This window comes from Neisseria iguanae (assembly GCF_003013245.1).
Taxonomy (GTDB): Bacteria; Pseudomonadota; Gammaproteobacteria; order Burkholderiales; family Neisseriaceae; genus Neisseria; species Neisseria iguanae.
On the sequence record NZ_PXYY01000002.1, the window covers coordinates 1 to 57,092 of the forward strand.

Consider the following 57,092-nt stretch of genomic DNA (forward strand, 5'->3'; position numbering starts at 1 on the left):
CAAGGCAGGCGGGTGGGTTTTATTGATTTTGAAGACAATCCTGCCGCTGCATTGGATATTATCCAATGCCAAAGTCGCGATTGGCTGTGTTACCTGCAATCGACGCTGCTGATATTACAGCGGCAAAACTTGCTGGCCAAAGCCCTGCCTTTGTGGCAGAAATGCTTTGCCCGCCAGCCCCAGGCAGTACAAGAAGCAGTCCAACAAGGTTTGCGTCCTATTTCATGGATGCGCAGGCTGAAGGCTTCATTTTGGGGGCGGGATACCCTGCAATTAGCGGCATTGGCACGATTTTTGACTATGGTAAACACACAGGCTGACAAACCTGCCTCTGTCCGTATGCCTGTCTGAAAGTATCAGAACAACACAGTTCGGACAGGTATAGGCTGCCGCCTTTGTCTAAACTTAAAACACAATGCCTGTCTGAACACCACACCTCTTTCAGGCAAGCATTTACAGGTTTAATTTGTTGTAAAGCAAAGCGGTGGGTTGTAATCCGTGCAGAAAAGAAAGAAGGTTTAAGCCTGCGTAGATTAGCCCTAACTTCCGCACCATTTCTGCAAAATTCCCAGCTGCTCTTGTGGTATGCCGAAGTTAAAGTGAGCCCTGTATTTTTTCAAGAACAATGGAAAAGATTTTCTATCAATCCCGCTATATTTTCGTAGGGTGTATCTATACTAAAAACGAATCAGGCCGTCTGAAAATCGTGGGAAAGTCTTGATTTTTCTCAAATGCTGCATATTTTTTATGCAAACTACTGCTAAAATTGCCCGATTAGCGTATGATTGCGGCAGAATCTTATTCGTGAGAGCTTCATTGTATGAAACCTGTTTTTTTAGATTTTGAACAACCTATTGCTGAGCTGACCAACAAAATTGACGAACTGCGCTTCGTTCAAGGTGGGTCGGCTGTCGATATTTCAGACGAAATTTCCCGCCTGCAAAAGAAAAGCAATGATTTAACCAAATCTATTTTCAATAAACTGACACCTGCCCAGATTTCCCAGGTTTCGCGTCACCCGCAGCGTCCTTATACCTTAGATTACGTCAAGGCGATTTTTACCGATTTTGAAGAATTGCATGGCGACCGTCATTTTGCCGACGATTATGCGATTGTCGGCGGTTTGGCACGTTTCAACGGTCAAAGCGTGATGGTCATTGGCCATCAAAAAGGGCGTGATACCAAAGAAAAAATCCGCCGTAATTTTGGTATGCCGCGTCCGGAAGGTTACCGCAAAGCCTTACGCTTGATGCAAACCGCCGAGAAATTCGGTTTGCCGGTGATGACTTTTGTCGATACGCCGGGGGCTTACCCGGGAATTGGTGCGGAAGAGCGCGGTCAATCAGAAGCCATCGGCCGTAATTTGTACGAATTGACCCGTTTGCGTGTGCCGGTCATCTGTACCATCATCGGTGAAGGCGGTTCGGGCGGAGCATTGGCCATTGCCGTGGGTGATTATATCAATATGCTGCAATACTCAACTTATTCGGTGATTTCACCTGAAGGCTGCGCTTCGATTTTATGGAAAACCGCCGAAAAAGCCGCTGATGCCGCTCAAGCCTTGGGTATTACTGCCAAGCGTTTGGAAGAGTTGGGTTTAATCGACCGCATTATTGATGAGCCTTTGGGCGGTGCACACCGTAATATGGGAGCGGTGATGTTGAGCGTAAAGCATGTTTTGGAAGAACAATTGCGTGATGCGCAAAGCATTCCGATGTCGGATTTGTTGTCGCGCCGTTTTGACCGCATTATGGCATACGGTAAATTTGTCGAGAAATAATTTTCCGCCACCGCGATAACTGTTCAAACAAGCAGGCCTGCGCCTGCTTGTTTTTCTATTGTAGGCCGAGACCTTTGAAAATCTCCAGATTTGAGTGCAGTTCAAAGTGGTAAAAGTGTCAATAACCCAGCCTTTTCCACCTCTCGCGCCGTCTGAAAACGAAGGACAGAAAATGGATTTATTGGCTTTTCTGGAAGCCGAATTGCCTAAGCAAACCGACGAATTGGGTATTGAAGTCGGTTTGAGCGGCGGATTGGATTCGGTCGTCTTGCTGCATTTGTTGGCATGTTTGCGCGATAGGAAAAATTTCAAACTCAACGCCGTGCATGTTCATCACGGTTTAAGCCCGTTTGCCGATGATTGGGCTGATTTTTGTCAAACACTATGTGACAGGCTGAATATCGGTTTGCGTATTGTCAAAGTAGAGATTCATACCAAAGGAAAAGGCATTGAAGCTGCGGCAAGAACTGAACGTTACCGTGTATTTTCAGACGGCCTGAACCAAATTTTGGCTTTGGCGCATCATCAAAACGACCAAATCGAAACCTTTATGCTCGGTGTTGCCCGAGGCGGCGGAGTGCGTGCATTGGCGTCGATGCCCAAATGGCGGGCTTTAACCGAAGACATCAAAATTTGGCGGCCGCTTTTAGAAATTCAGAAGGCGACGTTAGAGCAATATGCCGCCGAACACGGATTGGCTTATGTTTCAGACGAAAGTAATCAGGATACCGGCTACCTGCGCAACTGGGTTCGCCACGATGCTTTGCCGCAATGGCAGCGACAAGTCCCGAATATCAATCAACAAATTTTGGCCAATGTGCGCAGCATTCAAGATGATTTAGCTTTGTTGGAAGAAATTACGCTGGATGATTACCACCATATTCTTTCAGACGGCCTGTTTCATGTTGCAAAATGGCGTAATTTGAGTGAATTGCGCCGCCGCCGTGTGCTGCATTATTTTTTTCAGGCTAACGAAATCCGTTTGCCGTCGTACAAGACTTTATCGGATATGGCTAGAATTTTACTGGAAGCTCAGTCTGCACAATGGCAGTTTGACGGTAAAACCATCAGTTATTATCGGAGTATGTTGTATGTAGGCCGGTCGGAAACAGAGGATTATCCTTGGTTGTGCCATACGGTTATTCAAGGCCGTCTGAAAGATATTTTGTTGGCAAACGGGTTTACCTTAAAGCCACATCATTTTGGGTTGAGCGAACAGACGTTGATGAATGTGGGAATCGTTCGCAAAATGACAAATAATGATGTTATAAAGTTAGAGATTGGACACAAATCAACTAAGAAAATGTTGCAAGAATGCCATGTTTTGCCGTCTGTAAGGAAAATTTGGCCGATTATCACAAACGCCGATAACATATGTCTGGCAATTGCTAATCTCAAGATCAATCAGGATTTTCGGGCTGTTGACGGATTTTTACCTGTTTACGAGCCATTGACGGAACATATTACGGAACTAAATCCCACCAAAAATGTCATAAAATAGCACAGCACGCTTTGCTATTTTATGACTTATAATGTAGTTACATAAAAGGTTAAATAATGAATGATCGCCAGATCGATCAAATGCTGGTAGAGCGCGCGCAAAAAGGCGAACAAAAGGCGTTTGAAATGTTGATGACAAAATATCAACGCCGATTAATCAGATTGATTTCACGTTTTGTTAAAGATGAGCATGAAGTAAACGATGTTACGCAGGAGGCCATGATTCGGGCTTATCGCGCGTTACCGAATTTTCGTGGCGAAAGCGCGTTTTATACATGGTTGTACCGCATCGGTATCAACACAGCAAAGAATTTTTTAGTCACTTCAGGAAAGCGGCCGTTTATCAGTTCAGAAGCTGCGAACGAAGAAGGCGATGTTCTTGATTTGGCAGATCAGATTGCGGACTACCACACGCCGGAAGCTGAGATGATGAATCGTGAAATTTTACAGACTGTTGAGGCAGCCATTTCGAATCTGCCCGATGATTTACGGAAAGCCATTTCATTACGGGAAATGGAGGGACTGTCTTACGAGGAAATTGCTCAGATTATGAGGTGTCCGATAGGAACTGTTCGCTCGCGTATTTTCCGGGCGCGCGAAGTCATTGCAAAAGACTTAAGACCATTATTGGATACTGCCGAAAACCAAAGGTGGTAAGGAAAATGACAACAATAAACGAGAAATTCGAATATATATCCATTGTAATGGACGACGAAAATTTATCCGACGAAATTGTGGATAAATTATTAGCTGATGATGAAGCCGGCCGGAAATGGTATGAATATCATTTAATCAGCGACTGCATGAAACAGCAGGCAGTAGGACGCGATGCCGATTTCATGCAAAGCGAAATGTTTACAGCCGCCTTGGCTGAAATCAGTCGCGAACATCAGGCTGATTATGCGGCCAATATCTCAAAGACAACGATGCAGCAGTCCAAAGCAGCCAATAGTCATGCAGTCAGAGGGTTTGCTGTGGCCGCCAGTTTGGCTGCCGTAGCTGTGTCCGTGTGGCAATTCTGGCCGCAAACCGATGGTCGGCAGATGTCGCCGTCGGCCGTGGTTGAGAAAGCCCGGCTGCACCAGATTGATCAAAACATCGTTCCTGTTCGTGGAGCGGCAGAAAGCAAAGCTGCTTCGGATGTAGTGGTACCGAATGCTGCCAAGCAATTACCGGCACAACAAAGCACAGTTCATGTTGAAAGCCAAACAGGCGCGGCGAACCGACCGAAAGAAATTGTTCAATAACCCAGCAAGCCTTTACATTATGCCATTATGTAAAGGCTTTTTTATTTTCAGACGGCCCCACTTTGCCGTCTAAAAGCAGATATAATGCACAGCATGAAACTGATTACTTCTGCCCAAAACGAACAGCTCAAACATTTATCCAAGCTGCTTTCCCAATCCAAAGTGCGCCGCCAATGCCGACAAACCGTATTGGAAGGTATGCATTTGCTGCAAAGCTATCTTGAATCCGGCGGTAAACCTGTGCGGGTTTATCTGCCCGAATCCAAAGCCAATCATCACGAAATCCGCCAAATTGTCGGGCAGATTCCGGTAGGTTTGACGACTTGGGTCAGTGATGAAGCCTTATCTAAAATCACCAGCCTGACCGATTCCGATGATGTCATGACGCTGATTGACATTCCACACGAGCAAGCTTGGCCACAGCAAGGCGATTGTGTGGTGTTGCAATGCGTACAAGACCCGGGCAATGTCGGCACCATTATCCGCAGTGCAGCCGCCTGCGGTATGCCGCATCTGATACTCAGCCAAGAGAGCGCAGACGTGTGGTCACCTAAAGTGTTGCGTGCCGGAATGGGGGCGCATTTTCTGCTCAAAATTTACAGTCGTGTCCCGATGGCGCGATGGCTAGCCGGATATCAGGATACGGTTTTGGCCACTGCGTTGGGTGAACACAATAATTTTAATCTTTATGAAATAAATTTGTGTGAACCGGCTGCATGGATATTCGGCAACGAAGGCAGCGGGGTTAGCACGGAAGTATTGGAAAAAGTAAGCGCCGGCGTAAAAATTCCGATGCAGGGGCAGACTGAATCATTGAATGTCGCAATGGCGGCAACCATCTGCCTGTTTGAGCAGATGCGCCAGAGAATGAACGCTTAAACGGCCAAGGCCGTCTGAAAATATTGAAAAGGAACCATCCATGCAGGTAAGCGCTTTTGACAAAGCTTCACGCAACCGCTTGATTGAGTTACTCGATGTCAAATCACAGGAATACAACACCATGCGCTGCGACGAAGTCCAAGGTTTTATGATGGCTTTATTGAGCGGCCCTGATACGCTCAATCCAAATGACTGGCTGCCGGAAGTATTGGGTGACGAATCGTTGTTTGATGCCAAAGAGCGCACCGAAGTCGAGCGTCTGGTGTTAGCCTTAGCGATGGACATGCGCTGTCAATTGACGGATAAAAAGCTGCCGGACTTATGGCTTTATCAAGACGAAGCCGGCAATCCTGACTTCTATACATGGTGTAATGCCTATCTTTATGCTTTGGATGTGGTGCCAACCGATTGGTTTGAAGCGGTCAACCAAGAAGAATTTGAAGATTTGTTTTACCCGATTATGGCATTAGGGGGCATTTATGATGAGGAAGAAAACGGCGAAGTCATTCTGCATCTGACCGACAAAGAATTGACCGCGCTGGAATCAGACCTGCCGCATGTTTTGCTGGATATTTACAGTTATTGGCAAGCCGTCATCAACAAACCGCAAACCGTGCGCTGCGATGGCGGTAAAATCGGCCGAAACGATCCTTGTCCTTGCGACAGCGGTAAGAAATACAAAGCCTGTTGCGGTAAAAACTGATTAGTTGAGTCGTACAAGGCAGTCTGAATATTTCAGACTGCCTTTGTTTGTTTGATTAAAACAGGCTGATTATCCATACGGTGAATAAAGTTAATACAATTGTCAGCGCGCAGCCGACTTTGGCAACCGTACCGATGATGAAACCGATAAAGGTGCCGATACTCACTTTTCCTGCCTGCCACATGTCTTTGCGGGTAAGGAATTCTCCGGTACCCGCGCCCAGCAAAGGGCCCAATAATAATCCCGGCAAGCCGAAAAATGCGCCAAAGACACCGCCGAAAAATGCGCCCCAAATGGCCAGTCTGCTGGCGCCAGTGTATTTTGCACCGAGCATACCTGCCACATAGTCCATTGCCATGCCGGTAACGGCCACAATACCTAAAAACACCAGCGTGGTGGTGCCGAAAATCTGATAATCGTTGATATAAGCCAGTAGCCACGCGCCGCCGAACATCAGTCCCAAGCCTGGAATGGCGGGATAAATTGTGCCGAGTAAACCGATTAAAATCAATATTAAAGAGAGGGTAACCAATGTGGCGGTCATCAAAATTCCTTATGATATGGCGAATAATCTCTAAGCTGGGAGGGAGAAGGTCCGTAGGGAGAAGGTCCGTCTTGCAACACTGCCTGTAACGTCGGCAGCCTGCCGACTGTTCTTAAATTCGAATTTAATTTACTGTAAATGTGCGTGTCCGGACGGTCTCATGCCGGATGCTATTGTAGGGCAAACCGTTGTGCTGCGGGTTAATGCTTTGCAAAGATATCAAAATCCGGGCAAACAGCTGCCCGGATTTTGATATTCAGCCGTTTCAGACAGCATGGTCAAGCATTGCAGTTTTTCGGTTTGGTTGCAAGAATATTAATGACTTTACGGCTTGGTTTTTCCGATTCGATTTTGATTTCACTTTCATTTTCATCATTCGGACTGTCTGCAAAACGTTCGGGCACGGTTTCGCTGTCAAAAGCCAAATCACCGCCGTGTTTCAAGGTTTGGCCGCGTTCCAAACCGGTGAAGTCGAATAATTCGGAATCGGCCAAGTGTGAAGGCACCACGTTTTGCAGCGCAGAAAACATCGATTCAAGGCGGCCGGGGAAGCGTTTGTCCCAATCGCGCAGCATGTCGCCGATGACTTGGCGTTGCAGGTCCGGCTGAGAGCCGCACAAGTTGCACGGAATAATTGGAAATTGTTTTAATTCGGCATATTTAATCAGGTCTTTTTCCTTCACATACGCCAGCGGGCGAATCACGATGTGCTCGCCGTTGTCACTCACGAGTTTAGGCGGCATAGCTTTAAGTTTGCCGCCGTAAAACATGTTCAGAAACATAGTGGCCAAAATATCGTCGCGGTGGTGGCCGAGCGCGATTTTGGTGCAGCCCAATTCTTTTGCAGTACGGTAGAGAATGCCGCGGCGCAGACGGCTGCACAGCGAACAGGTGGTCTTGCCTTCTTCCAGCACGCGCTTCACGGTGGAATAAGTGTCTTCTTCGACGATTTTATAGTCGATGCCTATGCTTTGCAGGTACTCGGGCAACACATGCTCGGGAAAACCGGGTTGTTTCTGGTCAAGATTGACCGCCACCAAGTCGAATTCAACCGGTGCGCTGGTTTGAAGCTGGCGCAAAATATCCAAGAGCGAGTAGCTGTCTTTGCCTCCCGACAGACACACCATAATCTTGTCACCCGGCTCAATCATGTTGAAATCATTGATGGCCGCGCCAACGGCATGGCGCAGGCGTTTGTTGAGTTTATTGTTTTCTAATTCTTGTTTGTTTTTTTGGGACATGGTTCTATGAGGGAATAAGGGAACATTCAAGCGCATATTTTAACCTGAAACTGCTTTTTAATGTCTTAATACATGCGAATGGTTAGGCCGTCTGAAATTTCAGACGGCCTAACCATTAATCCAGTAAATACGCTACTGCCTTGGCCATTCTTTGGGGCACTTGTTCGAAATGGCCGCCCTTATTGAGCTCAAACGTGCTGCAGATGCCTTGCCGCTGCCAGTTGGACTGCGTAACGCGTGTCGCATTTTCCACAATACTTATGCGCGGATTTTTATTGTTTTTCTCTCTGTCACCAACCGAAAAATACGCTTTTTGCGGTGGTGTTTGCAGAGTCTGTTCCGCTACAAACTCCATCCAGCCATCAAACCACAGCGAACCGGAAACCGATCCAATGCGGCTGAAAGAGGTGGTGCGGTAAGCCGAATATGCCGCAAACAGGCCGCTCAAGGAATAGCCGGTTAAGGCCCTCCATTGTGGTTGTAAAGAAAAGTGTTTGCTCACTTCAGGCAAAACCGCATCGGTCAGCCAGCGTAAATACTTGTCTGCGCCACCGCTGAAGTCAGGGGTTTTTTTGAACGCAGCCGGCGCCTGCCAAGGCGTAAATGCGTATTCCCAATCTGGTTCGTCAATTGAGACCAAATTGGCCCGGCCTTCAATCAGAGCGGCCAGTCCGTCGGATTCTCCGCGGCTGAGAAAGGTTAGGAAAAGCGGCGAATCAGGTTGGCCGCCCAGATAAACCGAGACAGCTTTACCGTTGAGATTAAGAAAGTGTTTGTTCATAGGGATGGCCGTTAAAGAAAAGGCCGTCTGAATTGTTCAGACGGCAGCAAATTAGTTAATAGCGTTTTTTTTACCGAAATACACAAAACCAATCGCACCCGACACAATCATCGGCACGCTCAGCCATTGTCCCATAGATAAGCCCAAAGTCAGTAAGCCCAAGTAATCGTCAGGCTGGCGGGCGAATTCGGCGATGAAGCGGAAGAAACCGTAGCCGCCCAAGAACAGTGAAGCCACTTGTCCGGCAGGGCGCGGTTTTTTAGAAAACACCCATACCAAGATAAACAGGCAAATGCCTTCCAGCGCGAATTGGTAAAGTTGCGACGGATGGCGCGGCAGCATGCCGTATTGGCTGAACCATCCGGCCCATTGCGGATTGTGTGCCGCCGCTTCCATGTCTGCGTAGTGTGCTTGCGGAAAGCCCATTGCCCAAAAAGCGTCCGGGTCGGTCACGCGGCCCCACAGTTCGCCGTTGATGAAGTTGCCGATACGGCCTGAAGCCAAACCCGGCGGCACCAGCGGGGCAACGAAATCCATGGTTTTCAACACGCTGATGTTGTGTTTGCGGCTGAACAGCCACATTGCCGCCACCACGCCCAAAAATCCGCCGTGAAACGACATGCCGCCTTCCCACACTTTCAGCATGCTGATCGGGTCGGACAGATAGTCGAAGGGCTTGTAAAACAAAATATAGCCCAAGCGGCCGCCGAGAATCACGCCCAAAATACCCCACGTCAGAAAATCATCGAGCATTTCTTTAGTAAACAAGGTATGGCCCTGCGCAATACGGCGGCGGCCCAGCCAGATAAACAGCATGAAACCGACAATGTAGCTTAAGGCATACCAGCGGATGGACAAGGGGCCGATGCTGATGAGTACGGGGTCAAACTGGGGGTGAATAATCATAAAGAATCCTTAAATTACAGATAAAGGCCGTCTGAAAAAAGGCTTAACTTTCAGACGGCCTTTCAGACACGAAACCGTTAACATAATCAACGTAAATCGCCCGATACGTTCCAAATCGCCGACAACATCGCTTCGCCCAAACGCAGCGAACGTTGGCCGTTCCAGCCGAAGTCGTCGTCGGGCAGATTGTTGTTGTCTTTAAACGGCATTTCCAACGTGAAGGCCAAACATTTGAATTGTTCGCCCACCCATGGTGTCGCCATGCTCAGGTTGGCTTGGCCGGCTTTATCTTTCGGATAACCGATTTCATCTTGAAAGTCGGGGCTGGCAGCGAATAAAGCTCGTTTAAACTGCACTTCCAAAGCGGCAATGCGTCCGTTGTAGCCCGGAACGCCTTCGGTACCCGCCACGAATACAAACGGCAAACCTTCATCGCCATGAATGTCAAGGAACAAATCCACCCCGGTTTCGCGCATTTTTTCGCGCACGACATACACTTCGGGGCTGCGTTCCGGCGTCGGATTTTGCCATTCACGGTTCAAATTGGCACCGGCAGCATTGGTGCGCAGATTGCCCAGCACTGAGCCGTCGGGGTTCATGTTCGGGACGATGTAAAATGTCACACGGTCGAGCAGGGCACGTGCGGTCGGATCCTGCGGGTCGAGCAGGCGGCCTAAAAAGCCTTCGACAAACCATTCGGCCATGGTTTCGCCGGGGTGTTGGCGCGCAATGATCCATACTTTCAAATCGCTTTCGGCTTGGTTGCCGATGGTCAGCAGATTGACGTCTCGGCCTTGCACTGTGCAGCCCAAATCATCGATTTGGCACAAACCGCTGCCTTGCGCATCGCCCAGCAGGTTTAAATGCTGCTCGTGCGAATATGGTTCGAAATAGGCGTAATACACGCTGTTGGATAAGGGTGTGTGGTTGATGGTCAGCACGCCGTTTTCGTAACAGGTCGGCACACGGAACCAATTTTGACGGTCGTAGGAGGCGCAGGCTTGGTATTCTTTCCAGCCGTCGGGATAGGCTGCTTCTGCCGCATTATCGAAATGCATCACGCAATTTTGATACGCCGCGCCCTGCAGGCGGAAATAAAACCATTGTGCGAAATCGGCGGCATTGTCCGGACGCAGCGCCAGGCGGATATTGCCCGGCGTGCTCAAATCTTTCACAATCACGGAGCCGGCGTCAAATTGGGTGCTGATTTTCATCATGGGGGATTCCTGTGTGGAATAGAAGTTCGATAGCCCGTCATTCTAAAACATTTCAGGCAAATCATAAATCCTTTTACGTTTCAGCTTGTTTCAGACAGCCTTTGGTATTACTATTCAAAAAGTAAAATTGTTAACAATTAAAGAGTAGATTCATGACCGATGTAAAGCACATTCCGCCTGCTGATAAAGCCGCGATTTTATCCGAAGCCCTACCTTATATCCGCCGCTTTTCCGGCGCGACCATCGTAATTAAATACGGCGGCAACGCCATGACCGAACCTGCCTTGAAAGAAGGCTTTGCCCGTGACATCGTGCTGCTGAAGCTGGTGGGCATCAATCCCGTCATTGTACATGGCGGCGGCCCGCAGATTAACGGCATGCTCGAGCGCGTCGGCAAAGAAGGTACATTCATCCAAGGTATGCGTGTGACCGACAGTGAAACCATGGATATCGTGGAAATGGTGTTAGGCGGCCATGTAAATAAAGAAATCGTGTCGATGATTAATACCCACGGCGGCAAGGCGGTCGGCGTAACCGGCCGCGACGGCCACTTTATCAAAGCCAAAAAACTGCTGATTAACACGCCCGAAAATCCGGGTGTAGACATCGGCCAAGTCGGTGAAGTGGAAAGCATCGACACTACGCTGCTTCGAGGCTTAATCAACAACGGACAAATACCTGTGGTCGCCCCTATCGGTGTAGGAAAACGCGGCGAAGCGTTCAACATCAACGCCGACCTGGTGGCAGGTAAATTGGCTGAGGAACTCAACGCCGAAAAACTGCTGATGATGACCAATATCGCCGGCGTGCTCGATAAAGAAGGCAATCTCTTAACCAACCTGACGCCGAGCCGTATTGATGAATTGATTGCCGATGGTACGCTTTACGGTGGTATGCTGCCGAAAATCAGCTCGGCAGTGGAAGCCGCTGTCAACGGCGTAAAGGCGACCCACATCATCGACGGCCGCGTACCAAATGCCTTATTACTGGAAATCTTTACCGATTCCGGTATTGGTTCGATGATTTTAGGGGAAGGCAAAGCTTAAGTTAAATCAATAAGATTAAGGCCGTCTGAAAATTTCAGACGGCCTTTTGTATTTCAAACCATTGCTCGTGCAAACCACATTCTTTGCTGTCTTTGCTTTCTCATCGCCAACGCCCTGTGCGGATGTTTTCAGCTGCTTTCAATGAAGTCAGGGCGAGTGTTCCTTATTAATTATGTTATGTTTCAGACGGTTCTTGAATGGCTAAAAGGCCGTCTGAAAATTATTGTCATGTTGCTATTATCCGCCTGTCGGGTTATGAAAGGAAAAAATGCTTTTCTATTTCTTTATAACCAAAGCGGTTGCTGCTGGTTTCTCGGCAATAAGTGGCTGACCCCAATGCCGATTAAACGAAAAGTGTTTTCCGTTTGTGGCGGTACGCGTTTAACCAACGTGTGTGCGGCTTTGAGTAGGGCTTGGCTGTCGGGTAGCACCGAAGAATAAGTCAGTGAACGGGTAATAATGCGGAAATCATGGGTTTTAAGTTTAAGCGTTACGCCTTTGACATCGACATTTTTGCGCTGGATTTGCTGCCATAAATCTTCGGCCAAATGCGGTAAATGTTCTACTGTTTGCGCCAGCGACAAATCTTCCGGTAGTGTGATTTCGGTCGAAATCTGCAAACGCTCGCGGCTGGCCTTGACCGGCCGTTCATCGACACCGCGTGCCAAGTCGTAAAGGCGATAACCGTAGCGGCCGAAATGATTTAACAGCTCGCCGCGCTCGAAGCGGCGCAAGTCTCCGGCCGTCTGCATGCCCAGTCCCTGCATTTTTTTCAGTGTGACTTTGCCTACACCGGGTATTTTTCCCAGCGGCAGCGTTTCTAAAAAAGCATCGATTTTTTGCGGATGCAGCACAAATTGTCCGTTAGGCTTGCGCCAGTCGGACGCAATTTTAGCGAGAAATTTGTTGGGTGCAATGCCTGCCGAAGCGGTTAAACCCGTTTCAGTAAAAATTTCCGCGCGGATTTTTTCGGCGATTTCACTGGCGTAGCGCATATTTTTCTTGTTGACTGTTACGTCTAAATATGCTTCATCTAAAGAAAGCGGCTCAATTAAATCGGTATGCCGCCTGAAAATGGCATGAATCTGTGCCGATACTTGGCGGTATAGTTCAAAATGTGGCGGAATATAAATTGCCTGCGGACAAAGCCGTTTTGCCATCGCCACCGACATCGCTGAGTGCAAACCGAATTGCCTCGCTTCATAAGAAGCCGCACAAATCACCGAGCGCGTGCCTTCCCAAGCCACAACAATGGGTTTGCCTTTCAGGTGGGGCTGTTCGCGTAATTCTACCGAAGCGTAGAACGCGTCCATATCGATATGGATGATTTTGCGGTCGGACATAGATGAGTGAACAGATAAAAAACAGGATTTTAGCGGAAAATAGATACGAAAAGCCATCTGAACATATAAATCCATGTTCAGGCGGCTTTTCTTTCAGTTTAAATCAGCAAAGTTTATTTGTTAGGCGCCAGCTGATCCGCCAAACCGCCGTCGGCACAATATTTCTCTATGATTTCTTCCCAAGTACCGAATTTTTCATTTGGGGTGAAAGTTTCGATGGCCGGTACGTCGGCATTGCTCGGGCGCAGCTAGGCGTTTGGCGGCCAATTCTTGTGTCTGTTTGCGCCACAGGTATTTCGGATATTCTTTGGTTTAATCATATCGTTTTGGCTGACCTTCAGTGTCAAGCTTAACAAACAAGCCGTCTGAAAAATTTCAGACGGCTTGATAACTGCTACACATATTTGCGCATTAATTCACATTTGACTTTGACCCGTTCATTCAAAGGCAGCACCGCTTCGCCCAAGGATTTGTAGCCGTTTAAGCGGTAAAAAGGCACTGAATTGAGAGAGGCGTAGAGCTTTAAGAAACTCAAACCTGCGTTATGCGCCAATTCTTCGGCACGCTGTAACAATGCAGTACCTAAGCCTTGGTTGTGTACCAAGGGATGCACATACAGCGCGTCAAGCTGCGCTTCTTTAAAATCAACTTGGAAAAAGCCTTGAATCGCGTCGCGGTATTCCACTACCCACAAAGCCTTGGCTTTGTCGGCTATGGTGGCATGATAGCTTTCCATGCCGAGCAATTCTTCCCATGCCTGCAACACGCATTCATTGTAGCTTTGGATACAGGTATATTGTACGGCATGCAGATGCGCACTATGAATGAAAGGGCAGTCTTTTTCAGTAGCGGGGCGGAGTACGGTGAGAAGGTTCATGGCAGTATCCACATTAGAGCTTTGGGGCCTTCCAAGACAAAAGCCGTCTGAAAAACCAACAATCGGGTTTGTGATTATAGCAGCAATACAGCGTGTTCAGACGGGTTGTTGCCGGAAATTTCCGGCTCAATTACTCGCTTTTAAAATGCTTGCGCAATACGAAAAACATGATACCTATACAGCTGAACATCACAATCAAATCGCCGAATGCGGTGAATTCACCCCAATATTTGCCGTCTGCAAACATAAAGGCGAAAAAAGCATGCAGCGTAGCGAGCAAGAAAAACATCCCTGCCCACGCCCAATTAAGTTTTTTCCAGCCGTCAGGCGAAAGTACCAATACAGAATCAAACATTTTTTGCACGGCAGCGCGGCGGTCGCTGAAGAAAAGAGGTGAAATCAGCATGCCTGCGCCGAATGCGGCATTCAACAACACGGCTTTCAGGCGAATATAGTAGTCGTCGCTCAACGCCAGCGTCACCCCTCCGAATACCACAGTCATGGCTAAGACAAACCATTGCTGACGCGCCAAACGGAATTTCTGTTTCACCAATTGATAGCCGTACATCAGCACGGTGGCAATAATCAAACCGGCAGTAGCGGCTAAAACGTGATTGTTGCCACTGCCTGCCGCGCCGGTGAGTTGCAGCAGAGGGTGGTTGGTGTCGGTTGGTTCGACGGTTTTATAAAGGTAGAAAAAAACAATCAGGGGCAGGAAATCAAGTAAGGCTTTCATGAGCGTTCAGATTAGAGGAACGGCCTGCCTGCGGTTGTGTTGCTCAGCAGCAGGCCGGCTGAAAAATAAATAAAAATGCCGGATATGGAAATCCGACCCGATTCAAACGTTTTCGAACGGCATATTTTAGCGCAAATGCCGTCCGAAAACAGAAAACGATTGTAAAGCCATCATACGCGTTTTAAGGTGGCATGTAAGGTTTGTGCTTTTTCAAAAGCGGTAGCCGCATCCGTTGCCAATGTGGTGAAATGGCCCATTTTTCGGCCTGTGCGCGCCGCTTTTTTACCATAAAGATGCAGTAATAAAGCCGTATCGCTTTGCAACGGCAGCCAATCGGGTTCGGTGCCGTCTTCACCCCAAACATCACCTAAAATATTGGCCATACAGCAGGCAGAGAGCAGGCGGGTGCCCGCAGGCGGCAGGCGGCACATAATACGTACCTGCTGCTGGAATTGACTGGCCGCACACGCATCAATCGTGTGGTGGCCGGAATTGTGCGGACGCGGCGCAATTTCATTCACCACCAATTCATGCGTATCGCCGACGACAAACATTTCTACCGCCAGCACGCCGACATAATCCAATTCATCCGCCAACCGCTGCGCCATTTCCCGCGCCTGCTGCTGGATATCCGCGCTCAAACGGGCGGGTACGATGGAATAAGCCAGAATGCCGTTTTCGTGGATGTTTTCCGCAGGGTCGTAAGTTTGCACGTTGTGGCTGTTCAGACGGCATACCAACACCGAAATCTCACCGCGCAAATCAACCATTTTTTCCAACACGCAATCCACGCCGCCGTGTTCGGCAAACGCGGCTTTCAATTCATCCAAAGTTTTCACGCGGATTTGGCCTTTGCCGTCGTAGCCCAGCGTGGCGGTTTTCAAAAGACCCGGCAAAAATTCTGCGCTTGCTTCAGTAATGTCTTCCGCTTTACACACGGGCTGATACGGCGCAGTCTGCAAACCGGCTTTTTGAATCCAAGATTTTTCTTGAATGCGGTTTTGTGCAATCGCCACACAGTTGCCGCTCGGGGAAACATTCGTATACCTGGTTAAAAAACGCATGGTGTCAGCGCTGGCGTTTTCAAACTCGGTCGTCACCGCCGCGCATTTTGCCAATTCGTTCAAAGCTGTTTTATCGTCAAATGCCGCACACAAATGGCGGTCGGCAAATTCCGCTGCCGGTGCATCCGGGTCAGGGTCGAGTACGGTCACTTTATAACCCATGGTTTTGGCGGCGATAGCAAACATACGGCCGAGCTGGCCGCCGCCGAGAATGCCGAGCATGGCAGGGGGGAGAATGGGCGTGTTTTGCATGGTTTGATTATTTTATAGGATTAAAACGGATGTTGGAAATATAGGGCTTGTTCGCCAAGCTTAATTTGGCTTTTATGCTGTTTTCTCTTTCCTAGTCTTTGCAGAAGTAAAGTTTCTGACAGTTCATAAACTAAATTAATAAGTTATTTCTTTATATTTATATCCTTTATCCTGCTACATACATTCAGAAAATTTTCGTACCCTCTGCCTTCCTTCTGGAGCACGGTTATATTTGTTTCGAATTAATTCAAAAATATCTCCATGCTTACTAAGGAAAGCGGAATGGCGCAGCTTTGGCGCAACTGGGTGCGCAAATCTTCCAAGCGTTCGCGGGCTTGTTCGTAGCCGTTGGCGAGGGCGGTGTCGGCAGAGACAATCAGGTAGATTTTGCCGGAAAGGTTGTCGATAACGGCCAATTCTTGCGACAGCATCTTTTGGTATTCTATCAGCATCTACTCCCAAGCAAGATTTGATATCCATTATTTTTTGCTTAGGGCTGGTATTGTCTTTAGTGTAAAATTCAATATCAGGTGCATAATGTATGCAAGGCACAACCGGCATTGGGCTGAAACATCTTCCGCAAGCACTTAGATAAAACGAATATGGCAAGATAAATTGTTATATTTTTCATCATTCATCTCATTTGAAAATTGCTTGGAAGACATCGGAAGAAAGCACATCCGAAACCGCAAACGGCGCTGATACAGGAATGGCAAGTATGATAATCATTTCGGCTTGTCTGCGTAGCAGATTTTCGAGTAGAAAAGCGCGTATGCAAGGCGATACTCAAAGAGGCCGGTTTTTACACGCTGAGCCGGTAAAACCGGCCGGCGCAGCAAGGAGGGTATTTTCACGGGGAACAGCGCGCGCCATCGTAGAATGCCATTTATACCGGACCAATAAAGTAACCTTATATTTATCAGTAAATCCCTGTGCTAAGTGCTGCCTGTGCTAATAAACCTGCTACGCAAAGTTGGCAGACAGTCTCGGCACAGATGCCACCGATGTCGGCTAAGACGGCTTTAAATTCGGTGATGGTAGCAAGGTCGGCGCGTACAAGATAATTGCGCCAATTCGCCGCTGGAAAACTTGGCGCGCTGGCAGCGCGGAGTTTTTTTGTTATGTTCGGTTTTGACACTACTATTATTCGGCTTCCCTGCCTTTAAAAATCCAACAGCCGACGCTATTTTTTGATCGGCATATCCGCCTGCCGTGCCGTCCTGTAGATGTCAGTTTCTTATTTTGTGACTGTCTGAAAATTTGCTGTGTTGGTGATGTCGGCAACATACTGCTTAGCCGGGGGTATTGCCCTGCTCCGGATTATCAATCATCATCAGGTCTTTATATTTTCCAACCTTCCCATGCCGTTGTTTTACCGATAATTACATTTTATAACACCGATATAAAATGTGCCGTTGCGTTTGCTGACAAGAATACAAACGGCAGGTCGCATGCATGGTTTTCATCATTAATGACTTGTTGGATTTTAAATTTCACCATCGGCGCGCAGGCGGAATGACAAAGGCTAAGGTTTCAGACGGCTTTCCGAATGAAAACAAAAGGCCGTCTGAAACTATCTATCCAACCCTTCCTGCACCATCTGCGCCGCCCGTATCACCGCGCGCGCTTTGTTTTGAGTTTCCTGCCATTCGGATTGCGGATCTGAGTCGGCAACGATACCAGCGCCGCTTTGTACATGCAGGGTTTGGTCTTTAATCACGGCGGTGCGGATGGCGATGGCTAAGTCCATGTCGTTATTGAAACTCCATACGCCGACGGCGCCGCCGTAAATGCCGCGTTTGCTCGGTTCGACTTCTTCGATGATTTCCATGGCACGCACTTTCGGTGCGCCGGATAATGTGCCGGCGGGGAAAGTGGCGGCGAGGATGTCCATATTGCTGGTGTCGGGCTTCAGACGGCCTTCGATATTGGATACGATGTGCATCACATGCGAATACTTTTCAATCACCATTTTGTCGGTCACTTTGACCTGACCGGTTTCGCTGATACGGCCGACATCGCTGCGCCCCAAATCAATCAGCATCACATGCTCGGCGATTTCTTTGGCATCGCCCAGCAGGTCTTGTTCGTTGGCCAAATCTTCCGCGGGGGTTTTGCCGCGCAGGCGGGTACCGGCAATCGGGCGCACAATCACATTATCGTGTTCGCGGCGCACGAGGATTTCAGGCGACGAGCCGACGATATGGAAGTCGCCGAAGTCGTAGTAAAACAGATAAGGCGAGGGATTGAGCGTGCGCAGGGCGCGGTAGAGGTCAAGCGGGCTGTCAGTGTATTCCATACTCATGCGCTGGCTGGGTACGACCTGCATACAGTCGCCGGCGAAAATATAGTCTTTGATATGGCTGACGCAGGCTTTAAACGGTTCTTCACCAAATTCGCTGGTAGCGGCAGTCTGCTTGCTGCCTAAGGAAAGCGGAATGGCGCAGCTTTGGCGCAACTGGGTGCGCAAATCTTCCAAGCGTTCGCGGGCTTGTTCGTAGCCGTTGGCGAGGGCGGTGTCGGCAGAGACAATCAGGTAGATTTTGCCGGAAAGGTTGTCGATAACGGCCAATTCTTGCGACAGCATCAGTAAAATATCGGGGGTATCGAGCGGATCGGCTTTGGCGGCGTTTTTCAGGCGGTGGGCGAAGTGTTCGAAGTTGTAGATGGTTTCATAGCCGAAATAGCCGACTAAGCCGCCGGTAAAACGCGGCAGGCTGGGGATTTCGGGCGTTTGGAAACGTGCATGGAAGGTTTCGATAAAAGGCAGGGGGTTACCGTCGTATTGTTCGACGATTTCGCCGTTAAGATACACGTCCACATGTTTGCCGCGTGCTTGCAGATAGTGGTTGCAGGGCAGGCCGATAAAGGAATAGCGGCCGAAGCGTTCGCCGCCGACCACAGATTCGAGCAGGTAGGTAAAGGGCTGGTTGGCAAGCTTGAGATAGAGCGATAACGGTGTATCGAGGTCGGCCAGTAATTCCTGCACCAGCGGAATGCGGTTGTATCCTTGCGCGACTTGGGCTTGATATTCTTGTTTGCTGATCATGTTCAGACGGCTTACTTGAAAAATCCGACTTAATTGAAGCAGTCGGACTGGGGGGATTTGATAGTGTAAAGAGTATAGCAGTTTATAGGGATATTGTTAACCGATAGTGCAACAGGCGGTCTGAAAACAAATCTGCTGATTAAATGAAATCACCGTTTCTTAAGGGAAACGGTGTCGGGTATTTCAGAAGCTTGAAGCGGTATCGATTTTGGTTTGGCGCGCGCGCTTAAATTTGATGAAGTAGCCAAGAACAAGGGGAACCAGCGCTAAAATAATTTTGAATGTCCAGCCCGCATACCAAGGTTTAGCCACCACAATGGCTTGGCTTCCCACCTCGGGTACGATGAAGTCTTTAATTGCAAACCAATCGAGAAACGGCCACCAGCACGCTACCAGCAAACCTAAAAAGCAAGGCCAAATCATGTGGCTCAAATCATGCCGCCACAAGACAAAACACACCACCGCCCAAAGCAGGGTGAAGCCGGTAATCAGTAAAGAAGTGTAGGTGTCTGCACCGAGATAATTGGTGAGAAAATAGGTCAGTACGACCCATAATAATCCTAAAACGAACACGATTAATTCTTCAGGACGTTTGAACATTCGGTTTCTCCAAGATGGCGCAAATCATATAAAGATGAGAGCGGACACTATACCCGAAAAGCGGTCTTGTGAAAATGATTCTGACGTGCTTTCAGACGGCCCGATTTTCAGACGGCCTTTTGTGTGGCAGAATAGTCTGCTTTGAATCAATCAAATGGAAGCAGCCATGCGCCAAAAAATCATCATTACCGGACATTCCGGCGGCTTGGGCAAAGCTTTGTCAGTGCATTATCTGCAAACCGGCAAGGAAGTATTAGCAATAGCGAGGTGTGAATCGCCCGCGCAAAACGGTTTGCAGCAGTTTGCCATTGATTTGGCTGATACGGAAGGGTTGGCGGCATGGTTGGCGCATGGCAGAATCGAAGCCTTTATGCAGGATGCGGATGAACTGGTACTGGTTAATAATGCCGGAACAGTCATCCCCAGTGCGGTATGCGGCAAGCAGAGGCCGTCTGAAATAGCGGCGGCAGTGAATTTGAATATTACAGCCCCTTTGTTGTTGAGTAATCATGTTTTGGCCGCCAAACCTGAAAAACTGCCGGTGAAAATCGTGCATATCAGCAGTGGCACAGGACGTAATGCTTATCAGGGCTGGAGTGTTTACGGTGTGTCTAAAGCCGCACTGGATCATCATTTGCGCTGCGTAGAAGCGGAAAACCATCACCATGTGAAAGCGTGCAGCATCATTGCGCCCGGCGTAGTGGATACCGATATGCAGGCGCAAAATGGTGAAGATTTTCCGATTCTGCCGCGTTTTCAACAGTTATATGCAAATCAGAAACTCAGTTCGCCCGAATCAGTTGCAAAAATTATTGCCGAAATGATTGCTGATCCAGATTTCGGGGATGAAATTATTCAAGATGTCCGCACATGGCAATTATTGAAACAAACTTTTCAAACAGCCTTGACGCAAATATTTTAAAAGATTGAGACTTTTGCAAAAAATCCCCTATCTGCCGGCACACTTCTTCGCAATGCGCTTCCCGAACGCAGAATTCTTTAGTATGCGGCATGTCTGCGCGTTCTGTGCCAACTTCTCTTTGAACCGTACTTGACTCCGGAGTTTTGCAAAGGTTTCAGGCCGTCTGAATTTAAAATAAGGAATATCAAATGAGTATGGATTTTCAAGCGACATTAAAAATCTTGGGCAAACAAGCCAAAAAAGAAGCCGAGCAACACCGAATCGAAGCGGTGGAAGCCAAAAAGCACGAAGAAGAGCAGGTGGATTTTGCCAAGGCCGTAGGTGCGGTCAGGCCTTTGAAAAACTCGCAGCGTTACGAAACCCCGCGTCCGAAAACCAACCTCAAGCCGCGCCCGAAAACGGAAAACAGTTTGTCGGAAGAAGATTATTTCTATGTCGGTCGAGACAATTGGGACGAGCCGCCGGCCAGTTTCAGTAAAAACGGGCAAGGCAAAAACGATATCCAACGTTTGCGCAACGGTCATTATCCGGTGGTAGCCGATGTGGATTTGCACGGATACACGCAGGAAGAAGCGCAGCAGGTGTTGAATGGATTCATCGAATTTACCAAAAAGCGCGGCGTATGCGGCGAAATCGTTCACGGCAGCGGCTTGGGTTCCTCCGGCTACAAGCCGGTTTTGAAAAACATGACCCGCCGCTGGCTCATGCAACATCCGGATGTATTGGCCTATGTCGAGCCGCGCCAGGGGAATGATGGTGCAGTAAGGATTTTGTTGAAGCGTCCGCGTCGTGAAGAATAATAATATTATTTGCCGGATACGCAAAATACCCAAGCGGGCAATTATTGTTTCAAGGCTGTCCGAACCGTTAAAAGGTTTTCAGACGACCTTGATTTGTTTGGAATGAAAATGAGAACTTTGCCTATTTGAATCTTTACACTTTTTTGCTTAGAAAATGAAAGCTGGAGCGAACACACTCTTTTTCTTAAATGCTCGTTGCAGGGTTTGATACGAAAAGAAGACATTCGTTTGATTTCGATTACGAATTTTTTGGAAAATTGTACAAAAACCTTCTCTGAAAAAATTTAATTTTTATTCAATAAGTCACCAGATTGGTTTGCCAGTCAGGTTAAATACTGATACGATTTAAGTCGTCTTTTTAAGTAGGGTAATTGTGACAAATGCTGTCATCAGGCGGCATTGGTAAATTTTACCTGTAAATCAGATATTTTGGCGGTAAAGCCGCCACATGTTTCATTAAAATATTTGATTTTGAAAATAAAAGTTTCGAAATCGAAAATATATGAATCGACCCGAAACTGTTTGGTTTCGAAGTCGGTGTTTGTAACCTAATATTAAGGATACTGATATGTCCACTCAATTGCACGATGTAGATCCGATTGAAACACAGGAATGGTTGGATGCACTAAGCTCGGTTTTAGAAACTGAAGGCACCGAACGCGCCCACTTCTTGCTGGAAAATCTGGTGAAATACACCCGCCGCCGCGGTGTCCACATGCCGTTTGACGCTACCACTGCCTACTTGAACACCATTCCAGTAGGTAAAGAGCAAAAATCTCCGGGCAACCACGAATTAGAACACCGCATCCGTTCTGCCATCCGCTGGAATGCGGCAGCTATGGTGTTGCGTGCAGGTAAAAAAGACTTGGAATTGGGTGGCCATATCGCATCTTTCCAATCGGCAGCTACTTTATATGATGTGGGTTTCAACCACTTTTGGCGTGCTAAAGGCGAAGGCGAAGAAGGTGATTTGGTATTCTTTCAAGGTCATGCTGCGCCAGGTATTTATGCGCGTGCCTTCGTTGAAGGCCGTTTGAGCGGAGAACAGCTGGACAACTTCCGTCAGGAAGTTGACGGCAAAGGTATTCCTTCTTATCCGCACCCGCATTTGATGCCTGATTTCTGGCAATTTCCAACCGTATCGATGGGCTTGGGTCCGTTGATGGCGATTTACCAAGCACGTTTCTTGAAATACCTGGATTCTCGCGGCTTGAGCAAAACTAAAGGCCGTAAAGTCTGGGTATTCTGCGGTGACGGCGAAATGGACGAACCTGAATCCCAAGGCGCGATTGCATTGGCAGCCCGCGAGGGTTTGGACAATCTGATTTTCGTTATCAACTGTAACCTGCAACGCTTGGACGGCCCGGTGCGCGGTAACGGCAAAATCATCCAGGAATTGGAAGGCAATTTCCGCGGTGCCGGTTGGAATGTACTGAAAGTGATTTGGGGCAGCAAATGGGATGCCCTGTTGGCACGCGATACCAGCAATGCGTTGAAACAACGCATGGAAGAAGTATTGGACGGTGACTACCAAACTTACAAGTCTAAAGACGGCGCATATGTTCGCGAGCATTTCTTCAATACGCCCGAATTGAAAGCCTTGGTGGCCAATATGTCCGATGAAGAAGTTTGGGCGTTGAACCGCGGTGGTCATGACCCGCACAAAGTATATGCGGCTTATTATGAAGCAGTAAACAATGCTGGCGGACGTCCGACCGTAATTTTGGCGAAAACCATTAAAGGTTATGGTATGGGTGCTTCGGGCGAAGGTCAAAACGTCGCCCACCAAGCCAAAAAAATGGATGTGAAATCACTGAAGCAATTCCGTGACCGCTTCGGCATCAATGTGACTGACGAGCAAATCGACAGCGGTAACTTGCCATACTACCGCTTTGCTGAAGACAGCGAAGAAATGAAATACTTGCGCGAGCGTCGTAACGCCTTGGGTGGTTACTTGCCGCAACGCAACCCGAACAACGAAGCCTTGCCGATTCCTGAATTGAGCGCGTTTGACGGTCAATTACAATCAAGCGGTGACCGTGAATTCTCAACCACCATGGCGTTTGTCCGCATCTTGTCAACCTTGTTGAAAGACAAACAAATCGGTAAGCGTATTGTGCCGATCGTACCGGACGAAAGCCGCACCTTCGGTATGGAAGGCATGTTCCGCCAATACGGTATTTGGAACCCTAAAGGCCAACAATATACGCCTCAAGATAAAGACCAGTTGATGTTCTATAAGGAGTCAGTTGACGGTCAGATTCTGCAGGAAGGTATTAACGAGCCGGGTGCGATGGCAGACTGGATTGCTGCGGCTACATCGTACGCCAACAGCCGTTACGCCATGATTCCGTTCTATATCTACTACTCGATGTTTGGTTTCCAACGTGTCGGCGACTTGGCATGGGCAGCCGGTGACATGCATGCTCGCGGTTTCCTGTTGGGCGGTACTGCAGGCCGTACGACATTGAACGGCGAAGGTTTGCAACACGAAGACGGCCACAGCCAAATTCAAGCCGACCTGATTCCGAACTGCGTATCTTACGATCCGACTTTCCAATATGAATTGGCAGTTATTATCCATGACGCATTGCGCCGCATGTATGTAGAAAACGAAGACGTGTTCTACTACCTGACTTTGATGAACGAAAACTATACTCATCCTGCTTTGCCGCAACGTAAAGGTATCGAACAGGAAATCTTGAAAGGTATGTATCTGTTGGAAGAAGGTGGTAAATCCGACAAAAAAGTCCAACTGATGGGTTCGGGTACCATTTTGCAAGAAGTGATTGTCGGGGCGGAATTGTTGAAAGAAGATTTCGGCGTTGAAGCCAACGTATGGTCTTGCCCGTCATTCAATGAATTGCACCGTGATGCCATAGAAGTAGAACGTTTCAACCGTCTGCATCCGCTGGAAGAAGCTAAAGTGCCGTTTGTGGCGCAGCAATTGAAAAGCCATGGAGGCCCGGTTGTTGCCGCCACAGACTACATCCGCAGCTTTGCGGAACGCATCCGTGCTTATATTCCGAATGATTTCCACGTGTTGGGGACCGACGGTTTCGGCCGTTCCGACAGCCGTGCGAACCTGCGCCGCTTCTTTGAAGTCGACCGTTACAACGTAGCCGTTACCGCTTTGGCTGCCCTGGCCGACGAAGGTAAAGTCAGCAAAGAAACCGTACAAAAAGCCATTGAAAAATACGGTATCGCCACCGATACCGCACCAAGCTGGAAACGCTAAAAACGTTTCAGACGGCCTTGTTATCAAAGACCGTCTGGAAAAAGATTTTGAATGCTTATTCATTTTAAAAATCAAGCGTTAAGCATGCAAGGCTGATGTTACAGACGGTCTGAAAAAAATAGAAGGCCGTCTGAAAACAAACGTATCTGTTTTAAAAAACCTTACTGCGACGATAAGCGTTGCAGCACAACTAAGGAATAAAACGATGAGTCAAATCGTAGAAATTAAAGTACCCGATATCGGTGGTCACGAAAACGTAGACATTATTGCCGTAGAAGTTAAAGCCGGCGACACCATTGCGGTTGACGATACCCTGATTACTTTGGAAACCGACAAAGCCACCATGGACGTACCTGCTGATGCTGCAGGCGTGGTGAAAGAAGTAAAAGTCAGCGTTGGCGATAAAATTTCCGAAGGCGGCGTGATTTTACTGGTGGAAACCAGTGCTGAAGCTGCTGAAGAAAAACCGGCTGCTGGCGAAGCGCCTAAAGCTGAAGAAGCCAAAGCAGAAGCTCCGGCTCAAGCTGCTGATGCGCCTGCGGCAGGCAGCACAGTGACCGTGGCTGTGCCAGATATCGGCGGCCATGAAAATGTTGGTGTGATTGCCGTAGAAATCAAAGTCGGCGATACAGTTGCCGAAGATGACACGCTGATTACCTTGGAAACCGACAAAGCCACTATGGACGTACCGTCTACTGCTGCCGGTGTGGTGAAATCCGTGTTGATTAAAGTCGGCGACAAGGTATCCGAAGGTTCAGCAATTATCGAAGTTGAAGTTGCCGGTGGCGCTGCTGTCGCCCCTGCACCTGCTGCCGAAGAGCCTAAAGCTACTGCACCTGCTGCCGCATTCGGCAGCACACCGGTTGATGAAGCCGTATTTTCCAAAGCACACGCAGGCCCTTCGGCGCGCAAACTGGCACGTGAATTGGGCGTGGATTTAGGTCAAGTCAACGGTACAGGCTTGAAAGGCCGTATCGTCGGCGACGACATCAAGGCATTCGTCAAAGCAGTTATGCAAGGAGGTGCAGGCAAAGCATCTCCCGCTGCGGCCGGCGTTTCTTTGGGCGGCGGTTTGGATTTACTGCCATGGCCGAAAGTTGACTTCAGCAAATTCGGTTCTGTTGAAGTAAAAGAATTATCGCGCATTAAGAAAATTTCCGGTCAAAACCTGTCTCGCAACTGGGTAGTGATTCCGCACGTCACTGTCAACGAAGATGCAGACATGACCGAATTGGAAGAATTCCGCAAGCAACTGAACAAGGAATGGGAACGCGAAGGCGTGAAATTGTCGCCTTTAGCTTTCATTATCAAAGCATCCGTTGCGGCCTTGAAACAATTCCCTGAATTCAATTCATCTTTAGACGGCGATAATTTGGTACTGAAAAACTATTTCAACATCGGCTTTGCCGCCGACACGCCAAACGGTTTGGTTGTGCCTGTGATTAAAGATGTCGATCAAAAAGGTCTGAAACAGATCAGCCAAGAATTGGGTGAGTTGTCGAAAAAAGCCCGCGAAGGCAAGCTGAAACCGCAAGAAATGCAAGGTGCATGCTTTACCATTTCCAGCTTGGGTGGTATCGGCGGCACCGGCTTCACACCGATTGTGAATGCGCCCGAAGTAGCCATTTTGGGCGTGTGCAAATCACAAATAAAACCAGTTTGGAACGGTAAAGAATTTGAACCCCGCTTGATGTGCCCATTGAGCCTGTCTTTCGACCACCGTGTTATCGACGGTGCCGCCGGTATGCGTTTCACCGTATTCCTGGCCAACCTGTTGAAAGACTTCCGCCGCATTACTCTGTAATCGGCAGCTTTCAGACGGCCGGAGTGAAATATCCGTAGAATCGGATATTTATTTCCCCTGTGAAAAGGCCGTCTGAAAACTAATAAATAAGAAAGGTTAAAGATGAGCTTAATCGAATTGAAAGTGCCCGACATCGGCGGTCACGAAAACGTAGATATTATCGCCGTAGAAATCAAAGCCGGCGACATCGTCGCGCTGGAAGACACGCTGATTACCTTAGAAACTGATAAGGCGACCATGGACGTACCTGCCGAAGTGGCAGGTGTGGTAAAAGAAGTTAAGGTCAAAGTCGGTGACAAAATTTCCGAAGGCGGCATAATTGCCGTCATCGAAGCAGAAGGTACGTCTGCCGAAGCACTAAAAGCAGAAGCACCTAAAGTTGGAACTGCCTCACCGGCACAAGAAGCACCGAAACAAGCTGCGACGGCCCCACAAGCTGCACAATTTGCCGGTACGGCTGATGCCGAATACGATGTCGTGGTATTGGGTGGCGGTCCCGGCGGCTATTCTGCTGCTTTTGCCGCAGCTGACGAAGGCTTGAAAGTCGCTATTGTTGAGCGTTACAGCACTTTAGGCGGTGTCTGCCTGAATGTCGGCTGTATTCCTTCAAAAGCCTTGCTGCATAATGCTGCCGTGATTGACGAAGTGCGCCACTTGGCAGCCAACGGTATTAAATATCCCGAGCCTGAATTGGATATCGATATGCTGCGCAATTACAAAGAAGGCGTGGTGAACCGTTTGACTACCGGTCTGAAAGGCATGGCTAAAAGCCGTAAAGTGGACGTGATTCAAGGGGAAGGCCAATTTGTCGGCCCGAACCACATGGAAGTCGCTTTAACCACCAGCGACGAATATGAGCAAGCCACTCAAACCGGTGAGAAAAAAACCGTTGCGTTTAAAAACTGTATCATCGCCGCGGGCAGCCGCGTGACCAAATTGCCGTTCATTCCTGAAGACCCACGGATTTTCGACTCAACCGGCGCATTGGCACTAAAAAAAGTGCCGGGCAAAATGTTGATTATCGGTGGCGGTATCATCGGTTTGGAAATGGGTACGGTGTACAGCACATTAGGCACACGTTTAGATGTGGTCGAAATGATGGACGGCCTGATGCAAGGCGCCGACCGCGATTTGGTGAAAGTATGGCAAAAAGCCAACGAATACCGTTTCGACAACATAATGATCAACACCAAAACTGTAGCCGTCGAGCCTAAGGAAGACGGTGTGTATGTGACTTTCGAAGGTACAAATGCGCCTAAAGAGCCGCAACGCTATGATGCCGTACTGGTGGCCGCAGGCCGTGCGCCTAACGGTAAGCTGATTGGTGCGGAAAAAGCCGGTGTGGCTGTAAGCGATCGCGGCTTTATCGAAGTCGACAAACAAATGCGCACCAATGTGCCGCACATCTACGCCATCGGTGATATTGTTGGCCAACCTATGTTGGCACACAAAGCCGTACACGAAGGCCACGTTGCCGCAGAAAACTGTGCAGGTCACAAAGCATTCTTCGACGCACGCGTGATTCCGGGCGTAGCCTATACCGCGCCCGAAGTGGCTTGGGTCGGTGTAACCGAATTGTCTGCCAAAGCAGAAGGCCGTAAAATCATCAAGGCCAACTTCCCTTGGGCAGCTTCCGGTCGTGCGATTGCCAATGGCTGCGATAACGGTTTTACCAAACTGATTTTTGACGCCGAAACCGGCTTGATTATCGGTGGCGGTATTGTCGGTCCGAATGGAGGCGATATGATCGGTGAAATCTGTTTGGCCATTGAGATGGGCTGCGATGCCGAAGATATCGGTAAAACCATCCATCCGCATCCAACCTTGGGCGAATCCATCGGTATGGCTGCCGAAGTAGCATTGGGTATCTGTACCGACCTGCCGGCACAGAAGAAAAAATAACAGGCATTAAGCAGCGATTTAACCGCTGTCTAGCCCTAATAGCAAGGCCGTCTGAAAATTCAGACGGCCTGATACCTTTGCAAAATCCTAATCAAATCCAACGACCTATCGCCCCCGTATTCCCCATTTTTAGAACGTATTTTACCCTTTCAAGCCATAACAGGCACATGAAGCCTGTTGGCAGCCTTTAGTAAGTTGACACAAATCATTTTCAAATGACTTTGTGCTGCGACTTTCAGCAATCCGAAATAAGAAGCACGGTTGTATCGGAATGTACGGCGCAGCGTCCCGAAACACTGTTCCACCACATAACGCGTTTTCGACAGTTGTTTATTCCTGCCTTTATCTTCTTCGGTTAACGGACGGTCTCTGTGTGCTTTACGCATCATGCCGTCTGAAGGCCTTTTGCTGTGAAGAAGCACTCAGTCGGCTTTGCTGTCATAACTTTTATCAGCATAAACCTTTATGTCTTGGGCAATATTTCTAGGGGTTGAGGTAGATTAGCCCCTAAATACTATTGCCCAATCGCCCATTCCTGATTCGGGCTTGCCAAATACCATTTGCCGATGGTCTTCTGCTTAAATGCCTTCAGGTTGCGGCACTTTGTGCTGTACCGCATAAACCGCTGCCTGTACGCGGCTGCTTAAGTTGAGTTTGCGCAAGATATTCTGCACATGCACTTTAATGGTCGATTCAGCCAAATCTAAATGGCGGGCGATGACTTTGTTGCTGTGTCCAGCCGCCAGATAGCCCAAAATTTCCAATTCGCGCGGCGTGAGCGCGGATAAGGCTACATCGGCACGTGGCGCAGCAGGCGAAATCAACGATTGTACCAAGCGCGAGGTCATTTCCGGTGAGAACACATTATCACCGTCGACTGCTTTGCGGATGCTGTCGAGCAGGAAATCGGCGTTGATGTTTTTCAATAGGAAACCGCGTGCGCCAATGCGCATGCATTCGGTTAAATCGTCGCTGTCTTCGGAAACGGTAAGCATAATCACGGTTTGGTTGGGATTAGCACTCAAAATCTGTGCCAAGGCTTCGCGGCCGTTCATGACCGGCATATCCAAGTCTAATAAGACAATATCCGGCTTTTGCTGTTCGAATAATTTTACCCCGGAGAGGCCGTCTGAAGCCTCGCCGATGACTTCGAAATCACTTTGGCGGGAAAGCAGGGCTTTGATGCCGCTACGGAACAGGGTGTGGTCGTCAATCAAGATGATTTGAATACTCATGAGGCAGTTCTCTTATGTTGCGGTAACACTAAGGTTACAGTGGTTCCTTTATTCGGCCGGGAGACGACATCCAACACGGCGTCGATGCGGTGGGCGCGTTCCTGCATAATACCCAGCCCGACGTGCTCCTCCGACAGACTGTCGATGGTGCGGGTGTCGAAGCCGATGCCGTCGTCGCTTATTTTCAAGGTAAAATCTTGACGGTTAATCAGGCTCACTTCCACTTTATCCGCCTGTGCGTGTTTTCGGATATTCGATAAGCTTTCCTGCAAAATAAAGATGATTTGCAGCTGCTCGTCATGGTTGAGCCAGCCGCCTTCTTCAATCCATGTGGTGTTCACTTCAATCTGCGTTTGCTGCTCAAATCGGGCTAAGAGCGCCGATACTGCTTCAGGGAAGTCTTTATTGCTGATTTTGGTACGGAAATTGAGCAGCAGCTCACGTACATCGTCATAACATTCCTGCACGCCGTCTTTGATGAAACGGATGTTTTCTTCGACTTGTTCTTTCTGATCGGCATTGTACGCGCTTTCGAGCATTTGCAGCTGTAAATTTAAAAAGGTCAGCGTTTGCGCAATGCTGTCGTGCAAACCTTGGGCGATTAGGTTACGTTCCTGCAAAACAGCCAACAAACGGCGCTCCTGCTCAAAGCGGCTATTGGCAATCGACACGCCTAATTGGCTGCTTAAGGTTTGCAGTAATTCGTGGTCGCTTTGGTTTAAGGTATGGCTGTCTGAAAAATACAGCGTAAATAGGCCAAGTTCTTTTTCTTTATAAGTAATCGGGAACACGGCCATCTGCTCGAAACGCGGATGATCCAAGGCAACCAGGCGGCCTTTGTGCTTGCTGTTGGGATCAAGCAGTGGCGGGTTTTCGATTGAATCGGAAAAACCGCTGTCCAAATCGGCATAAGGTTCGGCTTGTGAATCTTCCGGCAATCCCAGGCTCGCCACCAAATCGGAGCGTTTGTGTTCGGCATCAAACAGATGTACGCTGCCCGCAATGGCGGCAACGGCAGGCAGGGTACAGCCTAAAAATTTAGTCGCGGCGGTTTTGGGTTGGTGGATTTGGTGTAAATCCCGGGTGGTTTGGTAGAGCAGCGCCAGATCGCGGTTTTGCCGTTCGAGGTCTTCTGTTTGGCGGGCAACTTGGCCTTCCAAATCGGTATAAAGGGTTTTCAAGCTGGTGCTCATCTGATTAAAGCCTTTATTGACTTGGGAGAACTCGCGGATATAGTCGGTATTGATTTCCGTGCCGAATTCGCCGCGCCCGATGGCTCTTACACCGGCACTCAAGGCTTCCAGCGGACGGATAATCCATGCATAGTGCAAACTAATCATAAAACCGGCGGCTACAAAAATCATCAAAATTAAGGCCATCTGAAAGCGGCGCAGCCATTGCGTGTTTTCTTCGTTGGCATTTTCCAAGGCCTGGACAAGCAAATTCAAATTACCGGAAAAGCGGTATAAATCTTTATTATCAGGCAGTTGGTACGCTTCTAACGACGGGCGGATTTTTTGTTTCCAATCATTCATCAGGCTCGATTGAACTTTGGTGAAATTCATCGGATTGGCAGAAATCGAAGGCAGCAGCGGTTTAATCACATCGTTTTGGCTGACCTTCAGTAAGGTTTCTTCAAAAGCTTGAATCTGTTGGCGCACATGTTCGACAGGCTCTTTTTCATGCACCAGATACGTCAGGCGGTAAGTCTGCATGCGCAAGCTACCGGCATAATTGATGGCTGTGCCGGCATTTTCCAGCCGCCACGACAGAATTAAGGTGAGAACGACCGAAAACAAAGCGGAACTGACCCACAATACGGTCAGGAATTTGAGCCGTGCAGAAAGGCTGGGGCCGTCTGAAAATTGGGTTAATCTGTTCATGATAAGGGCAATAAAATGATGTCGTAAAATAGCATTGTTTGGTCTAAATCACAATAATGCAAAGAAATGTATTTATCGGCTAGAATTTAATGCGGATTCGTGTAAAATTCAGTCATGATAAAATTCAATTCATATGAACATTTTGCAGGCTTTAAGATATCAGCTTTTCAGACGGCCTGCGAAACCACTCTAGAAAATTTCGCATGATTACCATTTTATATTTCGGTGTTTTAAAACAAAAATTACAAACCGTCCAAGAACAAATCGAATGGCAGGGCGGTAACGGCCATGATTTGCTGGCCTTGCTGCACGCGCGTGGTGGCGACTGGGCAGAAGCATTGGCCCTCGGCAATATTTTCCGTTTGGTGGTGGATAAAAAAATCAGCACCTGGGAAACCAATATTCCTGATGGTGCCGAAGTCGGCTTGTTACCACCGGTGACAGGGGGTTGATATGCAGGTCGATATCCGAATCCAAACGCAGGATTTTCAGTTGCAGCAGGAATACGGTTTGTTGCTTACCCGTGGCAGCAATACCGGCTCGGTGGTTGGTTTTGTCGGCTTGGTGCGCGACCGTGATACCGCCACACCTTTGGCCAACCTGTTTCTCGAGCATTTCCCAGAAGTCACGGAAAACGAAATCAAGCGCATTGTCCAAACGGCATCCGAACGTTGGCCGCTGACTGCCTGCACCATTATCCACCGCGTGGGCGAATTGCGTGCCGATGAACAAATCGTTTTGGTTTTGGCCGCTTCGGAACACCGCAAAGCCGCCTTTGCCGCTGCCGGATTCATTATGGATTATTTGAAAACCGAAGCACCTTTTTGGAAAAAAGAAACGTTTTCAGACGGCCTCGAACGCTGGGTAGAAGCCAAACAGAGCGACCAAGCGGCCGCACAGCAATGGGACACACCATGAAAACTTACGCACTTATCCTTGCAGGCGGACAGGGCAGCCGTATGGGAGGTATAGATAAAGGCTTGGTCGGATGGCAGGGTAAACCTTTGATTGATCATGTCATCGGGCGGATTAAGCCGCAGGTCGCACACATTGCCATCAGCGCCAACCGTAATTTGGAAGAATACGCCTGCCGCAGCCCGCATGTTTTTGCCGATGCGCGCCAATGGCATCACTTAGGCCCTTTAGCGGCTTTGTGTACGGCGGCCAATGATTTGCAGCTGGCTAAGGCCGATTGGCTTTTGATTGTATCTTGTGATATGCCGAAGCTGCCGCATGATTTGGTGGAACACTTTTTATCGGTCGCCAAGCGCACGCCTTTATGTAATGCGTTTTATGTCGAAACCCCCGAGCGTCCGCAATACAGTATTATGTTTATCCGGCCGCAGATTCTGCAAAGCACTGTGCCGTATCTTTATGCCGGCATGCGTACGATACGCGGCTGGCTCCAGCAGCAGCGTGCCAGAGCGGTTAATTTCGATTCGGATAAATATTTTGTGAATTACAACACGCCTGAAGATTTGAAAGAAGCATGATGATCGATTTTGAAACAGCCCGAGCGGCTTTGTTGGAACAGCACGAATGCCGTCTGAAAACGGTGAGGCTGCCTTTGGCTGAGGCGGCCAACCGGATTTTGGCGCAAAGGCTGAGTGCGAAATATCCCAGTCCGATGTTCGACAACAGTGCGATGGATGGTTACGCCGTGTGCGATTCTGAAGGCAGTTTGCGCGAATTTCGCATTACCGGCCGCATTCAGGCCGGGGAAACGGCACAAAATCCTTTAGCCGAAGGCGAAGCAGTACGCATTTTTACCGGCGCGCCGTTGCCGCCCAACACCACCGCCGTGGTGATGCAGGAGCAAACCGAAACCGATGGCAATCGTTTGTTGGTGAACGCTGAAATTCAAGCCGGCCAAAACATGCGCCTGAAAGCCGAAGAAATCGAAGTTGGTCAGGAATTACTGGCACAAGGCACCAAATTAAACATGGCAGCGTTGGGCTTGGCCGCTTCGCAAGGCTATGCGGAGCTGACGGTTTACGAACCTTTGAAAGTGCAGGTGTTCTCTACCGGTAATGAGTTGGTTGAGCCCGGCCACACGCTTTCAGACGGCCAAATCTACGATGCCAACCGCTATCAACTGCTGGCTTGGCTGCAAGAATTGGGTTTGCAAGTGAGCGACGGCGGTATTTTGCCTGATGACTTGACGCAAACTGAAGCTGCCTTGGCTGCCGCAGCTGGGCAATCCGATGTGGTCATCACCAGTGGCGGGGCGTCGGTGGGTGAGGCAGATTATCTGAAACAAGCGATTGAGCACATCGGCTCGCTGGCCATGCACACCTTAGCCATTAAACCGGGCAAACCGTTTGCATGGGGGCATATCGGCGCATGCAAAGTTTTCATTTTGCCGGGTAATCCCGTAGCGGCATTTGCCACATCGAATATGCTGTTGCTGCCGGTGTTGAACAAACTAGCAGGCAAACAGGCGCGGCATTGGCAATTGCCTAAAGTGACGGCCAAAGCAGCGTTCCAAACCAAAAAAGCCATCAAACGCCGCGAATTTTTACGTGTGGTATTAGAAAATGTTGAAGTAGGCGAAACGGTGGTGAAATTACTCCCGAACCAAAGCAGCGCGATGTTGAGAACTTGCACAGCCGCCGATGCGTTGTGTGAAGTACCCGCCGGAAAAACGGTTAGCGAAGGCGATTATGTCAGTGTTTATTTGTTGCCAAATTAATTGCTGTTCACGAAAAAGGCCGTCTGAAATTCAGACAGCCTTTTTTATTACTTTACCTTTTTTATTACTTTACTTGATAACGCTCACTTTTTGAATTACTACCGGTTTCACCGGCACATTTTGATGGAAACCGCGGGTGGCGGTTTGCACTTTGCTGATTTTGTTCACCACGTCCATGCCGGCAGTGACTTTACCGAAAACCGCATAGCCGTAACCTTGCGGTGTCGGGCTTTTGAAGTTTAAGAAATCATTATCGGCGGTGTTGATAAAAAATTGGCTGGTGGCTGAATTCGGATTGGCGGTGCGTGCCATGGCGATGGTGCCGACGGTATTTTTCAAGCCGTTATCAGCTTCGTTGGCAATCGCTTTATCGGTGTCTTTTTGCACCATGTTTTCGGTGAAACCACCACCTTGAATCATAAAATTATCAATCACCCGGTGAAAAATCGTGTTGTTGTAAAAGCCTTTTTCGGCATAGTTGACGAAGTTGGCTACGGTTTTCGGTGCTTTGGCTTCATCAAGCGACAATTCGATTTTGCCCAGATTGGTCTCAATCACAGCGCGGGTTTCGGCTTGGGCAGCAAAAGCGGTGCACAGCAACAGTGCGCCTAGGGTAGCTTTAGTTAAATTATTCATGTGCGTTTCCTATTGATTAGGAATGTAGTTAGGATAAATGCCGAATAGGTTATTATCGTCTTTTTATGTGTGAAAAACGTAAAAGAAAACGTAAAAGACCGTCTGAAAGCGCATATTTCTTTCAGACGGCTTCATCTGTTATTGAACCGGATTATTGTTTCACGGCTTCAATTCGGATATCTAATTTCATTTTTTTGGTTATGCCGCTGTCAGCAAAATCGTTCATGTCCATTTGGCGCAGTTGATGGCAGTAGGGAAATCGCTACTGCATACTTCGGCTTTCGCCATCAGACTGTTGCAGCAGTTGAATTTCTCGGTTTTCAGTTTTACAGGGGCAACAGAGTCAGGTTACCGTCAGCATAAGTCAGTTTTGCCGACGTAGTTGGATTTAGTCGAAACAAAGTGCATTTCCGGGAATTTCTCAGTACGGAACAAATCAGACGATTTCAAGTGGCCGGCAAAATGTTGAGAGTCGGTTTGCAGAGTTTTTACCGGGATGGTGATGTCAATTTTACCCCGGTGTTTGTTTTTGTCGAAGTCACCAGTACTATGCGCGATTTTCTGCTCGGAAATCTGCTACTCAGACAAAATGAGGACACGCCTTAATAAAGATACTTTGAAATAACCCGATTTTATGTTTATATTTTTCTTATAACAACCCATATATTGTTTGATGTTCTTATTCCCAATAGCAGTAGGCGATATTCAGAGAGGACGGTTTTACACGCTGCGCGCCAGTCAAACCAACCGGCGCAATAAAGTCGGATATCTTGCGCGCATGTCCAATGCAGCAGACGGGTTTTTATGCCGAAAAGATGCCCTACAATAAAATGAAAACATACTCTAATATTTTACCTAAATTTTCATGACGGCGGTTAAACCTAAATTCCGTCTCTTTTAAATACAGATGAACATATCTTTCGGAATACCATAAAGTTTATACAGCCGTCCTTTGGCATAATTCCGGAAAGATTCAATACCGTTGATATGCTGCTTCCAGCAGGCAAACTCATCGGCACCATGATGGACACGGCAATGTTTCTTATAGGCCAATTTAAAAGACCATCGTATGCCTTCCGGCATTTTGCCGTCGGCAGAAATGCGGCCGCGTATCATTTTGGTTAAGCATCAGGAACAATCCTGGTACAGACAACACCCTTGTGCAAGGTTTGGAAAAAAAACGGTGCCGCCAACGCGTGCATAAAGAAGGCTTGGTATATACCGGCGCGAAATTATTGTTCAACGACCGACATGTGCGCATTAATTTTGAAAAAAATCGGCAAACACGTGATAATTTAAGGCCAAACCGAAGCCACCCGTAATTTGACGGATGCGCGCGCAGCCATCGGTGGTGTGGTGGTTTACGAAGCCGACGGCGTTGCCTTGCACACACGACATCGATATTAATTACCGCCTTATGTAACCTATAGCTGTTTCACTAAATAACGGGCACAGAAATATCCAAATGCCGTCATTCCCGCACAGGCGGGAATCCGGTTCCGTCTGGACGGGAACCTGTAAAAAATTACTGAAAACCCACGTTCCGGATTCCCGCCTGTTCGGGAGTGACGGATTTCAGGTTTCAGACGGCATGAGAAAAATTTGTACTCATTTTTAAGTTAGCAGGCTATACACCAAAGATGGCGGAGAATACTGCTTGATTGTGACTTTTAACCTTCGTTTTCAAGACAAAAGGCCGTCTGAAATGTTTCAGACGGCTTTTCTTCAATCTATCTTCCATTACAAAACAGATTTCACAGTATCTGCTACATTTTTGATAGTTAAGCCGAATTCTTTAAACAATAATTCAGCCGGAGCCGATTCGCCGAAGCGGTCAATGCCGACAACTTTACCGTTTAAGCCGACATATTTGTACCAACCGTCGGTCACACCCGCTTCTACGGCCACACGCGGCAGGTTGTGTGGCAACACGCTGGCTTGGTAAGCGGCATCTTGGCGGTCGAAAACATTAGTTGACGGCATGGAAACCACGCGCACGGCGATGCCTTCTCCGGCCAAAACGGCTTGTGCATTCAAGGCCAATTCTACTTCCGAACCGGTGGCGATAATCACGGCTTCTGCTGCGCCTTGGGCTTCGCTGATGACATAGCCGCCGCGTTGGATGTTATCCAGCTGCCTGTTGTTGCGCTGCAGGAATTTCAGATTTTGGCGGCTGAAAATCAGGCTGCTCGGGTGGTCGGCGGCTTTAACCGCTTCCGCCCATGCCACCAGAGATTCAGCCGTGTCGCAAGGACGCCATACGGCCATGTTCGGAATCAGGCGCAAGGTGGCGGTTTGCTCGACCGGTTGATGGGTCGGGCCGTCTTCGCCCAAGCCGATGGAATCGTGGGTAAATACGAAAATCGGGTTGGTTTTCATCAGAGCAGCCATGCGCAGGGCATTGCGTTGGTATTCGCTAAACATTAAGAAAGTCCCACCAAACGGTCTCACACCGCCATGCAGGGCCAAGCCGTTCATTATCGCGCCCATACCGAACTCGCGCACGCCGTAATGCACATAATTGCCGCCGTTTTCAGCGGTCACGGCTTTACTTTCTGACCAGTCGGTCAGGTTGGAAGGCGTCAGGTCGGCCGAACCGCCGACAAATTCCGGCAACACTTTGGCCAAAATTTCAATGCTGTTTTGGCTGGCTTTGCGGGTGGCGATGGTTTCGGCTTTGTCACACACTTCTTTCAAGGCCGTCTGAACAAAGGCCTCGAAGTCTTTCGGTAATTCTTTGTCCATACGGCGTATGAATTCGGCTGCCTCTTCAGGGAAACGGCTTTGATATTCGGCGAAGCGTTTGTTCCATTCGTTTTCCAGTTGCGCGCCTTTTTCTTTGGCATCCCAGCCTTCGTACACTTCTTGCGGCACTTCAAACGCAGCATACGGCCAGCCTAAATGTTTGCGTGTGGCTTCGATTTCGTCTGCGCCCAATGGTGCGCCGTGGGTTTTGTGACTGCCTTCTTTGGTCGCCGCACCTTTACCGATTAAGGTTTTGCAGCAGATGATGGAAGGTTTGCCGGTTTCGGCACGGGCAGCATCGATGGCCATCTGAATGGCAGCGGTATCGTGTCCGTTGACATTCGGCACAACATGCCAGCCGTAGCTTCCGAAGCGCTGCGGAATATCTTCGGTGAACCAGCCGTCTACTTTGCCGTCGATGGAAATATTGTTGTCGTCATACAGAACAATCAGCTTGCCCAAGCCCAAGGTGCCAGCCAGAGAACAGGCTTCGTGTGACACGCCTTCCATCAGGCAGCCGTCGCCTAAGAAAACATAAGTGTAGTGATCAACGATGTCCAAACCGTCTTTGTTAAACTCGGCTGCCAAGATTTTTTCAGCCAGAGCCATACCGACTGCGTTGGCAATACCCTGCCCCAACGGGCCGGTGGTGGTTTCCACGCCGTCGGTGTAACCGTATTCGGGGTGGCCCGGCGTTTTGCTGTGAAGCTGGCGGAAGTTTTTCAAATCTTCAATTGAAACGTTGTAACCGGTCAAGTGCAACAGGCTGTATAAAATCATCGACGCGTGGCCGTTAGACAAAACAAAACGGTCACGGTTGTAGAATTTCGGATTGGCCGGATTGTGGTTGAGATATCGCGTCCACAATACTTCGGCCATTTCAGCCATACCCATCGGCGCACCCGGGTGGCCGGAATTGGCTTTTTGTACCGCGTCTGCGGAAAGGAAGCGGATTGCATTTGCCAGTTGTGACATCAGTACCTTCTTTCTTTTAAAGATATGGTGAATATGAGGGAAACGGTTTGAATTATCGCTTTATTTTCCAAGGCTTTCAAGCACAGCATTGCGACAAAGCCAAAGGCCGTCTGAAAACGAAACGGGCAAGAAGGTTTCAGACGGCCTTGTCAGGAAAAGCCGACGTTATTTGCCGTATTTGAAAGACAACTAAAGACAATACCGAAACGGACATCTTGTGAATTTTGCTAATGTGGCCAAGCCGTATAAAGGTTTGAAGGAGAATACGCTTTTTGAGATGCTACAGGCTTGTTTTTCTGCATCTGTCGGATCAGCAACGCGGCTGTTTTCTACCCTCTGATAAATTTCATAAAATCCCCATCTTTGGCAGATTTCTGCGCGACATACGTCCCGAACGCCGGCCATCTTCAATGATATGTTTGCGCGTTCTGCGGGGTTATCGCTTTGAACCGCACTCAAACTTTGGGTTTTGTAAAAGGTTCAGCCTTAATAAATGGTTTTGCGGCCGGTATTGAACGTTTCGGCAATATCATCAGCCAAACGAGGGCAATCGGCCAGATCGGGATTGCTGAACGTAATACGCATCGAACCGTGTTTGGCAAAATGGAATGTCGCGCAACTTTGCACCGCCCAGCTTCTCACTATCAGAAACTGAATCACCTGCGCTTCATGCGCAACAGGCGGCCAGGTATGGAAACCTTCGATGTCTTTGCCCAAGAGGGAAATACCGTGTTTGGTTCAGCCATTCAAACAAGGTTTGGCGGCGGATACGGCAGTTTTCAGAAATCGCGTTCATCGCTCCGCCATCAAGCCTTCGCCATAGCCAAGTCAAATGCTGAAGGATTTTGCTGATCCAATACAGCATACCGTAAAAAGGCTGTTGGCTCAATGCCGCCCAATGGTCATTGATAATTAACAAGGCATCGTGTTGATTCAAAAACGCCTGCTATTGCTGCCAACGCGCGCAGCTGTAATTAACGTTGGTCAGGCTGTGCGCACGCGGCGTCAGAATCATCATGGAAAAACCATCGCCCAACTGATCCGGTACCAGCCTACTCCCATCATCCATATGTAAAGGCACAGCTTCCAAATGCAAAATCGCCAATAAAGCCGGCAACGGCGGCCAGCAAGGGTCTTCAATCGTCACTTTGCTGCCGCCGTCAAGCGTAATTGGCTTTTTTCGATGGTTTCGCGTAATGCATTGCCGCTGATTTCAGCCTGCCTGCCCGGCATTTGAGGCGATTTGTTTGTTGCACCATGCTTCGAGTGGAGAGAGTCGATAATCAGGCTCGTGGGTGCGCCTTGGTCGTTTTCTTTATAGGGCGGACAGGCCGTCTGAAAAATAGGGAGGAGGCAGTTCGGGCGGGCTTAAAGAATAAAGGCCGTCTGAAAGATAGGTTTAATTGCCGCCGTAGATTTTTTGTTTCAGCAGCAAACATACACTCATCACCAGCGACGGAATGGCCAGAATCACGAAGATGGTGACAAAATCCAGTTTCCATGCAATCAACTGACCGGTCAGGAAGGTGCCGGCAATCGCACCGAAGCGGCCGATACCCAACATCCAAGACACACCGGTGGCGCGGCATTCGGTCGGATAGAATTCGGCAGCCAGTGCAGGTAGCGAGGCCTGCGCCGTGTTTTGCATCACACCGGCGAACAATACTACCGCAATCAGCATACCCAAGCCCTGACCCAGCGACCAGCCGATACAGGCTACAGACAGAGCGGTTAGGAAAGACAGGAAAGCAATCAGTTTGTTGCCGTTGAAGCGGTCCATCAAGTAACCGCTGGCAATCGCGCCCAAACCGCCCAAGGCGAACAAGCCGGAAACACGCGGTCCCAGTTCGGGCGGCATATCCGCTTCTTTAAACAACACCGGCATCCAGTTGATCATGGCGTAGAAGATAATCAGGCCACTGAAATAAGAGAGCCACAGCAAAATCGAACCGGCGCGGAAGTGGCTGCCTAATGCCATCGCTATCGGATTGTCGGTTTTTTGTTCGGCATTCTTTTCAGACAACACAAACACGGCCTTGCCCAAAGCAGCTTCCGGATTAATGCGTTGCAAGATTTTACGCACTTTTTCAGCCGGTTGCTTTTTAGACACCAAAAACGAAGCCGAACGCGGCATGATGAAAATCATCAATACACCCAAAACCAGCGGAATCAGGCCGCACCAGAGCATTGCCGTGCGCCAGCCGTATTCAGGAATGATAAACGAAGCAAAGAAGCCACCTGCCGCCGCACCTACCGGGAAACCGCAATACATGGTGTTCAGGATTAAAGCGCGTTTGTAATCGGGGCAGTATTCGGACAGCATTGCCACTGCATTAGGCATGGCGGCTCCCAAGCCCAAGCCGGTGATGAAGCGCAAAATGGTCATTTGCGTCAAATCCTGCGCAAAAGCCGAAGCCACGCAAAAGCCTGCAAAGATTAAAACAGAAGAAGTAAGTACGATTTTTCGGCCGAATTTATCCGCCAATGGCCCCGATGTCACCGCACCGATGGCCAAGCCGAACAAAGCCGCGCTCAAAACCGGTGCCAACCGGCTTTTTTCGATTCCCCATTCTCCGATCAGGCTTGGCGCGGCATAGCCGATGGCTGCCGTATCCATGCCATCAAAGAAGGCAATCAGCAGGCAGATGATAAAAATCATCCATTGATAACCGGAAAATTTATTTTCATTCAAGAAATTTTGCACGTTGATAGTACGGCTGGCGGTTTCCATAAGTTTCTCCAAATATTATTGAGTGATCTGGCAATCATCAGAAACCCAATGATGTACAGATATATTTTGTAATTGTATTATTTTGTAGATAAAACGGCTAAGTTAAAATGTACAACCTTTCTAAGGGTTATGACAAAAATGCATAACGTAAGGCTGTCTGAAAACCATATTTCAGCCGGTCTATTTTAGCGGCTTATTCCAATGCATTCAAACTTCTGCATTTAGGTTGGTTGCGGTAGAGGAAATATTTGATGGCCAATGATACGGAAATCAATAAAGCCGGTACGGTCAAGGCCATGGTAGGGAAATTCCAGCCCGCGTTCAACATCCGGGTACCGGCAAAAGTAGAAATAATGGCACTGATGCGGCCGATACCCTGCATCCGGCTGTTGCCGGAGGTGCGGAAGCTTAATAGGAAAAAGTTGCTTGACAGGGCATTCATACCGGTGCCGCCGCTGTTAAACGCTGCGCCTATGTAGAACGATGTAATACACAGCAACAGATATTCCGCACCCAGGCTGTCCATGAATGCCGACGCCCGCCGCTCCTGCAGTAAAGCCGGTAAACACGATGGTCACCAACAGCAGGCTGCGGTGTTCGGGCAGATATTCCTTCACCAAGGTTGCCGCTATCGGCATGATGCCGCCTGTGGCAAAATTTTGCGGCAGTCGAAACAGTCACCCAAAGAGCCGACAGTCAGGCAGGCCGAAAAGGGCGGCTCCCAATACCGGCGACAAGTCGCTGACGGATTCCAAACTTCTTTCAGGCTGGAGCCCACAAAGCCCATAATCACTACATCGAAGCCGTCCATCACCACAATCAGGAAGCAGAGAAAAATCACCAATTTCTGATAGGTACCCACGCCGCGGCTGTCGAGCAGCTTGCGGCCGTTGATTTCATGATTTTGCGGCATTTGGTTGCGCCTTATCAACCGTATTTTTCTTATCAAACTTGTTGGACATGTTTTCAGACGGCCTTACCGCAGCTGAATAATGGCTGTCTGAAAAAATTGGCAGATGAGAACATTTTCCAGCGTGGGAACATAATATCTGTTGCCGTCGGCATTCACCACATCCTGACCTTTCCGCTCAAGGAAAAAGGCAGGGGCAGCTTGCCGCCCATTATCAACTGCGGCTGTTTTGGAAAAACCGTTATAATCTGTTTCCTTCCCGTCTGCGAAAAAGAGCCGGGAAGGATCACGCAGAATCTACTGTTCTCCGAAAACACCGTTCCCAACTTAAAAACAATATTTTCAGACAACTTTGAAACTCACCTCAAACACAGGCTGTCTGAAATCATCAATACTGAATCAGTGCCACTTCGCACAGGTGGTCGGCAGGCCGAAGTATTCCAAGTAAACAGGAATCTGTTCAAACAGCATATCGGTGCCGACCTGAATCATACAGTCTTTGGCTTTGGCCGCCGCCAAAAATGCAATCATTCCGCTTTGAAGCACCACATCGCCGACAAAGGCTTCAGGTGACATGCGGCCGACGTCCACCGGCATCGGACACCGTCATACATGCCCATCGGCATGGCGTTGACCATCAAATCGAAACCTTGCGGGCCATTGCTGCTGGTTTCGGCAATTAAATCGGTATAGTGTTGTTTCAAGCAGCCTGTCAACGCGCCACGCCGGCTGCGACCGATGAAGCCGCAATTGCACTCCTACGCCGCCATTGCCCGCCGCCAAAGCTGCTTTGCCTTCCGGCGCAAAACCTTTACATCGCACTCCGCGCACAAAACTTTCGCCGCCAAACATATCGCCTTCGGGTTTGCCGTCGGCACCGCGGCGCACAGTATTGTACGGGCCGGCGGTTTGCGCAGCCGGCGTCAGGCAGTTAACCAAGCCGGTGGTGGTCACTTTGTGCGGCATGCCGCCAGTGCGCCGATGATGTTGCCGCAGGTGAACACGTTTTTCAAAAAATCAGGACAAACCGGTGTTTGCGAAGCAAACGGCACCACCAGCGCGTTGATGGCGGCCGCTTCAAAATAAGGGTTGTAATTATCGGTAATTTGAAGGTGTGAGTAGGGTAGCCGATGCGAGAGATGCCTTAGGTCAGACCGTTGATGTTCATGAAGCTTTTCCTTTTTATTTGAATGAAATAAGGTTTTTATTCAAGTTATTTTTTCAGACAGCCTTTATATTTATGCCGTCTGAAAAAAATAAAATCATCAATCTCAAGCATGTCGGATGACTGTTTGTTTTTAAATATTTGATAAAGGCCGTCTGGAAAAAGACCGGTTGTTCAGACGGCTGGAAGACAAAATTATTTGCCGTCTCAAATACGCGCCGGAACCATCACTTCGCCGCGCATGATTCTGCCAACATCTGCCCGATACCCGATTATGCATTACTGAAGGTTTGAGCACGCATCTGTAAGACTGTTTGCAGCAGGGTAAATTGACATGGCTCTGCTATACAATCCGGCTTATTCGGCCGATGTCGAAATGCAATTGCTGTATGATAAGAGCGTCTGTATCTCATGGCGCAAAACACGATAACCTGCTCAAAGCCGATATCTCCGTCAATGCCGGACACTTGGCCGCTTTGCCGTGAATCATGCCTTCCGCTTGCCGGTGGGGCAGAAAATGGCGTGACATAATCTCGTGCCCAATATCGCGATGGAAACTGACAGTGTCAAAACCATGCTGCAACTGATGGCGGAGAAGGTGGGTTATCCGATTTTGTCGAGATATGCCATCATTTGATGAGTTATAAAGCATCTGTCCAAGTAATTCAGATGAGGCTGCCGCAATTCGTCAGCCGCCTGTTTTTGGCCGCTTCAGTCAAATATTCGTTCACGCGCACGCAAAAAGAAGCGGATAAAATTTTGAAGAAAGTGTGCTTGAATTTGGTTAAGGAATAAGTTCAGACGGCCTGTTGTTTATTTTTAAGCAATCATTCCAAATCATCAAATCCAATTTCTTCAATAAAGTCATGCTGCCGGCATCCGCCAAGCGGAAGGTTTCGACGGAATCGCCGGTGTACCACGGATCGGGCACATGGTCGTAACCGCTTTACACGAATCCGCCTATCGGTGAGCGGCAGGTATTACCGAGGCAAACAAATAAAATACGGTATGTCTTCATGGCTGTTCCGTAAAAAACGGGTTGTGGCCGTCCAATTTCAAGGCTTGGGCGTAGGTTGGCAATTCTCTGTTTTCCGACACAACATTATGCAGCAGGTAAACATGTTCCACACGACATTCAGCCATCAAATCCAAGAAATTTTGTTGGATAACGGCAATATTGTCGGTTGGTGACAGCGTCCAAGTATAAACTTGCGGCGCGATTTCGAACGTACTGTCGGTGGCGTTGAAACCGAATTGAATTTGTCCGCCTGCTTTGGCTGCGGCCACGACACCCACGTGCGGGCTCTGCATGCGGATAGCACGGATGGCGTTGGTGGCAAACACATCCATCGCCATGCGTTGGCGCATATGGCTGCCTGTGGTCAAAGCGGATAAAGGTGCATCGGGCGATAGGGGATTGACAAATAAGGCCAGCTCCGGCCGTGCCAAGGCTTACTGCCAAACCTGCATCAGAGGCAAGCCTGCTTTTAATAAGTTTTGGTTGAGCGATTCTTGCAGCTTTTTGTCGCCGTAGCCCAAAGCAAACACCACATGTACCGATTGACCGCTCGGAATCTGCCATTCAGACGAAGTGAATTGTGTGGCAAACCGCGCGGCGGCTTCGGCATTTTGTTTGGCTTCAAACCATTGTCCCGCATTGATTTCGCTTAATGTGGTCGACGGCACTAGTGACGGCAGCCATGTTGCCTGATTTAATGCACGTAAATGCGGGTGGTTTTCCAACACGGCAAACAGCGCGGCAGTCGGCACGTTCAAAAGCAGCGTTTGCGCTTGATTGCAACCGGCCACGAGTACCAAAGGCATGGCAAACCATTGGCTTTCTTCATCTTTTTCGGCATTCAAAACCGTGGTCAGATTTTCCAGCAGGACTGTATAGCTTTCGGCATCGGCCACCATGCTCATGGCTACGGACAAACCTAGATAATAATTCTGCTGAAACATACTGTGGATTTCGGTTTGAAGCGATTCGGCGGATAATTTGCGCTGCGCGGCGGAAGTGTTGTGCGTCAGGTTGGAAGCATGCAGCAAGAGATTGTTTTTAACAGGTGTTTCATGGTAAGGCCGTGTGTCTGCAAGAATGAAAGGGGTGTTCATTTTCTACCTTTGATATTGTTGTTTTGAACAGAGTAAAGATTATAGCAATATCTGACTGAAACAGTCGGATATAAAGCTGAAAAAATTTCTATCCGATTAATTCGGCCGACAATAGAGATGAAAAAAACACTGAAATGAATCAGTGCTTTTCAATCTTGGCGCGGCGGACGGGGCTCGAACCCGCTCCCCCGGTGTGACAGGCCGGTACTCTAACCAACAGAGCCTGCCCCACGCAAGCAATTGCGCATCGCAATTGCAAGAAAATTGGTGGGGGATGACGGAGTCGAACCGCCGACATTCTGCTTGTAAGGCAGAAGCCCTACCAACTGAGCTAATCACCCGAGAAGCCAAATCAGACCCAAAACCAACCCTACCTACAAGCAGTTTGTTCGGCTTGTTTTCCCGCTTGTTGAAACTTAAAATGAAAATTTTCAGACGGCCTGTAGAAGATTAAGGTTTTTCATAAAGGAAATGGCCTAATTTATCGGCTTTTGTGTGCAGATAACGTTCGTTTTCAATATTTTCACCAACCTGTAACGGAATACGCGCTACCACATTGATGCCGGCTTTTTGCAACGTTTTGATTTTTTCCGGATTGTTGGTCAAAAGTTTCACTTCATGAACCCTCAAATAATCGTAAATGCTTTTGGCCAAAGTGAAATCACGTGCATCCACCGGCAGGCCGAGTTCGACATTGGCTTCTACCGTATCACGGCCTTGGTCTTGCAATTGATAGGCACGGATTTTGTTAATCAAACCAATTCCGCGGCCTTCCTGACGCAAGTAAACAATCACGCCCCGACCTTCTTTCTGTACTGCCTGCATGGCTGCCTCCAATTGCGGGCCGCAATCGCATTTTTGCGAGAATAGGGCATCACCGGTTAAACATTCCGAATGAATACGCGACAAAACCGGCAGGCCGTCTGAAACACCACCCATCACCAACGCCACATGTTCTTGACCGCTTTCTTCTTCAAAACCATGCATGGTAAAGACGCCGAATTCAGTCGGCAGCCTGCATGAGGCCACAAATTTCACTGCTTTAGCCATGTTGCACTTCCTCGTCTTCTACTACGTTCAGAAGCGCTTTCATCGGCTCGCTTAAAACCAGTGACAAAGCTGTCCATTCGGTTAACGCGGCATCATTGAGTTGGTTTTTGTCGTTAAATTCAATATGTACCACACCCAAAACTGCGCCACTACCTGTACAAACCGGCACTGAAACCTGAGCTTGGCTTGCTGCATTGCGTTCGCCTGAAATCTCGCCCAATGCAAGCCAGTCGGCCATGTTGCTGGCGATATTCACCCAGCCGCTTTGTGCCGTGCGGCTGGCCAGATAAATCCGGCTGTTGTCTTCGTTCACGTCCAAATGAGGTTCTAGAAAGACGCCTTGCCAGGTGAGTAAAACCAGTTTCGGTGTCAGTGTTTCAGATGGCATATGCGCGTAAACCGCCGCGCTTTTGATGTCGGCTTGGCGGCTGTAAACCAAATCCAACGCCATAAAAATCTGCTTTAATAAAGCATCATTGTCCGCATTCGGCTGGATGTGTTCGGTCAACTTAAAACCGGCTTTTTCCGGCCACAATACCGAACGGTCAATCGCGGCATTGCCCATATTGGCCACTGCCTGTGCCGCCGCATAAGCGGCATACATACTATCAACAGAGAGCTTCAAACCCTGCGTTTGCAGGAAATCTTTAATTAATAATCTTGGCATGTGCCATTCCTCAGGATGCAGTAGCAAGACCGTCTGAAAAGGCGAATCAAACTTTTCAAGCGGCCGTCAAATGGATTACTTATTCGAATATGATGTTGATTATACCTTTTTTTAAAGTTCAATAGGCTTTGCATGATTTTTAATTATGTGTATAATCCGCTTCTCAATTGGCGGACGTGGCGGAATTGGCAGACGCACCAGATTTAGGTTCTGGCGCCGTGAGGTGTGAGAGTTCGAGTCTCTCCGTCCGCACCATACTCAAAAAAAGCTGCTTTTTTAAGCAGCTTTTTTACGTCTGTTACCGTCTAAAAAATCTACAAATCCCTTACTGTAATTGGCCTTCAGACTGATTGCTCTATCACTCAGCCCCTTTTCTTGTCTGTTATAGTCTGATAACGTCTGATTGAATCAACAAACTTTTGGGGGTAGTGAAAAATACCCTTAGAAAAAATACCCCCAAATGCCTTTCAACGACCGACAAATAAAGAATGCAAAACCAAAAGACAAGCCCTATAAACTAGCAGACGGCAAGGGCTTGTTTCTGTTAATCACACCCGCAGGAGGTAAATTATGGCGGCTGAAATACTGCTTTGACAGTAAAGAGAAGTTGTTATCTATCGGCAAATACCCTGCTATTGCATTGGTAGAAGCACGCGCTGCCGCCGATGAAGTACGGCCATGATTGCAGCCAAGCAAGACCCCGCCGCCGCCAAGCAGCAGGAAAAGCAGGCGCGAAAGGCAGCCACCCTGAATACTGTTGAACATATCGCCCGAGACTGGCACAACACCTATTTGCACATTTATGAGCCTGATAACGCTAAGCGGATATTGCGCTATCTTGGATTGGAAGTTTTCCCCACCATAGGCGCAATGCCGATAAAAGACATCAAGCCCTTGCATATCCGCGCCATGTTGGACAAGATTTTAAAGCGCGACATCAACAGCACCGCCGAAAAAATACGGCAATGGGTATCAAAGGTTTTTGATTATACAACGCGCCTAAAGCTGGCAGACGGCAATCCCGTGAGCGCATTTACCGGCTATATATCCCGAAAAAAGCCGCTATCCACCGCCACGCCTTGCCAAAAGAAGAGCCGACCGAGTTTTACCGCCGTCTGATACGGGCAGACATACACCAGCAAAACCGTATCTTGGTTATGCTGATTATGCTTTGCTTTGCCCGTAACAACGAGATATGTGGTGGACAATGGCAAGAGATAGATTTTCAATCGGCTATATGGCAAATACCCCCAGAGCGCATGACCCCCCCGCTTGCACGTGATACCGCTATCAGATTGGACGTTAGAGTTACCGACAGAGCTGAGGCCATAGCCGCTTTATGTTTCCCAGCCGTGTAAATCCTGATAACTATGCAAGCGAAAACACGGCAGGCAAGATTATCAACAACATGGGCTATAAAGACATTGCCACCCCACACGGATTCAGAGCCTTAGCAAGCAGCACGCTACACGAACAAAGTTTTAATACACACGCCATTGAAGCGCAATTAGCGCATTTGAAAGTGAACAGGGTAAATGCAGCCGATTACCTAGACGAGCGCAAAGCCTTTATGCAATGGTACAGCGCCTTTTTACGCGGCCATTATGAAGCCGCCAAATCGGCGGTTTGATTTACTTGGCTAAAGCCGTCACTGCAATCGGAATCCCACGGCAAAGACCGTTTCAGATATGACGACCTAGACGGACAAGGCACATTCTTTTGCAACCAATACGGCGCAGGGGACGGTTTTAGTTTGATTATGCACTACTTGAATTGCGATTTTTAGATGGCCTTGCAGCGAGTGGCCGCTATTTGTGGCAGACCATGACAGCCCGATAAGTACAGGGCAACACGCCGCACATGACTTAGCGGTACACGCCATCAAACAGGGTATCAAGTCCAGCCTGTATTATCCTACAGACAGCAGGCCATGACTTACTGGACGAACTAGTCACCCTGAAACGACCGGCGGCGGCTATCATCAACAGTCTGAAAAATGTCTGATTGAACTGGCTAACCCGTGCAGCAGGCAAAAAAACAGACGGCCTGAAAAGCCGTCTGAAAGCCTGTTACTTTGCACCACTATGAGAGAAGATTCAGAATGAATACACAGATTGTAAAAGAAACAGCGGCAACCATCAACGCCGCCGATTTAACTATCGATATTGAATCGCTGGCAGGTTTAAAACCACGCTTTGAATGTTTGCCATCGGGCGTATTTTGGGTAAACATCAAAACCGACAAACAAGGAGAGCCGGTAGAAGAGCGCATACTGGTTACAGCATAGAAAAACCTTAAAACTCCCGATTCATAAGGCTTTTTGTCTATGCCACTTTAAATAGCCACCCTAAATTTCCTACCCGGCCATTCGCGATGTTTGAAACAGACACAAATTTCAAATATTTCATTCATTACAAAAATCCACATTAAATTCTCAAAAAGCTACATTTAGCAATAGAGTTGGGCATCAGACCTGTCATTTCTTAGTGAGAATAGTTCATCTAATATATTTGATAATTGCAATCAAACTCAAAATATTAATAAAAAATAAATAAACAATAATATATGTTATATTATATTAATTTATGATAAATTTAATACTGGCCAAATAAATTATTCATAGTTGCCCCATGAGAATTCATCAAAACTGCCATTTGATATTTCGCCTTTGTGCGGGTTTGTTCTTATGTATGACTAGCTCTCACCTTCTGGCTGATGAAACTGAAAGAGAATTCGTCCGCCAGCAACAGAGGCAGCGCATGGAGGAAGAAAGACTGAGTCGTCATGAAGATGTGCGTCTGGAATGGGCGAATCCCGATATAGAGATTCAACTGAACAAACTGAACGAGACTCCTTGTGTCGTGGTTAATGAGATTCATATTGCTGATGCAGCGGGGAAATTTTCTTCCCTTTTGCCCAAACTGATTAAAAAATCCGGATTTGAACCGAGTGTCTTGGCAGTCAGGGGGTTCGGCTTTTACAAACATACGCTCAAAATATTGTTATTGAAAAAGGCTTTATCACATCCCAAGTGATTATTGAGCCACAAGATCTCAACAGCGGCAAGCTGGTTATTACTGTTGTGCCGGGACGGGTGTCGGCTTTACATATCCAAGCAGAGCAAGCGAATACGTTTTTATCAGGTCATACCCCTATTTTAGGCAATATATTCCCGATTCGTTCTGAAGATATTCTCAACCTGCATCGTTTGGAACAAGGTTTGGAAAACCTGCACCGTTTATCTACCGTAGAGAGCAATATCCGTATCGAGCCGTCAGAAAAACAGGGCTACAGCGATATTGCCGTTACATGGCAGCAGTCAAAACCTTTTTTAGTCACATTGGGATTGGATGACTCAGGCAGTAAGGCAACCGGTAAAAATCAGTTTTATACCGGTTTTTCTTTGGACAATCCTTTGCGGTTGGGTGATTTTCTGCATATTTCCTACCGCAGGGAAATCGGACATAAGCGCAAATTGACCGACAGTGAAGGCAATCATACCGGCAGCCGTTCCCGCTCATACAGCCTGCATTATTCTCTGCCTGTTAAAAATTGGCTCTTCTCATTTAATCACAGCCATTACCGTTATCACGAAGCCACGGAGGGCTTTTACCGTAATTATGATTACAGCGGTAAAAGCATCAACAGCCGTTTCGATGCAGACCGGGTTATTTATCGGGACGGGCGGCATAAGACCATAGCGGGGCTGTGGCTGTGGCGGCAGCAGATTCATAAATATATTGACGACAGCGAATTGGAGGTTCAACGCCGCCGCAGTGCGGGTTGGGCAGCCGGGCTCAGGCATAAATCGCAGTTGGGGCAGTACAGCTTGTACGGTGCGGTTACTTATAAACGCGGAACAGGGATGCTGAAGAGTTTGAAAGCACCTGAAGAATATGATTCCAACAACGGCACCATCGGCGGAACTTCACGTATGAAAGTGATTACAGCCGAACTTGCGGTTGCCGCACCTTTTAAAATCGGCCGGCAGTTATTTACAGCCGACAGTAATTTAAACCTGCAATGGAATAAAACCCCGTTAACGCCGCAAGACAAACTTTCATTGGGCGGCCGCTATACCGTAAGGGGATTTGACGGGGAGCAGAGTATTACAGGAGAACGGGGCTGGTATTGGCAGAACAATCTGGGCTGGCACTACCGGCCTTCACACCAAGTTTATCTCGGTATCGACAGCGGCCATGTTTCAGGCCGGAGTACCGAAGGTCTGGACAAACAGCGGCTGACCGGGGCTGCCTTAGGGATAAAGGGCAGTATCAAGGCAGGCGGCATGTTTCACTATGATGTTTATGCCGCCAAACCGTTAGACAAACCGGATCATTTTCAGACGGCAAAGACCGTTTATAACTTCAATCTTTATTACCGCTTTTAAAAATTCAGTTCAAGCAGACTCATCCATTTATTGTTTTAAGGGAGACAATTGATGAATAAGCATTTATTCCGCATCATCTTCAATCACAAACGCGGCCAGATGGTGGCCGTATCGGAACGCACATCCGCCCAAGGGAAAAGTCCGCAAAACAGTCAGGCAACAACAACAACCGTATTGGCGGAGTTGGTGCATCATCGGTTTTGCACAGGCTCAAATGATTGCCGACAGCGCAGCACCGGCAAAACAACAACCCGTTATCTTAAAACACAGCAACGGCGGTCCGCTGGTCAATATCCAAACCCCGAATGCGTCAGGCTTGAGCCATAACCGCTACACCCGCTTCGATGTCGATGCGGCAGGCGCGGCATTGAATAACAACCGCAACAGCAATCCGCATCTGGTAAAAGGCGCAGCCTCAACCATACTCAACGAAGTCCGTTCAATCGAGCCGAGCCGTTTGAACGGCATTATTACAGTAAAAGGACAAAAAGCAGACGTTATCATTGCCAATCCAGCCGGTATCAGCGTCAACGGCGGCGGGTTTAAAAACACCGGCCGCGCCACACTGACGACCGGTACGCCGCAATTCAAAGACGGCGCACTGCATTTGAATGTCAGCAAAGGGCATATCGACATCGGTAGTGCCGGATTCGACAGCCGTGGTGCGGACTATACTGAGATTCTCAGCCGTTCGGCTGCCATTGCCGGTAAGTTGAATGCTCGGCAACTGTCTGTTTCTGCCGGTGCTCAAAGCATAGACTATGCAAACGGTGAAATAACAAGTGGTCAACCCAGCGGCAAAGCCCCTACAGTGGGCATAGACACGGCTGCCTTGGGCGGCATGTACGCCGACAGCATTTTATTGATTGCCAACGACAAAGGTATAGGCATCAACAATGCAGGCACCTTGCAGGCTACACGGACACTTATCGTTACCTCGGCCGGCCGTATTGAAAACAGCGGCACTATCCGCACCACTGCTGCTTCAACCGATAGTCATCCTACCTATTTGGGTTTGGAAACCGGCAGTAGTGACGGTCATGGTTCCATCGTTTCCCAAAAAGGCAGAATCGAAACCAACGGTATGCTGGTTATTGATGCCGGTCAAGATCTCACGCTGAACCAAACCGCAGTCAGCCAGCGTCATAGCAGCAATCATGCCCTTATTCTCAATGCAAAAGGCCGTCTGAATATTAATGACAAAACCACTGTGGCCAATCAAGGCGGCAATATCATCATGGCCGCTCAAAATAATCTTACCGTCGGTGCGGCCAAAATCGAAAGCAAGGGCGGCATCAGCAGCAACAGCGGCGGCAATGCCGTTTTGAACAAAGCGGCCAATCTGGTTTCAGCGGGGGACACCGTCTTATTGGCCAATGGCAATATTGACAGCAGCGCGGCCATACAGTCTGCCGCCGGCAGCATACACATCGAAGCCGCCAAACCGGTTATCAGCGATAACGGCACTCCTTCCAATATCCGTTTGCAGGGCAGTATCCATGCCGCTGAAAACATCGCAGTATTGGCAGATAACGATATTGATACCGCAGCTTCGGCCATCCGTTCTGCCAAAAACCTTTACCTGCACGGGGACGGCAACGTCAGACTGAACATCGATGCAGCCTTACCCGGACAAACCGCCACCGTCAGCATACAGGCGGGTAAACATGCAAACCTGCAAACAGCCCAAGCGCAAACCCTGACCGCCGCCCAAGATTTGACCGTCCGTGCCGGCAGTATCGGTGTCGACCGGGTCAATTTGGCTGCGGGCAAAGGCAGGCTCAGTTTGGAAGCGCAAAACGGCGACATCAAGCTGACCAAGGGTAATAATAATCTACAACTGACAGCCGAACGCAATCTCAGCGTTAACGCATTGGCAGGCAACATCGTTTCAGACGGCCTCCATGCCGAATCGCGCAAAGGTTACAGCAGTCTGTTCGCATCAGGCAATGTCGATTTGAACAGCAAAGCAGCAGGTGCGCCTGTCAGCCAGATTAAAGGCAGAACCGCCGTCAATATCGGCTCGGTCGGACAAGGCCGCCTGAAAACCGATAATGCCGACATTCAGGCAGGCGCAGGTGATGTCTATCTGAGCGGCGGCAGCGAATTGAAACTGGGTAACGGGCAGCAGCGCAATGCCATTAATGGTAATCATATCCATATCGAAAGTAGAGACGGGGACATTAGCGCACAAAATATTCATTTCAATGCCAAAGCCTCTCTGAAAATCGATGCTGACCAAACCCTAAATATCCACAACAGTAAGCTCAACTCCAATCATAATACCTTACTAAACTCCACAAATGGTCATATCAGCTTAAATAGTTTAAATGCTTATTCGCGTCGCCATATGAGTATTACCGCTCAAGGCAAGCAAAAAGGACAAATTCTGCAGAATGATAAACAGAATAGCAATAACAGCTTGGTTGCTGATGGTGTTTTATCGTTCAACAGTAAAGGCATTCAGATACTTGACAATACTACTTTGCGCGGTGGTGCAATTAGTATCAAATCTGGCGGCATTATCAAACGAGGTCCCATAGATTGGGAAACGCAAGATACAGCGGTAATGCGTGAGGGTGAGATGAAGCATTTAGCCGGAATGATGTCTATTGAATCAACAGGAGGCATTCAGTTAACTATTGAGGCTGCCAATCGAATTATTTCAGCAGGCGATTTGTCCATACAGCACAATGGAAAATTTAAAGTCATCTCTAAAACGGGCAATAATGGCAATCCAAGTGCACAAATTTCCTCTATTTCCGCTAAAGGTAATATAGGAATTGTGGCAAGTGAGATAGACATGGATGCGGCAGACATTAACGCAGGAAAAGATTTGGCTTTAGTTTCAACCAAGGGGGACGTTGAAATTAAAAGCATCAGAAATACTTTCAACAACTATATTTCTGAGGAACGAGTAAATCAACTACGCAAAGAATTGGCTCATGTATCACATGAATTAAAAGTATTGAAAGAAAAACAATCAGCTTTGGAAAAGACTTCGGAATATCAAAAATTAGATAATATGCTGGTAGATATTTTGGAGGCTCATGCTATTGACCCTGGCTATGCCGCTCCTATTGATATGGTAGCCACTATTGAAAGAAACAAATTGCAACCGAATAATTGGAGTGACATTAAAGCAAAAATGTGGCCGAATCGAAATCGTATAGAAGCACTCAGTTCTCAAGAAACCATACTTAAAAAAAGCCTATCGGTTCTTCAAAATCCCGGCAAAGGCCATGAAAGTCAAAGATCTGTCTTAAAAGGAGAAAATGTTACACTGCTTTCCGCAGGAGGTATCAGCATTCAAGGATCTAAAATCAATGCTGCCAAAGAGTTAAATATACAAGCAGCAGGAATTCTGCCTGCCCCTAGTCTCGAAGAGATACAGGAAGGACAGCTGCAATCTGCGGTCAATATCAGCGGGATATTTGATACCTTTGAATATGGTCAGCAAAATAGTGATAAATATGCCTATGCTATTTTCAACAACCCCTCTGATTTATCGGGCAACACCGGTGTCACCATCATGGCTCCAAATGCACACGAAAATAGCCGTATAATTTTAGGTGCGACCAATATTATTGCCAATAACGGAAAAATCAAACTGCAATCGTACGGTGATCAATTTTACTATGTAGGGCAAGGTGAGCTATTTACTTTCGACAAAAGAAGTTATAAAACAGGTAAGTTCTATAACCGAAAACACGTTACCGAAATAAAAGAACATAAAAATGCTGAAGCAGATCCTGTCAGCCTTAGTGCATCTAAAGGAATTGAGATAAAATCAGGAGGCAGTATCGATGCTTATGCTACTGAGTTTGATGCCCCTAAAGGAACAGTCAATATAGCAGCTGGCCGTAAACTTACCTTGCGTGCTGTTGATGAACTTAATTACGACAAACTTGACAGTCGTAAAAAGAGTAAATTCCTTGGTATTACCTACAACAAGACCCATGATACTTCAACTCGGGTTATGCAGACAGCACTCCCAAGCCGGATTGTTGCCGAATCTGCCAACCTGCAATCAGGCTGGGACACCAAACTTCAAGGAACACAATTTGAAACTACATTGGACGGTGCCGTTATTCGTGCAGGTGTAGGTGAACAAGCACGCTCTGATGCCAAGATTATTCTAGAAGGCATTAAAAACAATATTTATACCGAGACGGTAAGTAATAATAAGTCCGCTTTTTGGCAAAAGCAGGCCGGACGCGGCAGCAATGTTGAAACCCTACAACTTCCAAGTTTTAGCGGTCCGGTTGCTCCTATATTATCCGCACCCGGCGGCTACATCGCCGACATCCCCAAAGGCCGTCTGAAAACCGAGATTGAAAAGCTGGCCAAACAACCCGAATACGCCTATCTGAAACAGCTTCAGACGGCCAAAAACGTCGATTGGAAACAGGTATAACTTGTCTACGATAAGTGGGACTATAAGCAGGAAGGGCTGACCGGTGCTGGGGCAGCGGTTATCGTCATTATCGTTACCGCACTGACTTACGGTGCGGGAACCGGCGCAGCTGCGGGTACAGCCGGCGGAGCGGCTGCGGGAGGAACAGGAACCGCAGCAGCAGGTACTGCCGCCGCAACAACGGCGGCAAGTACGACCGCTTCCACATTGGCCGCCATGAAAACCGCAGCCTTGGCCAGCCTTTACAGCCAGGCAGCCGTTGCCGTTGTCAATAACAAAGGCGATGTCGGCAAAGCCTTAAAAGAATTGGGTACAAGCCAAACGGTTAAAAACACCCTGACCGCCGTCTTAACCGCAGGTGCATTGGAAGGCATGAGCGGCCTTACGGCCAATGCCGCGCAGCAGGTTGCTTCGGCAACAGAAGTGTCCCAACTGGGTAATCTGACCGGCAATCTGATAAATGCGGCAGCTGCGGCCAATAGCGGCAAGTGTCAGGACGGTGCGATTGGGGCGGCTGTCGGGGAGATTGTTGCTGAAATGTACGGCAGACCCAAGAATACGGCCGAATCATCTAAATTATTAGAATATGCTAAGGCAGTAGCTGGCGTGACGGCTATGTTGACAGGAGGAGATGGAAATACAGCTATGCAGTCGGCTGAAATTGCAGTGAAATATAATTTTCTCTCACCTAAAGAAAATGAAAAACTAAATGAACTATTAAAGAAATTTGAAAAACAATCAATTTTATCAGCAGATTTTTGGCTAAATAGGGCGAATGATGCTGATTCAATGGAATTGTTACGTCTTTTAATAAAAGATCAATATAGCGATGAACTTCTTGTGAAATTTAGTCAAAATAAGCAACTTAGCCAAGCAGAATTATTTGATTTAGCAAGTTTTCTAACTAATTATAATAATGATGGGGGTAATGTTTATGCTTTAATATCATCAAAAGGTAGCCAAATAAAGTCATTAACACAAGTTGAACAAATTACAGTTGCAAAAAAAGCAGCATTACGTAACCTGTCTAGACTTAATTCTTTTGACTAT

The 57,092-nt window shown here is 48.2% G+C and carries 54 protein-coding genes, 2 tRNA genes and 8 pseudogenes; 32 read left to right on the plus strand and 32 right to left on the minus strand.

The annotated features are described in order from the left end of the window. Positions 1-351 (plus strand): annotated as a pseudogene (locus tag C7N83_RS00375) (BUD32 family EKC/KEOPS complex subunit); the annotation flags it as partial. 188 nt (positions 352-539) lie between these two features. On the opposite strand, the pseudogene C7N83_RS00380 reads toward C7N83_RS00375, so the two are convergent. Continuing rightward, a pseudogene (locus tag C7N83_RS00380) lies at positions 540-665 on the minus strand (IS1595 family transposase); the annotation flags it as partial. 155 nt (positions 666-820) lie between these two features. On the opposite strand from C7N83_RS00380, the gene C7N83_RS00385 reads away from it, so the two are divergent. From C7N83_RS00385 to C7N83_RS00410, 6 genes are all read left to right on the plus strand, one after another. Then, a complete protein-coding gene (locus C7N83_RS00385) occupies positions 821-1,780 on the plus strand; it encodes an acetyl-CoA carboxylase carboxyltransferase subunit alpha (RefSeq protein ID WP_106739802.1) in 960 nt (319 codons plus the stop codon). Between the two features lie 115 nt (positions 1,781-1,895). Beyond that, complete coding sequence (gene tilS / locus C7N83_RS00390; RefSeq protein ID WP_245911060.1) at positions 1,896-3,281, plus strand: tRNA lysidine(34) synthetase TilS; 1,386 nt, start codon at positions 1,896-1,898, stop codon at positions 3,279-3,281. A gap of 56 nt (positions 3,282-3,337) precedes the next feature. Further along, positions 3,338-3,937 (plus strand): RNA polymerase sigma factor RpoE, encoded by a 600-nt coding sequence (rpoE, locus tag C7N83_RS00395; protein ID WP_106739805.1) that lies wholly within the window; start codon positions 3,338-3,340, stop codon positions 3,935-3,937. A 5-nt stretch (positions 3,938-3,942) separates the two neighbouring features. Further along, positions 3,943-4,527 carry a sigma-E factor negative regulatory protein gene (locus tag C7N83_RS00400; RefSeq protein ID WP_106739807.1) on the plus strand — a complete coding sequence of 195 codons (585 nt, stop codon included), beginning with the start codon at positions 3,943-3,945 and terminating at the stop codon, positions 4,525-4,527. 93 nt (positions 4,528-4,620) lie between these two features. After that, positions 4,621-5,406, plus strand: a complete 786-nt coding sequence (locus C7N83_RS00405; protein WP_106739894.1) for a TrmH family RNA methyltransferase — start codon at positions 4,621-4,623, stop codon at positions 5,404-5,406. Between the two features lie 40 nt (positions 5,407-5,446). Then, on the plus strand, positions 5,447-6,109 hold the full coding sequence (locus tag C7N83_RS00410) for a YecA family protein (protein ID WP_106739809.1): 663 nt from the start codon (positions 5,447-5,449) through the stop codon (positions 6,107-6,109). A gap of 55 nt (positions 6,110-6,164) precedes the next feature. Here the strand turns inward: C7N83_RS00410 and C7N83_RS00415 are convergent, their stop codons facing one another. The 5 genes from C7N83_RS00415 to C7N83_RS00435 form a co-directional block, all read right to left on the minus strand. Beyond that, on the minus strand, positions 6,165-6,653 hold the full coding sequence (locus tag C7N83_RS00415; protein WP_106739811.1) for a DUF456 domain-containing protein: 489 nt from the start codon (positions 6,651-6,653) through the stop codon (positions 6,165-6,167). Between the two features lie 278 nt (positions 6,654-6,931). Then, the gene (ttcA, locus tag C7N83_RS00420) at positions 6,932-7,894 is read right to left on the minus strand and encodes a tRNA 2-thiocytidine(32) synthetase TtcA (RefSeq protein WP_106739812.1); all 963 of its coding nucleotides are present in this window, start codon (positions 7,892-7,894) and stop codon (positions 6,932-6,934) included. 115 nt (positions 7,895-8,009) lie between these two features. Further along, positions 8,010-8,675 carry an alpha/beta hydrolase gene (locus C7N83_RS00425; protein WP_106739814.1) on the minus strand — a complete coding sequence of 222 codons (666 nt, stop codon included), beginning with the start codon at positions 8,673-8,675 and terminating at the stop codon, positions 8,010-8,012. A 51-nt stretch (positions 8,676-8,726) separates the two neighbouring features. Continuing rightward, positions 8,727-9,581 carry a prolipoprotein diacylglyceryl transferase gene (gene lgt, locus C7N83_RS00430; protein ID WP_106739816.1) on the minus strand — a complete coding sequence of 285 codons (855 nt, stop codon included), beginning with the start codon at positions 9,579-9,581 and terminating at the stop codon, positions 8,727-8,729. Positions 9,582-9,667: 86 nt separating this feature from the next. Further along, positions 9,668-10,798, minus strand: coding sequence for a M14 family metallopeptidase (locus C7N83_RS00435; protein ID WP_106739817.1), 1,131 nt, complete (start codon positions 10,796-10,798; stop codon positions 9,668-9,670). A 152-nt stretch (positions 10,799-10,950) separates the two neighbouring features. Between C7N83_RS00435 and argB the strand changes: the two genes are divergently transcribed. Further along, on the plus strand, positions 10,951-11,844 hold the full coding sequence (argB, locus tag C7N83_RS00440) for an acetylglutamate kinase (RefSeq protein ID WP_106739819.1): 894 nt from the start codon (positions 10,951-10,953) through the stop codon (positions 11,842-11,844). Positions 11,845-12,128: 284 nt separating this feature from the next. Here the strand turns inward: argB and dinB are convergent, their stop codons facing one another. Further along, on the minus strand, positions 12,129-13,187 hold the full coding sequence (dinB, locus tag C7N83_RS00445) for a DNA polymerase IV (RefSeq protein WP_106739821.1): 1,059 nt from the start codon (positions 13,185-13,187) through the stop codon (positions 12,129-12,131). A 2-nt stretch (positions 13,188-13,189) separates the two neighbouring features. On the opposite strand from dinB, the gene C7N83_RS16845 reads away from it, so the two are divergent. Beyond that, positions 13,190-13,540: a hypothetical protein gene (locus tag C7N83_RS16845; protein WP_106739822.1), complete on the plus strand. Its 351-nt coding sequence runs from the start codon at positions 13,190-13,192 to the stop codon at positions 13,538-13,540. Positions 13,541-13,581: 41 nt separating this feature from the next. Here the strand turns inward: C7N83_RS16845 and C7N83_RS00455 are convergent, their stop codons facing one another. The 6 genes and pseudogenes from C7N83_RS00455 to C7N83_RS00480 form a co-directional block, all read right to left on the minus strand. Then, a complete protein-coding gene (locus C7N83_RS00455; RefSeq protein WP_106739824.1) occupies positions 13,582-14,064 on the minus strand; it encodes a GNAT family N-acetyltransferase in 483 nt (160 codons plus the stop codon). A gap of 130 nt (positions 14,065-14,194) precedes the next feature. Next, on the minus strand, positions 14,195-14,800 hold the full coding sequence (locus tag C7N83_RS00460; RefSeq protein ID WP_106739826.1) for an inner membrane-spanning protein YciB: 606 nt from the start codon (positions 14,798-14,800) through the stop codon (positions 14,195-14,197). Positions 14,801-14,970: 170 nt separating this feature from the next. Then, the gene (locus C7N83_RS00465) at positions 14,971-16,116 is read right to left on the minus strand and encodes a 5-(carboxyamino)imidazole ribonucleotide synthase (RefSeq protein ID WP_106739827.1); all 1,146 of its coding nucleotides are present in this window, start codon (positions 16,114-16,116) and stop codon (positions 14,971-14,973) included. 263 nt (positions 16,117-16,379) lie between these two features. After that, positions 16,380-16,547 (minus strand): annotated as a pseudogene (locus C7N83_RS00470) (anthranilate synthase component I); the annotation flags it as partial. 1,142 nt (positions 16,548-17,689) lie between these two features. Beyond that, positions 17,690-19,165: an anthranilate synthase component I gene (gene trpE, locus C7N83_RS00475; RefSeq protein ID WP_106739829.1), complete on the minus strand. Its 1,476-nt coding sequence runs from the start codon at positions 19,163-19,165 to the stop codon at positions 17,690-17,692. A gap of 183 nt (positions 19,166-19,348) precedes the next feature. Continuing rightward, positions 19,349-19,765, minus strand: coding sequence for a hypothetical protein (locus tag C7N83_RS00480; protein ID WP_106739831.1), 417 nt, complete (start codon positions 19,763-19,765; stop codon positions 19,349-19,351). Between the two features lie 166 nt (positions 19,766-19,931). Here C7N83_RS00480 and C7N83_RS00485 point away from each other — a divergent pair, with 166 nt between their 5' ends. The 5 genes from C7N83_RS00485 to lpdA all read left to right on the plus strand — a co-directional run bounded on the left by C7N83_RS00485 (position 19,932) and on the right by lpdA (position 28,431). Next, positions 19,932-20,687: an SDR family NAD(P)-dependent oxidoreductase gene (locus tag C7N83_RS00485; protein WP_245911061.1), complete on the plus strand. Its 756-nt coding sequence runs from the start codon at positions 19,932-19,934 to the stop codon at positions 20,685-20,687. A 188-nt stretch (positions 20,688-20,875) separates the two neighbouring features. After that, a complete protein-coding gene (locus tag C7N83_RS00490; protein ID WP_106739834.1) occupies positions 20,876-21,487 on the plus strand; it encodes a Smr/MutS family protein in 612 nt (203 codons plus the stop codon). A gap of 568 nt (positions 21,488-22,055) precedes the next feature. Continuing rightward, positions 22,056-24,725, plus strand: coding sequence for a pyruvate dehydrogenase (acetyl-transferring), homodimeric type (aceE, locus tag C7N83_RS00495; RefSeq protein WP_106739836.1), 2,670 nt, complete (start codon positions 22,056-22,058; stop codon positions 24,723-24,725). A 205-nt stretch (positions 24,726-24,930) separates the two neighbouring features. Next, entirely contained in the window at positions 24,931-26,529 is a 1,599-nt protein-coding gene (gene aceF / locus C7N83_RS00500) for a dihydrolipoyllysine-residue acetyltransferase (RefSeq protein WP_106739838.1), read from the plus strand. A 102-nt stretch (positions 26,530-26,631) separates the two neighbouring features. Further along, a complete protein-coding gene (lpdA, locus tag C7N83_RS00505; protein WP_106739839.1) occupies positions 26,632-28,431 on the plus strand; it encodes a dihydrolipoyl dehydrogenase in 1,800 nt (599 codons plus the stop codon). A 149-nt stretch (positions 28,432-28,580) separates the two neighbouring features. Here lpdA and C7N83_RS00510 read toward each other — a convergent pair. The 3 genes and pseudogenes from C7N83_RS00510 to C7N83_RS00520 form a co-directional block, all read right to left on the minus strand. Then, positions 28,581-28,892 (minus strand): annotated as a pseudogene (locus C7N83_RS00510) (transposase); the annotation flags it as partial. Positions 28,893-29,009: 117 nt separating this feature from the next. Next, positions 29,010-29,666 (minus strand): response regulator, encoded by a 657-nt coding sequence (locus C7N83_RS00515; RefSeq protein WP_106739843.1) that lies wholly within the window; start codon positions 29,664-29,666, stop codon positions 29,010-29,012. After that, positions 29,663-31,549 (minus strand): histidine kinase, encoded by a 1,887-nt coding sequence (locus tag C7N83_RS00520; RefSeq protein WP_106739845.1) that lies wholly within the window; start codon positions 31,547-31,549, stop codon positions 29,663-29,665. Before C7N83_RS00520 ends, C7N83_RS00515 begins: the two co-directional genes overlap by 4 nt. Before the next feature lie 203 nt (positions 31,550-31,752). Here C7N83_RS00520 and C7N83_RS00525 point away from each other — a divergent pair, with 203 nt between their 5' ends. From C7N83_RS00525 to C7N83_RS00540, 4 genes are read left to right on the plus strand one after another with little or no spacing between them, the layout of a single operon-like run. Beyond that, a complete protein-coding gene (locus C7N83_RS00525; protein WP_106739846.1) occupies positions 31,753-32,001 on the plus strand; it encodes a MoaD/ThiS family protein in 249 nt (82 codons plus the stop codon). A gap of 1 nt (position 32,002) precedes the next feature. Continuing rightward, entirely contained in the window at positions 32,003-32,467 is a 465-nt protein-coding gene (locus C7N83_RS00530) for a molybdenum cofactor biosynthesis protein MoaE (RefSeq protein ID WP_106739848.1), read from the plus strand. Continuing rightward, on the plus strand, positions 32,464-33,042 hold the full coding sequence (mobA, locus tag C7N83_RS00535; protein ID WP_106739850.1) for a molybdenum cofactor guanylyltransferase MobA: 579 nt from the start codon (positions 32,464-32,466) through the stop codon (positions 33,040-33,042). The genes C7N83_RS00530 and mobA overlap by 4 nt, the downstream gene beginning before the upstream one ends. Then, positions 33,039-34,241 (plus strand): molybdopterin molybdotransferase MoeA, encoded by a 1,203-nt coding sequence (locus C7N83_RS00540; protein WP_245911062.1) that lies wholly within the window; start codon positions 33,039-33,041, stop codon positions 34,239-34,241. Before mobA ends, C7N83_RS00540 begins: the two co-directional genes overlap by 4 nt. Positions 34,242-34,310: 69 nt before the next feature. Here C7N83_RS00540 and C7N83_RS00545 read toward each other — a convergent pair whose 3' ends face one another. The 5 genes and pseudogenes from C7N83_RS00545 to tkt all read right to left on the minus strand — a co-directional run bounded on the left by C7N83_RS00545 (position 34,311) and on the right by tkt (position 38,597). Next, positions 34,311-34,877, minus strand: coding sequence for a peptidylprolyl isomerase (locus tag C7N83_RS00545; protein WP_106739854.1), 567 nt, complete (start codon positions 34,875-34,877; stop codon positions 34,311-34,313). A gap of 354 nt (positions 34,878-35,231) precedes the next feature. Continuing rightward, a complete protein-coding gene (locus C7N83_RS16850) occupies positions 35,232-35,450 on the minus strand; it encodes a YceI family protein (RefSeq protein ID WP_106739855.1) in 219 nt (72 codons plus the stop codon). Positions 35,451-35,697: 247 nt separating this feature from the next. Continuing rightward, positions 35,698-36,034, minus strand: a pseudogene (locus C7N83_RS15525) (IS1595 family transposase); the annotation flags it as partial. Between the two features lie 103 nt (positions 36,035-36,137). Continuing rightward, the gene (locus C7N83_RS14405; RefSeq protein WP_170064746.1) at positions 36,138-36,275 is read right to left on the minus strand and encodes a hypothetical protein; all 138 of its coding nucleotides are present in this window, start codon (positions 36,273-36,275) and stop codon (positions 36,138-36,140) included. Between the two features lie 342 nt (positions 36,276-36,617). Next, positions 36,618-38,597, minus strand: coding sequence for a transketolase (gene tkt, locus C7N83_RS00555; protein WP_106739857.1), 1,980 nt, complete (start codon positions 38,595-38,597; stop codon positions 36,618-36,620). A gap of 444 nt (positions 38,598-39,041) precedes the next feature. Between tkt and C7N83_RS14115 the strand changes: the two genes are divergently transcribed. Beyond that, complete coding sequence (locus C7N83_RS14115) at positions 39,042-39,449, plus strand: hypothetical protein (protein WP_146135063.1); 408 nt, start codon at positions 39,042-39,044, stop codon at positions 39,447-39,449. A 94-nt stretch (positions 39,450-39,543) separates the two neighbouring features. Here the strand turns inward: C7N83_RS14115 and C7N83_RS00565 are convergent, their stop codons facing one another. The 6 genes from C7N83_RS00565 to C7N83_RS15545 form a co-directional block, all read right to left on the minus strand. After that, the gene (locus C7N83_RS00565) at positions 39,544-39,744 is read right to left on the minus strand and encodes a hypothetical protein (RefSeq protein WP_106739860.1); all 201 of its coding nucleotides are present in this window, start codon (positions 39,742-39,744) and stop codon (positions 39,544-39,546) included. A gap of 252 nt (positions 39,745-39,996) precedes the next feature. Then, the gene (locus C7N83_RS00570; protein ID WP_106739862.1) at positions 39,997-41,328 is read right to left on the minus strand and encodes an MFS transporter; all 1,332 of its coding nucleotides are present in this window, start codon (positions 41,326-41,328) and stop codon (positions 39,997-39,999) included. A 193-nt stretch (positions 41,329-41,521) separates the two neighbouring features. Then, the gene (locus C7N83_RS15530) at positions 41,522-41,770 is read right to left on the minus strand and encodes a hypothetical protein (protein ID WP_245911063.1); all 249 of its coding nucleotides are present in this window, start codon (positions 41,768-41,770) and stop codon (positions 41,522-41,524) included. A 16-nt stretch (positions 41,771-41,786) separates the two neighbouring features. Next, a complete protein-coding gene (locus C7N83_RS15535; protein WP_245911064.1) occupies positions 41,787-41,966 on the minus strand; it encodes a hypothetical protein in 180 nt (59 codons plus the stop codon). Beyond that, on the minus strand, positions 41,957-42,241 hold the full coding sequence (locus C7N83_RS15540) for a hypothetical protein (RefSeq protein WP_245911065.1): 285 nt from the start codon (positions 42,239-42,241) through the stop codon (positions 41,957-41,959). The genes C7N83_RS15535 and C7N83_RS15540 overlap by 10 nt, the downstream gene beginning before the upstream one ends. Positions 42,242-42,637: 396 nt before the next feature. Beyond that, the gene (locus C7N83_RS15545; protein ID WP_245911066.1) at positions 42,638-42,835 is read right to left on the minus strand and encodes a hypothetical protein; all 198 of its coding nucleotides are present in this window, start codon (positions 42,833-42,835) and stop codon (positions 42,638-42,640) included. Positions 42,836-42,976: 141 nt separating this feature from the next. On the opposite strand from C7N83_RS15545, the gene C7N83_RS15550 reads away from it, so the two are divergent. Both C7N83_RS15550 and C7N83_RS14410 read left to right on the plus strand, forming a co-directional pair. Beyond that, a complete protein-coding gene (locus C7N83_RS15550; protein WP_245911067.1) occupies positions 42,977-43,324 on the plus strand; it encodes a hypothetical protein in 348 nt (115 codons plus the stop codon). Between the two features lie 715 nt (positions 43,325-44,039). Then, positions 44,040-44,198 carry a hypothetical protein gene (locus C7N83_RS14410; protein WP_170064748.1) on the plus strand — a complete coding sequence of 53 codons (159 nt, stop codon included), beginning with the start codon at positions 44,040-44,042 and terminating at the stop codon, positions 44,196-44,198. Here the strand turns inward: C7N83_RS14410 and C7N83_RS15555 are convergent. From C7N83_RS15555 to C7N83_RS00605, 5 genes and pseudogenes are all read right to left on the minus strand, one after another. Next, on the minus strand, positions 44,188-44,334 hold the full coding sequence (locus tag C7N83_RS15555) for a hypothetical protein (protein WP_245911068.1): 147 nt from the start codon (positions 44,332-44,334) through the stop codon (positions 44,188-44,190). The genes C7N83_RS14410 and C7N83_RS15555 overlap by 11 nt on opposite strands. An 83-nt stretch (positions 44,335-44,417) precedes the next feature. Beyond that, positions 44,418-45,518: pseudogene (locus tag C7N83_RS00590) on the minus strand (conjugal transfer protein). A 265-nt stretch (positions 45,519-45,783) separates the two neighbouring features. After that, a tRNA-Val gene (locus C7N83_RS00595) sits at positions 45,784-45,859 on the minus strand. Positions 45,860-45,968: 109 nt separating this feature from the next. After that, positions 45,969-46,568 (minus strand): GTP cyclohydrolase II, encoded by a 600-nt coding sequence (gene ribA / locus C7N83_RS00600; protein ID WP_106739864.1) that lies wholly within the window; start codon positions 46,566-46,568, stop codon positions 45,969-45,971. After that, positions 46,561-47,235 carry a hypothetical protein gene (locus tag C7N83_RS00605; protein WP_106739865.1) on the minus strand — a complete coding sequence of 225 codons (675 nt, stop codon included), beginning with the start codon at positions 47,233-47,235 and terminating at the stop codon, positions 46,561-46,563. Before C7N83_RS00605 ends, ribA begins: the two co-directional genes overlap by 8 nt. Positions 47,236-47,405: 170 nt before the next feature. Here C7N83_RS00605 and C7N83_RS00610 point away from each other — a divergent pair. From C7N83_RS00610 to C7N83_RS16860, 11 genes and pseudogenes are all read left to right on the plus strand, one after another. Continuing rightward, positions 47,406-47,490 (plus strand) — tRNA-Leu (locus C7N83_RS00610). A gap of 205 nt (positions 47,491-47,695) precedes the next feature. After that, positions 47,696-47,917 carry an Arm DNA-binding domain-containing protein gene (locus C7N83_RS15560; RefSeq protein ID WP_245911069.1) on the plus strand — a complete coding sequence of 74 codons (222 nt, stop codon included), beginning with the start codon at positions 47,696-47,698 and terminating at the stop codon, positions 47,915-47,917. Beyond that, the gene (locus C7N83_RS15565; RefSeq protein WP_245911070.1) at positions 47,914-48,354 is read left to right on the plus strand and encodes a tyrosine-type recombinase/integrase; all 441 of its coding nucleotides are present in this window, start codon (positions 47,914-47,916) and stop codon (positions 48,352-48,354) included. The genes C7N83_RS15560 and C7N83_RS15565 overlap by 4 nt, the downstream gene beginning before the upstream one ends. Before the next feature lie 220 nt (positions 48,355-48,574). Further along, entirely contained in the window at positions 48,575-48,865 is a 291-nt protein-coding gene (locus tag C7N83_RS15570; protein ID WP_245911071.1) for a tyrosine-type recombinase/integrase, read from the plus strand. Between the two features lie 21 nt (positions 48,866-48,886). Continuing rightward, positions 48,887-49,021, plus strand: a complete 135-nt coding sequence (locus tag C7N83_RS00620) for a primase-helicase zinc-binding domain-containing protein (RefSeq protein WP_245911073.1) — start codon at positions 48,887-48,889, stop codon at positions 49,019-49,021. A gap of 315 nt (positions 49,022-49,336) precedes the next feature. Then, entirely contained in the window at positions 49,337-49,522 is a 186-nt protein-coding gene (locus C7N83_RS00625; protein WP_106739867.1) for a hypothetical protein, read from the plus strand. A 343-nt stretch (positions 49,523-49,865) separates the two neighbouring features. After that, the gene (locus C7N83_RS15575; protein WP_245911072.1) at positions 49,866-50,270 is read left to right on the plus strand and encodes a hypothetical protein; all 405 of its coding nucleotides are present in this window, start codon (positions 49,866-49,868) and stop codon (positions 50,268-50,270) included. Continuing rightward, complete coding sequence (locus C7N83_RS00635) at positions 50,240-51,625, plus strand: ShlB/FhaC/HecB family hemolysin secretion/activation protein (RefSeq protein ID WP_245911074.1); 1,386 nt, start codon at positions 50,240-50,242, stop codon at positions 51,623-51,625. Before C7N83_RS15575 ends, C7N83_RS00635 begins: the two co-directional genes overlap by 31 nt. A gap of 51 nt (positions 51,626-51,676) precedes the next feature. Further along, complete coding sequence (locus C7N83_RS16855) at positions 51,677-51,952, plus strand: ESPR domain-containing protein (protein WP_106739870.1); 276 nt, start codon at positions 51,677-51,679, stop codon at positions 51,950-51,952. Beyond that, positions 51,840-52,568 (plus strand): annotated as a pseudogene (locus C7N83_RS16695) (filamentous hemagglutinin N-terminal domain-containing protein); the annotation flags it as partial. The gene C7N83_RS16855 and the pseudogene C7N83_RS16695, both read left to right, overlap by 113 nt. A gap of 1,155 nt (positions 52,569-53,723) precedes the next feature. Beyond that, positions 53,724-56,729: pseudogene (locus C7N83_RS16860) on the plus strand (DUF637 domain-containing protein); the annotation flags it as partial. Positions 56,730-57,092: the final 363 nt, after the last annotated feature.

Excerpts from the sequence above, each read along its gene's own strand:
- C7N83_RS00385 (WP_106739802.1), top strand. The coding sequence starts at position 821 with ATGAAACCTGTTTTTTTAGATTTTGAACAACCTATTGCTGAGCTGACC.
- rpoE (WP_106739805.1), top strand. The coding sequence starts at position 3,338 with ATGAATGATCGCCAGATCGATCAAATGCTGGTAGAGCGCGCGCAAAAA.
- C7N83_RS00400 (WP_106739807.1), top strand. The coding sequence starts at position 3,943 with ATGACAACAATAAACGAGAAATTCGAATATATATCCATTGTAATGGAC.
- C7N83_RS00405 (WP_106739894.1), top strand. The coding sequence starts at position 4,621 with ATGAAACTGATTACTTCTGCCCAAAACGAACAGCTCAAACATTTATCC.
- C7N83_RS00410 (WP_106739809.1), top strand. The coding sequence starts at position 5,447 with ATGCAGGTAAGCGCTTTTGACAAAGCTTCACGCAACCGCTTGATTGAG.
- C7N83_RS00415 (WP_106739811.1), bottom strand. The coding sequence starts at position 6,653 with ATGACCGCCACATTGGTTACCCTCTCTTTAATATTGATTTTAATCGGT.
- ttcA (WP_106739812.1), bottom strand. The coding sequence starts at position 7,894 with ATGTCCCAAAAAAACAAACAAGAATTAGAAAACAATAAACTCAACAAA.
- C7N83_RS00425 (WP_106739814.1), bottom strand. The coding sequence starts at position 8,675 with ATGAACAAACACTTTCTTAATCTCAACGGTAAAGCTGTCTCGGTTTAT.
- lgt (WP_106739816.1), bottom strand. The coding sequence starts at position 9,581 with ATGATTATTCACCCCCAGTTTGACCCCGTACTCATCAGCATCGGCCCC.
- C7N83_RS00435 (WP_106739817.1), bottom strand. The coding sequence starts at position 10,798 with ATGATGAAAATCAGCACCCAATTTGACGCCGGCTCCGTGATTGTGAAA.
- argB (WP_106739819.1), top strand. The coding sequence starts at position 10,951 with ATGACCGATGTAAAGCACATTCCGCCTGCTGATAAAGCCGCGATTTTA.
- dinB (WP_106739821.1), bottom strand. The coding sequence starts at position 13,187 with ATGTCCGACCGCAAAATCATCCATATCGATATGGACGCGTTCTACGCT.
- C7N83_RS16845 (WP_106739822.1), top strand. The coding sequence starts at position 13,190 with ATGAGTGAACAGATAAAAAACAGGATTTTAGCGGAAAATAGATACGAA.
- C7N83_RS00455 (WP_106739824.1), bottom strand. The coding sequence starts at position 14,064 with ATGAACCTTCTCACCGTACTCCGCCCCGCTACTGAAAAAGACTGCCCT.
- C7N83_RS00460 (WP_106739826.1), bottom strand. The coding sequence starts at position 14,800 with ATGAAAGCCTTACTTGATTTCCTGCCCCTGATTGTTTTTTTCTACCTT.
- C7N83_RS00465 (WP_106739827.1), bottom strand. The coding sequence starts at position 16,116 with ATGCAAAACACGCCCATTCTCCCCCCTGCCATGCTCGGCATTCTCGGC.
- trpE (WP_106739829.1), bottom strand. The coding sequence starts at position 19,165 with ATGATCAGCAAACAAGAATATCAAGCCCAAGTCGCGCAAGGATACAAC.
- C7N83_RS00480 (WP_106739831.1), bottom strand. The coding sequence starts at position 19,765 with ATGTTCAAACGTCCTGAAGAATTAATCGTGTTCGTTTTAGGATTATTA.
- C7N83_RS00485 (WP_245911061.1), top strand. The coding sequence starts at position 19,932 with ATGCGCCAAAAAATCATCATTACCGGACATTCCGGCGGCTTGGGCAAA.
- C7N83_RS00490 (WP_106739834.1), top strand. The coding sequence starts at position 20,876 with ATGAGTATGGATTTTCAAGCGACATTAAAAATCTTGGGCAAACAAGCC.
- aceE (WP_106739836.1), top strand. The coding sequence starts at position 22,056 with ATGTCCACTCAATTGCACGATGTAGATCCGATTGAAACACAGGAATGG.
- aceF (WP_106739838.1), top strand. The coding sequence starts at position 24,931 with ATGAGTCAAATCGTAGAAATTAAAGTACCCGATATCGGTGGTCACGAA.
- lpdA (WP_106739839.1), top strand. The coding sequence starts at position 26,632 with ATGAGCTTAATCGAATTGAAAGTGCCCGACATCGGCGGTCACGAAAAC.
- C7N83_RS00515 (WP_106739843.1), bottom strand. The coding sequence starts at position 29,666 with ATGAGTATTCAAATCATCTTGATTGACGACCACACCCTGTTCCGTAGC.
- C7N83_RS00520 (WP_106739845.1), bottom strand. The coding sequence starts at position 31,549 with ATGAACAGATTAACCCAATTTTCAGACGGCCCCAGCCTTTCTGCACGG.
- C7N83_RS00525 (WP_106739846.1), top strand. The coding sequence starts at position 31,753 with ATGATTACCATTTTATATTTCGGTGTTTTAAAACAAAAATTACAAACC.
- C7N83_RS00530 (WP_106739848.1), top strand. The coding sequence starts at position 32,003 with ATGCAGGTCGATATCCGAATCCAAACGCAGGATTTTCAGTTGCAGCAG.
- mobA (WP_106739850.1), top strand. The coding sequence starts at position 32,464 with ATGAAAACTTACGCACTTATCCTTGCAGGCGGACAGGGCAGCCGTATG.
- C7N83_RS00540 (WP_245911062.1), top strand. The coding sequence starts at position 33,039 with ATGATGATCGATTTTGAAACAGCCCGAGCGGCTTTGTTGGAACAGCAC.
- C7N83_RS00545 (WP_106739854.1), bottom strand. The coding sequence starts at position 34,877 with ATGAATAATTTAACTAAAGCTACCCTAGGCGCACTGTTGCTGTGCACC.
- C7N83_RS14405 (WP_170064746.1), bottom strand. The coding sequence starts at position 36,275 with ATGTCGTGTGTGCAAGGCAACGCCGTCGGCTTCGTAAACCACCACACC.
- tkt (WP_106739857.1), bottom strand. The coding sequence starts at position 38,597 with ATGTCACAACTGGCAAATGCAATCCGCTTCCTTTCCGCAGACGCGGTA.
- C7N83_RS00570 (WP_106739862.1), bottom strand. The coding sequence starts at position 41,328 with ATGGAAACCGCCAGCCGTACTATCAACGTGCAAAATTTCTTGAATGAA.
- C7N83_RS15530 (WP_245911063.1), bottom strand. The coding sequence starts at position 41,770 with ATGAATGCCCTGTCAAGCAACTTTTTCCTATTAAGCTTCCGCACCTCC.
- C7N83_RS15535 (WP_245911064.1), bottom strand. The coding sequence starts at position 41,966 with ATGCCGATAGCGGCAACCTTGGTGAAGGAATATCTGCCCGAACACCGC.
- C7N83_RS15540 (WP_245911065.1), bottom strand. The coding sequence starts at position 42,241 with ATGCCGCAAAATCATGAAATCAACGGCCGCAAGCTGCTCGACAGCCGC.
- C7N83_RS15545 (WP_245911066.1), bottom strand. The coding sequence starts at position 42,835 with ATGCCGGTGGACGTCGGCCGCATGTCACCTGAAGCCTTTGTCGGCGAT.
- C7N83_RS15550 (WP_245911067.1), top strand. The coding sequence starts at position 42,977 with ATGAAGCCGCAATTGCACTCCTACGCCGCCATTGCCCGCCGCCAAAGC.
- C7N83_RS14410 (WP_170064748.1), top strand. The coding sequence starts at position 44,040 with ATGAGTTATAAAGCATCTGTCCAAGTAATTCAGATGAGGCTGCCGCAA.
- ribA (WP_106739864.1), bottom strand. The coding sequence starts at position 46,568 with ATGGCTAAAGCAGTGAAATTTGTGGCCTCATGCAGGCTGCCGACTGAA.
- C7N83_RS00605 (WP_106739865.1), bottom strand. The coding sequence starts at position 47,235 with ATGCCAAGATTATTAATTAAAGATTTCCTGCAAACGCAGGGTTTGAAG.
- C7N83_RS15560 (WP_245911069.1), top strand. The coding sequence starts at position 47,696 with ATGCCTTTCAACGACCGACAAATAAAGAATGCAAAACCAAAAGACAAG.
- C7N83_RS15565 (WP_245911070.1), top strand. The coding sequence starts at position 47,914 with ATGATTGCAGCCAAGCAAGACCCCGCCGCCGCCAAGCAGCAGGAAAAG.
- C7N83_RS15570 (WP_245911071.1), top strand. The coding sequence starts at position 48,575 with ATGTTTCCCAGCCGTGTAAATCCTGATAACTATGCAAGCGAAAACACG.
- C7N83_RS00625 (WP_106739867.1), top strand. The coding sequence starts at position 49,337 with ATGAATACACAGATTGTAAAAGAAACAGCGGCAACCATCAACGCCGCC.
- C7N83_RS15575 (WP_245911072.1), top strand. The coding sequence starts at position 49,866 with ATGAGAATTCATCAAAACTGCCATTTGATATTTCGCCTTTGTGCGGGT.
- C7N83_RS16855 (WP_106739870.1), top strand. The coding sequence starts at position 51,677 with ATGAATAAGCATTTATTCCGCATCATCTTCAATCACAAACGCGGCCAG.